This is a genomic window from Advenella sp. FME57 (assembly GCF_014897675.1).
Lineage (GTDB): Bacteria > Pseudomonadota > Gammaproteobacteria > Burkholderiales > Burkholderiaceae_B > Advenella.
In genome coordinates, this window is sequence record NZ_JABUXU010000011.1 from 113,065 (window position 1) to 170,735 (window position 57,671).

At 56.2% G+C, this 57,671-nt stretch carries 52 protein-coding genes (2 of these 52 only partly in view); 28 read left to right on the plus strand and 24 right to left on the minus strand.

Features of this window, described 5'->3' with window-relative positions; genetic code table 11:
* From INT32_RS14075 to INT32_RS14085, 3 genes are all read right to left on the minus strand, one after another.
* Positions 1 to 452, minus strand: the start of a protein-coding gene (locus INT32_RS14075) for a tripartite tricarboxylate transporter substrate binding protein (protein ID WP_193089365.1). It extends 508 nt beyond the left edge of the window; the window shows 452 of its 960 coding nt (coding positions 1–452); the start codon lies at positions 450 to 452; the stop codon falls past the left edge of the window.
* A gap of 464 nt (positions 453 to 916) precedes the next feature.
* Positions 917 to 1,885 (minus strand): tripartite tricarboxylate transporter substrate binding protein, encoded by a 969-nt coding sequence (locus INT32_RS14080; protein WP_193089366.1) that lies wholly within the window; start codon positions 1,883 to 1,885, stop codon positions 917 to 919.
* A gap of 121 nt (positions 1,886 to 2,006) precedes the next feature.
* Positions 2,007 to 3,464, minus strand: a complete 1,458-nt coding sequence (locus INT32_RS14085; RefSeq protein WP_193089367.1) for a short-chain fatty acyl-CoA regulator family protein — start codon at positions 3,462 to 3,464, stop codon at positions 2,007 to 2,009.
* A gap of 174 nt (positions 3,465 to 3,638) precedes the next feature.
* On the opposite strand from INT32_RS14085, the gene prpC reads away from it, so the two are divergent.
* The 4 genes from prpC to INT32_RS14105 are packed head-to-tail and all read left to right on the plus strand — an operon-like array spanning position 3,639 to position 9,527.
* Positions 3,639 to 4,793 (plus strand): 2-methylcitrate synthase, encoded by a 1,155-nt coding sequence (prpC, locus tag INT32_RS14090; protein WP_193089368.1) that lies wholly within the window; start codon positions 3,639 to 3,641, stop codon positions 4,791 to 4,793.
* A 5-nt stretch (positions 4,794 to 4,798) separates the two neighbouring features.
* Positions 4,799 to 7,402: a Fe/S-dependent 2-methylisocitrate dehydratase AcnD gene (gene acnD / locus INT32_RS14095; RefSeq protein WP_193089369.1), complete on the plus strand. Its 2,604-nt coding sequence runs from the start codon at positions 4,799 to 4,801 to the stop codon at positions 7,400 to 7,402.
* Positions 7,403 to 7,419: 17 nt separating this feature from the next.
* Positions 7,420 to 8,610 (plus strand): 2-methylaconitate cis-trans isomerase PrpF, encoded by a 1,191-nt coding sequence (gene prpF, locus INT32_RS14100; protein WP_193089370.1) that lies wholly within the window; start codon positions 7,420 to 7,422, stop codon positions 8,608 to 8,610.
* Positions 8,611 to 8,666: 56 nt separating this feature from the next.
* Complete coding sequence (locus INT32_RS14105; protein ID WP_193089371.1) at positions 8,667 to 9,527, plus strand: oxaloacetate decarboxylase; 861 nt, start codon at positions 8,667 to 8,669, stop codon at positions 9,525 to 9,527.
* A gap of 224 nt (positions 9,528 to 9,751) precedes the next feature.
* On the opposite strand, the gene INT32_RS14110 is transcribed toward INT32_RS14105, so the two are convergent.
* Positions 9,752 to 10,555 carry a helix-turn-helix transcriptional regulator gene (locus INT32_RS14110; RefSeq protein WP_193089372.1) on the minus strand — a complete coding sequence of 268 codons (804 nt, stop codon included), beginning with the start codon at positions 10,553 to 10,555 and terminating at the stop codon, positions 9,752 to 9,754.
* A 103-nt stretch (positions 10,556 to 10,658) separates the two neighbouring features.
* Here INT32_RS14110 and INT32_RS14115 point away from each other — a divergent pair, with 103 nt between their 5' ends.
* The 3 genes from INT32_RS14115 to INT32_RS14125 all read left to right on the plus strand — a co-directional run bounded on the left by INT32_RS14115 (position 10,659) and on the right by INT32_RS14125 (position 14,180).
* A complete protein-coding gene (locus INT32_RS14115) occupies positions 10,659 to 12,185 on the plus strand; it encodes an MFS transporter (RefSeq protein ID WP_193089373.1) in 1,527 nt (508 codons plus the stop codon).
* A 245-nt stretch (positions 12,186 to 12,430) separates the two neighbouring features.
* Entirely contained in the window at positions 12,431 to 12,871 is a 441-nt protein-coding gene (locus tag INT32_RS14120; protein WP_193089374.1) for a DUF2231 domain-containing protein, read from the plus strand.
* Positions 12,864 to 14,180, plus strand: coding sequence for a sorbosone dehydrogenase family protein (locus tag INT32_RS14125; protein ID WP_193089375.1), 1,317 nt, complete (start codon positions 12,864 to 12,866; stop codon positions 14,178 to 14,180). Before INT32_RS14120 ends, INT32_RS14125 begins: the two co-directional genes overlap by 8 nt.
* A gap of 61 nt (positions 14,181 to 14,241) precedes the next feature.
* On the opposite strand, the gene INT32_RS14130 is transcribed toward INT32_RS14125, so the two are convergent.
* Positions 14,242 to 14,955, minus strand: a complete 714-nt coding sequence (locus tag INT32_RS14130; RefSeq protein ID WP_193089376.1) for a haloacid dehalogenase type II — start codon at positions 14,953 to 14,955, stop codon at positions 14,242 to 14,244.
* 551 nt (positions 14,956 to 15,506) lie between these two features.
* On the opposite strand from INT32_RS14130, the gene INT32_RS14135 reads away from it, so the two are divergent.
* The 7 genes from INT32_RS14135 to INT32_RS14165 are packed head-to-tail and all read left to right on the plus strand — an operon-like array spanning position 15,507 to position 19,930.
* Complete coding sequence (locus INT32_RS14135; protein ID WP_193089377.1) at positions 15,507 to 15,818, plus strand: DUF2282 domain-containing protein; 312 nt, start codon at positions 15,507 to 15,509, stop codon at positions 15,816 to 15,818.
* A 57-nt stretch (positions 15,819 to 15,875) separates the two neighbouring features.
* Positions 15,876 to 16,775: a DUF692 domain-containing protein gene (locus INT32_RS14140; RefSeq protein ID WP_370540238.1), complete on the plus strand. Its 900-nt coding sequence runs from the start codon at positions 15,876 to 15,878 to the stop codon at positions 16,773 to 16,775.
* Positions 16,744 to 17,529, plus strand: coding sequence for a DNA-binding domain-containing protein (locus tag INT32_RS14145; protein ID WP_226817055.1), 786 nt, complete (start codon positions 16,744 to 16,746; stop codon positions 17,527 to 17,529). The genes INT32_RS14140 and INT32_RS14145 overlap by 32 nt, the downstream gene beginning before the upstream one ends.
* 41 nt (positions 17,530 to 17,570) lie before the next feature.
* Positions 17,571 to 18,038 (plus strand): DoxX family protein, encoded by a 468-nt coding sequence (locus tag INT32_RS14150; protein ID WP_370540239.1) that lies wholly within the window; start codon positions 17,571 to 17,573, stop codon positions 18,036 to 18,038.
* 16 nt (positions 18,039 to 18,054) lie between these two features.
* Positions 18,055 to 18,699 (plus strand): DUF1109 domain-containing protein, encoded by a 645-nt coding sequence (locus INT32_RS14155; protein ID WP_193089379.1) that lies wholly within the window; start codon positions 18,055 to 18,057, stop codon positions 18,697 to 18,699.
* Positions 18,693 to 19,292, plus strand: a complete 600-nt coding sequence (locus tag INT32_RS14160; protein ID WP_193089380.1) for a sigma-70 family RNA polymerase sigma factor — start codon at positions 18,693 to 18,695, stop codon at positions 19,290 to 19,292. Before INT32_RS14155 ends, INT32_RS14160 begins: the two co-directional genes overlap by 7 nt.
* Complete coding sequence (locus INT32_RS14165; RefSeq protein ID WP_193089381.1) at positions 19,289 to 19,930, plus strand: DUF1109 domain-containing protein; 642 nt, start codon at positions 19,289 to 19,291, stop codon at positions 19,928 to 19,930. The genes INT32_RS14160 and INT32_RS14165 overlap by 4 nt, the downstream gene beginning before the upstream one ends.
* Before the next feature lie 198 nt (positions 19,931 to 20,128).
* On the opposite strand, the gene INT32_RS14170 is transcribed toward INT32_RS14165, so the two are convergent.
* The 3 genes from INT32_RS14170 to INT32_RS14180 form a co-directional block, all read right to left on the minus strand.
* Positions 20,129 to 21,322, minus strand: coding sequence for an MFS transporter (locus tag INT32_RS14170; protein WP_193089382.1), 1,194 nt, complete (start codon positions 21,320 to 21,322; stop codon positions 20,129 to 20,131).
* A gap of 292 nt (positions 21,323 to 21,614) precedes the next feature.
* Positions 21,615 to 21,950, minus strand: a complete 336-nt coding sequence (locus tag INT32_RS14175; protein WP_193089383.1) for a multidrug efflux SMR transporter — start codon at positions 21,948 to 21,950, stop codon at positions 21,615 to 21,617.
* Positions 21,951 to 22,062: 112 nt separating this feature from the next.
* Positions 22,063 to 22,959: a LysR family transcriptional regulator gene (locus INT32_RS14180; RefSeq protein WP_193089384.1), complete on the minus strand. Its 897-nt coding sequence runs from the start codon at positions 22,957 to 22,959 to the stop codon at positions 22,063 to 22,065.
* Positions 22,960 to 23,048: 89 nt separating this feature from the next.
* On the opposite strand from INT32_RS14180, the gene INT32_RS14185 reads away from it, so the two are divergent.
* The 6 genes from INT32_RS14185 (at position 23,049) to INT32_RS14210 (ending at position 31,031) form a co-directional block, all read left to right on the plus strand.
* Entirely contained in the window at positions 23,049 to 23,903 is an 855-nt protein-coding gene (locus tag INT32_RS14185) for an NAD(P)H-dependent oxidoreductase (RefSeq protein ID WP_193089385.1), read from the plus strand.
* 237 nt (positions 23,904 to 24,140) lie between these two features.
* Positions 24,141 to 24,371, plus strand: coding sequence for a hypothetical protein (locus tag INT32_RS14190; protein WP_193089386.1), 231 nt, complete (start codon positions 24,141 to 24,143; stop codon positions 24,369 to 24,371).
* Between the two features lie 578 nt (positions 24,372 to 24,949).
* Complete coding sequence (ilvD, locus tag INT32_RS14195; protein WP_193089387.1) at positions 24,950 to 26,635, plus strand: dihydroxy-acid dehydratase; 1,686 nt, start codon at positions 24,950 to 24,952, stop codon at positions 26,633 to 26,635.
* Positions 26,636 to 26,902: 267 nt separating this feature from the next.
* Positions 26,903 to 27,793, plus strand: coding sequence for an AraC family transcriptional regulator (locus tag INT32_RS14200; RefSeq protein WP_193089388.1), 891 nt, complete (start codon positions 26,903 to 26,905; stop codon positions 27,791 to 27,793).
* Positions 27,794 to 28,298: 505 nt separating this feature from the next.
* A complete protein-coding gene (locus tag INT32_RS14205; protein ID WP_193089389.1) occupies positions 28,299 to 28,772 on the plus strand; it encodes a (2Fe-2S)-binding protein in 474 nt (157 codons plus the stop codon).
* Between the two features lie 12 nt (positions 28,773 to 28,784).
* Positions 28,785 to 31,031 (plus strand): xanthine dehydrogenase family protein molybdopterin-binding subunit, encoded by a 2,247-nt coding sequence (locus tag INT32_RS14210; protein ID WP_193089390.1) that lies wholly within the window; start codon positions 28,785 to 28,787, stop codon positions 31,029 to 31,031.
* A gap of 255 nt (positions 31,032 to 31,286) precedes the next feature.
* Here INT32_RS14210 and INT32_RS14215 read toward each other — a convergent pair whose 3' ends face one another.
* Positions 31,287 to 32,603 carry an MFS transporter gene (locus tag INT32_RS14215; protein ID WP_193089391.1) on the minus strand — a complete coding sequence of 439 codons (1,317 nt, stop codon included), beginning with the start codon at positions 32,601 to 32,603 and terminating at the stop codon, positions 31,287 to 31,289.
* Between the two features lie 92 nt (positions 32,604 to 32,695).
* Complete coding sequence (locus INT32_RS14220; protein WP_193089392.1) at positions 32,696 to 33,859, minus strand: FAD-dependent monooxygenase; 1,164 nt, start codon at positions 33,857 to 33,859, stop codon at positions 32,696 to 32,698.
* Between the two features lie 214 nt (positions 33,860 to 34,073).
* Between INT32_RS14220 and INT32_RS14225 the strand changes: the two genes are divergently transcribed.
* Both INT32_RS14225 and INT32_RS14230 read left to right on the plus strand, forming a co-directional pair.
* The gene (locus tag INT32_RS14225) at positions 34,074 to 34,229 is read left to right on the plus strand and encodes a hypothetical protein (protein WP_193089393.1); all 156 of its coding nucleotides are present in this window, start codon (positions 34,074 to 34,076) and stop codon (positions 34,227 to 34,229) included.
* Positions 34,230 to 34,449: 220 nt separating this feature from the next.
* Complete coding sequence (locus tag INT32_RS14230; protein WP_193089394.1) at positions 34,450 to 34,932, plus strand: MarR family winged helix-turn-helix transcriptional regulator; 483 nt, start codon at positions 34,450 to 34,452, stop codon at positions 34,930 to 34,932.
* Positions 34,933 to 34,969: 37 nt separating this feature from the next.
* On the opposite strand, the gene INT32_RS14235 is transcribed toward INT32_RS14230, so the two are convergent.
* Both INT32_RS14235 and INT32_RS14240 read right to left on the minus strand, forming a co-directional pair.
* Positions 34,970 to 37,840, minus strand: coding sequence for a cytochrome c (locus INT32_RS14235; RefSeq protein ID WP_193089395.1), 2,871 nt, complete (start codon positions 37,838 to 37,840; stop codon positions 34,970 to 34,972).
* A complete protein-coding gene (locus INT32_RS14240) occupies positions 37,837 to 38,316 on the minus strand; it encodes a (2Fe-2S)-binding protein (RefSeq protein WP_193089396.1) in 480 nt (159 codons plus the stop codon). Before INT32_RS14240 ends, INT32_RS14235 begins: the two co-directional genes overlap by 4 nt.
* Before the next feature lie 277 nt (positions 38,317 to 38,593).
* Here INT32_RS14240 and INT32_RS14245 point away from each other — a divergent pair, with 277 nt between their 5' ends.
* Genes INT32_RS14245 through INT32_RS14260 form a run of 4 tightly spaced genes read left to right on the plus strand, consistent with a single transcriptional unit; the run spans position 38,594 to position 43,445 of the window.
* Entirely contained in the window at positions 38,594 to 40,876 is a 2,283-nt protein-coding gene (locus tag INT32_RS14245) for a xanthine dehydrogenase family protein molybdopterin-binding subunit (protein WP_193089397.1), read from the plus strand.
* 21 nt (positions 40,877 to 40,897) lie between these two features.
* On the plus strand, positions 40,898 to 41,722 hold the full coding sequence (locus INT32_RS14250; protein WP_193089398.1) for an alpha/beta fold hydrolase: 825 nt from the start codon (positions 40,898 to 40,900) through the stop codon (positions 41,720 to 41,722).
* A 60-nt stretch (positions 41,723 to 41,782) separates the two neighbouring features.
* Positions 41,783 to 42,829, plus strand: coding sequence for a 2,5-dihydroxypyridine 5,6-dioxygenase (locus INT32_RS14255; protein ID WP_193089441.1), 1,047 nt, complete (start codon positions 41,783 to 41,785; stop codon positions 42,827 to 42,829).
* Positions 42,822 to 43,445 carry an N-carbamoylsarcosine amidohydrolase gene (locus INT32_RS14260; protein WP_193089399.1) on the plus strand — a complete coding sequence of 208 codons (624 nt, stop codon included), beginning with the start codon at positions 42,822 to 42,824 and terminating at the stop codon, positions 43,443 to 43,445. Before INT32_RS14255 ends, INT32_RS14260 begins: the two co-directional genes overlap by 8 nt.
* 197 nt (positions 43,446 to 43,642) lie before the next feature.
* Here INT32_RS14260 and maiA read toward each other — a convergent pair whose 3' ends face one another.
* From maiA to INT32_RS14285, 5 genes are all read right to left on the minus strand, one after another.
* Positions 43,643 to 44,281 (minus strand): maleylacetoacetate isomerase, encoded by a 639-nt coding sequence (gene maiA / locus INT32_RS14265; RefSeq protein ID WP_193089442.1) that lies wholly within the window; start codon positions 44,279 to 44,281, stop codon positions 43,643 to 43,645.
* Between the two features lie 41 nt (positions 44,282 to 44,322).
* A complete protein-coding gene (locus tag INT32_RS14270) occupies positions 44,323 to 45,030 on the minus strand; it encodes a fumarylacetoacetate hydrolase family protein (protein WP_193089400.1) in 708 nt (235 codons plus the stop codon).
* Between the two features lie 92 nt (positions 45,031 to 45,122).
* Positions 45,123 to 46,256: a cupin domain-containing protein gene (locus INT32_RS14275; RefSeq protein WP_193089401.1), complete on the minus strand. Its 1,134-nt coding sequence runs from the start codon at positions 46,254 to 46,256 to the stop codon at positions 45,123 to 45,125.
* Between the two features lie 20 nt (positions 46,257 to 46,276).
* Complete coding sequence (locus tag INT32_RS14280; protein ID WP_193089402.1) at positions 46,277 to 47,263, minus strand: tripartite tricarboxylate transporter substrate binding protein; 987 nt, start codon at positions 47,261 to 47,263, stop codon at positions 46,277 to 46,279.
* A 41-nt stretch (positions 47,264 to 47,304) separates the two neighbouring features.
* A complete protein-coding gene (locus tag INT32_RS14285) occupies positions 47,305 to 48,510 on the minus strand; it encodes a 3-hydroxybenzoate 6-monooxygenase (protein WP_193089403.1) in 1,206 nt (401 codons plus the stop codon).
* 111 nt (positions 48,511 to 48,621) lie between these two features.
* On the opposite strand from INT32_RS14285, the gene INT32_RS14290 reads away from it, so the two are divergent.
* The gene (locus INT32_RS14290) at positions 48,622 to 49,554 is read left to right on the plus strand and encodes a LysR substrate-binding domain-containing protein (RefSeq protein WP_193089404.1); all 933 of its coding nucleotides are present in this window, start codon (positions 48,622 to 48,624) and stop codon (positions 49,552 to 49,554) included.
* A 122-nt stretch (positions 49,555 to 49,676) separates the two neighbouring features.
* Here the strand turns inward: INT32_RS14290 and INT32_RS14295 are convergent, their stop codons facing one another.
* Both INT32_RS14295 and INT32_RS14300 read right to left on the minus strand, forming a co-directional pair.
* Positions 49,677 to 51,032, minus strand: coding sequence for an FAD-dependent oxidoreductase (locus INT32_RS14295; protein ID WP_193089405.1), 1,356 nt, complete (start codon positions 51,030 to 51,032; stop codon positions 49,677 to 49,679).
* Positions 51,033 to 51,054: 22 nt separating this feature from the next.
* Entirely contained in the window at positions 51,055 to 52,023 is a 969-nt protein-coding gene (locus INT32_RS14300) for a tripartite tricarboxylate transporter substrate binding protein (protein ID WP_193089406.1), read from the minus strand.
* A 121-nt stretch (positions 52,024 to 52,144) separates the two neighbouring features.
* On the opposite strand from INT32_RS14300, the gene INT32_RS14305 reads away from it, so the two are divergent.
* Positions 52,145 to 53,032, plus strand: coding sequence for a LysR family transcriptional regulator (locus INT32_RS14305; RefSeq protein ID WP_193089407.1), 888 nt, complete (start codon positions 52,145 to 52,147; stop codon positions 53,030 to 53,032).
* Positions 53,033 to 53,123: 91 nt separating this feature from the next.
* Here INT32_RS14305 and INT32_RS14310 read toward each other — a convergent pair whose 3' ends face one another.
* The 5 genes in view from INT32_RS14310 to INT32_RS14330 are tightly spaced (at most 37 nt apart) and all read right to left on the minus strand, a layout consistent with a single transcriptional unit that may run on beyond the window.
* Complete coding sequence (locus tag INT32_RS14310; protein WP_193089408.1) at positions 53,124 to 53,798, minus strand: CoA-transferase; 675 nt, start codon at positions 53,796 to 53,798, stop codon at positions 53,124 to 53,126.
* On the minus strand, positions 53,795 to 54,469 hold the full coding sequence (locus tag INT32_RS14315) for a 3-oxoacid CoA-transferase subunit A (RefSeq protein ID WP_193089409.1): 675 nt from the start codon (positions 54,467 to 54,469) through the stop codon (positions 53,795 to 53,797). The genes INT32_RS14310 and INT32_RS14315 overlap by 4 nt, the downstream gene beginning before the upstream one ends.
* A gap of 27 nt (positions 54,470 to 54,496) precedes the next feature.
* On the minus strand, positions 54,497 to 55,711 hold the full coding sequence (gene pcaF / locus INT32_RS14320) for a 3-oxoadipyl-CoA thiolase (RefSeq protein ID WP_304519089.1): 1,215 nt from the start codon (positions 55,709 to 55,711) through the stop codon (positions 54,497 to 54,499).
* Positions 55,712 to 55,748: 37 nt separating this feature from the next.
* Positions 55,749 to 57,011: a CaiB/BaiF CoA-transferase family protein gene (locus INT32_RS14325; RefSeq protein ID WP_193089410.1), complete on the minus strand. Its 1,263-nt coding sequence runs from the start codon at positions 57,009 to 57,011 to the stop codon at positions 55,749 to 55,751.
* A gap of 32 nt (positions 57,012 to 57,043) precedes the next feature.
* Positions 57,044 to 57,671 carry the 3' portion of a tripartite tricarboxylate transporter substrate binding protein gene (locus INT32_RS14330; protein WP_193089411.1) on the minus strand. 344 nt of this gene lie beyond the right edge of the window, so the window shows 628 of its 972 coding nt (coding positions 345–972); the start codon falls outside the window, past its right edge; its stop codon occupies positions 57,044 to 57,046.

Consider the following 57,671-nt stretch of genomic DNA (forward strand, 5'->3'; position numbering starts at 1 on the left):
TAGGTCAGGCGGTTTTTCTTTCCATATTCGACCAGCTCTTTCAGGTTATTTGCCGGAATGGCGTTGTTGATGAACAGGAACAGCGGAAGATCGGCCATATGTGACACCGGCACGAAATCATCATCGCTATAGTTAAGTTTATACAGATGAGGGTTGATTGAGTGGGCCGCCAGTACGGTAACGAATGTGTAGCCATCCGGTTTTGCCCTTGCGGCCTGGCCGGTGCCGATCGTCCCGTTTGCGCCAGGTTTGTTTTCAATGACGATGGGCTGCTTCAAGCGCTCGGACAGTTTTTGCATGACTACCCGGCTGACGGTATCAGTTGCGCCACCAGGTGTGTAGGGGACAATGACTGTGATGGGTTTTTCAGGCCATGCTGCTTGCGCTGTAACGGGAGCAGCAAGTGCAGCGAGCATGGAAATGATGAACAGATATGTCCCTGTTGTTTTCATTATTGTTTTATCCTTGGTTAGGTTTAATGCTTTTTAGAATAACAAAAATTCAATAAAAGATAACGAGGGATTTCACTAGAAAAGCATGCGATTCTGCTTGAAATGCAACACTGAGCCGAAAATGAGCAAGGCCGGGCAAGCGAGACTTTTGCACAGCGGAACATATTCTCGGGTTCGTGGCCTGATCAGCGTCGGTGGCGTCGTTTGTCGCAGATTGACTGTCCAAGTGGGTGCAGTACTTGATGTGTCAAGAATAGACCTGTCACTGTCACTGTCAATTTTCAGATGTTCACCAGATTTGCAGCTATAGTGCGCGACGACATTAAGCACTGGTTTTTTAGGCTTGGTTCGATATACGTCTCGGGTAAAAAAACGCCCCGGTAAAGCCAGGGCGACACAACGATACCGATCCGATACCGATTGAAGACGGCGTCAAAGCCGAACTTCAATCAGGCTTGTGGCGTTCACTTATTGTTTTCGTTCATTTTGCCCACAATATCCTTTTCCTCGGCGAACGTTTTTACAGCAAACTCGGCGTACTGCGTGTGATTCATGTAATAAGTCTGAATCCCGTAGGCGCCGATGGCTTTCAAAAATACCGGATCCTTGACTGCTGCCTGGACCGCTGCATCCAGTTTTTCCACGATCTCGGAAGGCATGCCTTTTGGTCCTGCCAATCCCAGAGGGGAGGGGATGACGACAGGATAACCGGCTTCCGTGAATGTGGGGACGCTGTCGAATGCCTTGAGCCGCTCCTTGGATGCGACCGCCAGGACACGGACGGTTCCCGCTTCCATATAGGGCAGGATGCTATTGGTAGTGATGGCCGCTTTGATATGGCCACCCAGCAGTGCCGTGATCGCCTCGGCATCGCCCTTGTAGGGGACGTGCGTTAATTTGGCGCCAGTGGCATTGCCCAGCTCGACCATGACCATCTGGTTTCCGGTAAAGCGCCCGGGTGTGCCGACACTGATCTCGTCAGGATGCTGCTTGGCATAATCGACAAATTCCTTGACGGTTTTCAATTGTGATTTGGCATCCACGACAAGCGCAAAATCATAGGTTGAAAACGATGCAATATAGGTCAGGTCCTTTATCGGATCATAGCGGGTCTTTTGCAGATAGGGTTGTCTGAAAATGCCATGGGGCGCCAGTGTCAATTTGTAGCCGTCGGGTCGGGCCCGGACCATTTCCTGTGCGCCCATGGAGCCCGCAGCGCCTGGCTTGTTTTCGATGACGATTGTTTGTTTCAGGTATCGCCCCATGCTTTCGCCCAGCGCGCGTCCAATCAGATCCGTCGAGCCGCCTGCCGCATACGGGACCACGATGCTGATGGCTTTGTCGGGATAATTGCCGGCTGCATGAGCTAGGCATGGTGCGATAGCCAGGAGCGCGATATTCATAAACTTGATTGGATTGATCATTTTCTTCATGTGTTGCCTGTGGTTATTAACGCAGACAGAAGCTGCCTGCGGATGCAGTTAAACGGCAATTATAAATGTATTAATTTCAAACACATAACGAGCTTTAACGCGTTCTGCGTACCGGAATTTTTTAGTTGTTCATGGGGTAGGGAGACATGCTGCTGACGTTTTCATTGACATCCAGTTCCCGACCAATATAGGGAAATGCACGTTGCGCGCATTGCGGCCGCTCGCACACCCGGCACCCCATGCCGATGGGGGTCGGCGTATCCGGATTGCTGAAGTCCAGTCCTTTTGCATAAACAAGGCGATGCGCGTGCTTCACATCGCACCCTAGCGCCACAGCGAAATCCTTTGTCGGTTGTCCGAATCCGCCGGTCTGGTGACATACCGTACGCGCAATCCACAGGTAAACGCGTCCGTCCGGCATGCGGGCCAGTTGCCTGAGGATCCGGCCTGGACTCGAGAAGGCCTCGTATACATTCCATAAAGGACAGGCCCCACCGACACGAGAGAAATGAAAGTGAGCCGCAGACTGACGTTTTGAGATGTTACCCGCGCGGTCCACCCGAATAAAGAAAAACGGCACGCCGGCTGCGTCGGGCCGCTGCATGGTGCTCAGGCGATGGCAGACTGTCTCGAAGCTGACGCCAAAGCGTTGTCCTAACAGGTCAATGTCGTATTGCAATTGCTCGGCGGACTCCAGGAACTGCCGGTAGGGCAGGATAAGCGCTGCTGCAAAATAGTTGGCCAGACCCAGGCGGACTAATTTGCGTACAGCCTGACTGGAAAATCGTGGCGCGTCCACCATGCGCTCCAGCACGTTGTTCAGTTCCAGAAATGCCAGTTGTGTTCCCATTTGAAAGGCCCGCTGTCCGGGGGTTATATGTGGGGGCAGGCTAAGGCGACGAAGCGCCGGGTCGTAAGCACGCTGCAAACCCTTTTCTGCGGGCAGCGTGTCTACAATGACGCCGTGCTGCTCGCGCAAACGCTGCGCCAGCTGTTCGGCCAGGCCTTGTGGGGCGACGTCAGAAAGCCCCCAGGATAGATGGCATTGCTCAGCGTGAGCATCCAGTTCCGAGAAATGGTTGTGATGGGTGAAGAAAAAATCGCGCGCTTCCTCGTAGGGTTGTGTCTGTATCATCAGCGCGTCTGCAGGATCCTCGGGATCCTTATAGGTCATCTTTTCTGCCATCGCTTCCAGTCGGTCCGCCGCTTCGCGGTGACGTCGATGCAGGTCGATCAAAACCCGGCCCACGGCGGGCATGTTCGTTGCGATTTCGCGCATTTCAGCATGAGAGATTCGCGCCGCTTCGTGTCCGCCAAGCGCAGACGCCGGCAGGGTAGCCGCAACCTCATGCAGCGCAGCCACCATACGCGTCTGCTCGTCGTCTGAAAACGTGTTGACGTCCATATTGAACACTTCGCTCAAACGTAACAGGACCGACATCGTCAACGGCCGCTGGTTCTGTTCGATCTGATTCAGGTAGCTGGCTGACAGGCCCAACATGCGAGCCAGTCCTATCTGGGTCAGTTTTCGCTCTTCGCGCAAACGGCGTAACCGTACGCCCATAAATATTTTTCGCATGGTGACCCATTCTATAAAAGCCGCATTCTTATTAAATTCGCAAAATTCGCAAATTCTCAGTAAGGAGTTTACCAACATTCGCCTTCTTATTGATGCAATTGCCGGTTGTTTTGCGTAAACTGCAAATCTTGATTGTTGCGCAATATTTCTATTGCATAGAAGAGGGTGGATACGATGACACAAGCATCTGAAGTAAAGGGCTTTAAACCAAAGAAATCGGTCGCGCTGTCCGGCGTGGTGGCCGGCAATACCGCGCTATGTACCGTGGGCCGCAGCGGGAACGATCTGCACTACCGCGGTTACGATATTCTGGATATTGCGCAAACCTGTGAATTCGAAGAGGTGGCCCACCTGCTCATCCACGGAAAACTGCCCAATAAGGCAGAACTGGCATCCTATAAATTGAAGCTGCGTCGCTTACGCGGCCTGCCGGCTCAATTGCAGCATGCGCTTGAAGCCTTGCCCGCTTCCAGTCATCCAATGGATGTTATGCGCACGGCGGTATCGGTCTTGGGATGTGTGCTGCCTGAAAAAGACGATCACAATCTGCCTGATGCGCGCGACATTGCAGACCGCTTGATGGCCAGTCTGGGCTCGGCCCTGCTGTATTGGTACCACTACAGTCATAACGGCAAGTGCATAGACGTTGAGACCAACGATGACAGTATTGGCGGGCATTTCTTACACCTGCTGCATGGCGAGGAACCCTCCGATGAGTGGGTTCATGCCATGCATACTTCACTGAACTTATACGCTGAACACGAGTTCAATGCTTCCACTTTCACGTGTCGTGTCATTGCCGGTACGGGTTCGGATATGTATTCGGCTATTACCGGTGGGATTGGTGCGCTGCGTGGCCCCAAGCACGGTGGTGCCAATGAAGTGGCTTTTGAAGTACAAAAACGCTATGAAACACCGGATGAAGCCGAAGCCGATATCCGTCGTCGGGTAGAAAACAAAGAGGTGGTCATCGGCTTTGGACATCCTGTGTATACTGTTTCCGACCCACGCAACAAAGTAATAAAAGAGGTTTCGCGCAAGCTGTCGGCAACGCAGCAGAACATGAAGATGTTCGACATTGCCGAGCGCCTGGAAAGCGTCATGTGGGATAGCAAGAAAATGTTCCCCAACCTGGACTGGTTCTCGGCCGTGTCCTATCATATGATGGGTGTACCTACTGCCATGTTCACACCGCTGTTCGTTATTGCGCGCACCGCAGGCTGGGCTGCTCACATTATCGAACAACGTATCGATAACAAGATTATTCGTCCGACGGCCAACTATACTGGTCCGGAAGATCAGACATTCATCCCGCTGGACCAACGCTAATTCCTATGAATACTATAAACCGCAAGCCACTGCCCGGCACGGGGCTGGATTACTTCGATGCGCGCTCGGCGGTCGATGCGATTGAGCCCAATGCCTACGATACATTACCGTATACCTCCCGCGTATTCGCTGAAAACCTGGTGCGTCGTTGCGACCCTGCGACGCTGACAGACTCACTGCGGCAACTGATTGAACGAAAGCGCGACCTGGATTTTCCGTGGTTTCCTGCGCGCGTGGTGTGCCACGATATACTGGGTCAGACCGCGCTTGTGGACCTGGCCGGGTTGCGCGAGGCCATTGCCAAACAAGGTGGCGACCCAGCCCAGATCAATCCGGTGGTCCCTACGCAGTTGATCGTAGACCATTCATTGGCCGTCGAATATGCCGGTTTCGACAAGGACGCCTTTGCCAAGAATCGCGGCGTCGAGGATCGCCGCAATGACGATCGCTTTCATTTTATCAATTGGACAAAGAAGGCATTCAAGAATGTCGATGTCATTCCGCCGGGCAACGGCATTATGCATCAGATCAATCTGGAGCGGATGTCGCCGGTCATTCACAGTCGCGACGGGGTTGCCTTCCCTGATACCCTTGTCGGTACCGACAGCCATACCCCACACGTAGATGCGCTGGGCGTCATCGCTATTGGCGTGGGTGGTCTGGAGGCCGAGAGCGTGATGCTGGGTCGCGCCTCCTGGATGCGTTTGCCAGACATTATCGGTGTCGAACTCACCGGGCAACTGCAGCCTGGCATTACCGCCACTGATCTGGTTCTGGCGTTGACCGAGTTTTTGCGCAGCCAGAAAGTGGTATCGTCGTACCTGGAGTTTTACGGCGAAGGTGCGTCCCGCCTGACGCTGGGCGATCGCGCCACGATTTCGAATATGACGCCCGAGTATGGCGCCACCGCAGCGATGTTTTACATTGATCAGCAAACGATTGATTACCTGAAGCTGACCGGACGCGACGATGAGCAGGTCAAGCTGGTGGAGACCTATGCCAGGCAGACTGGTCTATGGGCCGACAGTTTGCAAACAGCCCAGTACGAGCGCGTACTGACATTCGATTTGTCATCTGTGGTGCGCAATATTGCCGGCCCATCCAATCCACATCGTCGCGTGTCTACTTCTGAGCTGGCCGGCGCAGGTATTTCAGGTGTGGTTGAAAATGAGCCCGGCCTCATGCCTGATGGGGCGGTCATCATTGCCGCCATCACCAGTTGCACCAACACGAGCAATCCGCGCAACGTGATCGCGGCCGGGCTGCTGGCGCGCAACGCCAACGCGCGCGGCCTGCTGCGCAAGCCGTGGGTCAAATCATCGCTGGCGCCTGGTTCCAAGGCGGTCCAGCTCTATCTGGAAGAAGCAAATCTGCTGCCAGAACTGGAGAAGCTGGGCTTTGGCATTGTGGGCTTTGCCTGTACCACCTGTAATGGCATGAGTGGCGCGCTGGACCCTGTCATACAGCAGGAAATTATCGACCGCGATCTGTATGCCACTGCGGTTCTATCAGGCAATCGCAATTTCGACGGCCGTATCCATCCATACGCCAAGCAGGCTTTTTTGGCATCGCCGCCTCTGGTCGTGGCTTACGCCATCGCCGGCACCATCCGCTTTGACATAGAGAAAGACGTGTTAGGCACGGACCAGAACGGCCAGCCGGTGACGCTTAAAGATATCTGGCCCAGTGACGAGGAGATCGACGCCATTGTCGCCAGTAGTGTCAAACCCGAGCAATTTCGCAGCGTATACGAACCGATGTTTGCGGTCAGCGTTGATGATGGCAAATCGGTCAGTCCTTTGTATGACTGGCGAGCGCAAAGTACCTACATTCGCTGTCCGCCATACTGGGAAGGCGCGCTGGCAGGCGAGCGTGCGCTCAAGGGCATGCGTGCGCTTGCTGTGCTGGGGGACAACATCACCACAGACCACCTGTCACCGTCCAACGCCATCCTGCTCAACAGCGCAGCAGGCGAATACCTGGATAAGATGGGCCTGCCGCAAGAGGACTTCAACTCTTATGCGACGCACCGCGGCGATCACCTGACGGCGCAACGGGCCACCTTCGCCAATCCCAAGCTGCTTAATGAAATGGTGCAGGAAAACGGCGTTATCAAGCAAGGTTCCCTGGCTCGCGTTGAGCCGGAAGGCAAGGTTGTGCGCATGTGGGAGGCCATCGAAACCTATATGGAACGCAAGCAGCCACTGATTATCGTGGCGGGGGCAGATTATGGCCAGGGCTCTTCGCGAGACTGGGCGGCCAAGGGTGTGCGTCTTGCTGGCGTAGAGGTCATTGTTGCAGAAGGTTTTGAGCGCATCCACCGCACCAATCTTGTCGGTATGGGTGTCTTGCCGCTTGAATTCAAACCCGGCGTCAATCGCCAGACGCTTAACATTGATGGTACGGAAATCTACGATGTGATTGGAACGCCCCAACCGCGATCCACGCTCACACTGGTGATCCTTCGTAAAAGCGGTGAACGTTTGGAAGTGCCGGTTACCTGCCGCCTGGACACCGCTGAAGAAGTGTCCATCTATGAGGCCGGCGGTGTCTTGCAACGCTTTGCGCAGGACTTCATTGAGATGCCGGCAGCCAGCCAGGGCGCATGACAGACATGGAAAAACCAATGACTCAAGCACCACAGATTAAAATTGCCGCGACCTATATGCGTGGTGGCACCAGCAAAGGGGTTTTTTTTCGGTTGAATGATCTGCCCGAAGCTGCGCAGACACCCGGCGCCGCGCGCGACGCGCTCTTGTTGCGTGTGATTGGCAGTCCGGATCCTTACGGCAAGCACACCGATGGCATGGGCGGCGCCACATCGAGCACCAGCAAGGTTGTCATTTTGTCCAAAAGCGAGCGCGCCGGGCATGATGTGGATTACCTGTTTGGTCAGGTCTCCATTGATAAACCCTTCATCGACTGGAGCGGCAATTGCGGAAACCTTTCGGCCGCCGTGGGGCCGTATGCCATCAGCAACGGATTGATCGACGCCGACTGCATCCCGCAAAATGGCGTTGCCACCGTGCGCATATGGCAGGCCAATATCGGCAAGACCATCGTGTCGCACGTGCCCATCACCAACGGCGCGGTACAGGAGACCGGCGATTTTGAGCTGGATGGGGTTACCTTTCCCGCAGCCGAAGTGCAGCTCGAATTCGTGGACCCGGCCGCAGACGAAGAGGGTGCAGCAGGCGCCATGTTCCCAACCGGCAATCTGGTCGATGAACTGGTCGTGCCCGGTGTCGGTAAGTTGAAGGCCACCATGATCAATGCCGGTATTCCTACCATCTTTGTGAATGCCCGTGATATCGGCTTTACCGGCACAGAGCTGCAGGATGCGATCAACAGCGACGCCAAGACGTTGGCCATGTTTGAAGCCATACGCGCCCATGGGGCACTGCGTATGGGACTCATTGCCAACATTGAAGAGGCCGAACATCGTCAGCACACGCCCAAAGTGGCCTTTGTCGGTCAGTCTGCCGACTACACCGCATCCAGCGGCAAGCACGTTTCTGCCGGCAACATTGATCTGGTCGTACGGGCGCTGTCCATGGGCAAATTGCATCATGCGATGATGGGCACCGCTGCAGTGGCTATTGGTACGGCAGCGGCTATTCCTGGCACGCTGGTCAATCTGGCTGCTGGCGGGAGCGAGCGCGAGTCCGTGACTTTCGGTCATCCATCGGGCACGCTGCGGGTCGGGGCGCAAGCCATTGAACAGGCAGGGCAATGGACAGTAAAAAAAGTGCTCATGAGTCGCAGCGCCCGCGTGTTAATGGAAGGCTATGTCCGGATTCCAGCAGATACACTTTGAAAAGTGTACAAGAACATTTCATTTTTAATATCTTAAGATAAAAAAGGATTTACAGCATGTCGACAAGAAAGCAACTCAGATCACTCGTCGAAGCTCGCCGCGGCATTATCGTTCCAGGCGCATTCAATGCCTTGTCTGCCAAAGTCATCGCCGATCTTGGCTTTAAAGCCATCTACGTAACAGGCGCGGGCGTAACCAACATGTGGTTTGGTATGCCGGATCAGGGGTTCATGGGTTTGCACGAGATTGCCGATCACACCGCAAGGATTCGCGATGCGGTGGATGTCCCATTGATCGTTGATGCCGATACGGGCTTTGGCAATGCGTTGAACGTTCGCCATACCGTGCGGGTTCTGGAGCGTGCGGGCGCCGATTGCATCCAGCTGGAAGATCAAGTTGCGCCCAAGCGCTGCGGCCATTTTTCAGGCAAAGAGGTGATATCCACTGAAGAGGCGGTCAGCAAGATCAAGGCTGCGGTCGATGCACGCCAGGATCCGGACTTTTTGATCATGGCACGCACCGATGCGGCAGCCACGCTCGGGTTTGAGGCGGCCATAGAGCGTGCAGAGAAATTTGCCGAGGCCGGCGCCGACATTCTGTTTGTGGAAGCAGTAACAGAGGCTGAGCAAGTGCGGGCGCTGCCCCAGCGTCTTGCCAAACCTCAACTTATGAACATGGTGATCGGTGGTCGTACGCCCATTTTCAATGCCGATCAACTTGGCGAGCTGGGCTATGGCATCGTACTGTATGCCAACGCTGCCTTGCAGGGCGCGGTAGCGGGCATGCAGAAAACACTGACGGTGCTGCGCGACGAAAAAGAAGTGCAGGAATCCAGTGGATTGGTGGCCTCTTTTTCCGAACGTCAACGCCTGGTTGGCAAGCCTGAATGGGACGAGCTGGAAAGCCGCTACAGCTGATCAGGCAGGCTCGTATTCAATTGCCTTGCGTCGTTCCAAGGCGGAGAGGGGTTGCAGTTGCAGCTCCGTTTTCATTAGTGATGCGTTAAAACGCTGATCATGTTCACTGACCCCGGTTGCGCCACGCGTACCCCGGTCGGTTGAGCGTGATTTCGGATAGCGCACCAGATATTCTTAAGCCACCAGCGCTATTGCCCGGCATCAGCGGCTCGCCGTGGCACCTATCAGCACGGCGCTTGATCGGCAAAATACACCACCATTTTGAGATGCCGGTGTTCATCCACTACAAGCGTTTCATGATTGAAATCCTGCTGCGTGTTGTTGGCTGTCATGAAAGATCGCATGGCGCGCCGCGGCGGTTCACTGTCAGCGGTTTTCCACCAGCGCCGAAAATCCGGCGAGACCTGCGTAAGTGTCTCGACCAAAGCCAGCATGGCGCGATCGTCTGGCGCGGTAGCCAAATCGTAGCGAAACTGCGCCACCAGCTTTGGTGCGTCTTCACGCCAGGCACCAAAACGCCATCGCATATCCGGATCGGCAAAGACAATACGCAGTATGTTTCTTCTCTCATATTCCCGCGTGCTGAAGCCGAATAAATCATCAGCGGCAGTATTCCAGGCAATGACATGCCAACTGAGGTTAACCACGTAAGCGGGCCTTGTTGTCAGATCGTCCATTAACTGCTGGACCAGGGGCGAGACTGCAAGCCCATGATGCGCTTCAGGTGGTGGCGGTCGCTTATGCGCCAGAAGAAATAAATGGCTGCATTCACTGTCGCCAAGCTTGAGCGTGCGCGCCACACTTAGCAGGAATGCCTCCGATACCTGAATGTCGCGCCCCTGTTCAAACCAGGTGTACCACGTGAGTCCTACGCCGGCCAGCGCAGCGACTTCTTCCCGTCGCAGACCCGGCGTGCGGCGTCGTCCATTATCGGGCAGGCCCACATCGGCCGGCGTCAGCTTGTTGCGGTGTCGAATCAGAAATTCGGATAACTCGGTTTTGGTGCGATGCAGGCTTCGCTCGATCATGGCTATTGTTACCAGTAATAGGATAATTACTTAAATTGTAATGGGATGATTTTGCGCTGAAAATGTGGTTTCTGCAACAAACGCAGTAAACCTGGAGCTACTTGTGATTGCATTTGATGATTCATCTCCCTTGTCTGAAAGACGTGCCGGCGTTCGTGAGTGGCTCGGACTCGCGTTGCTGGCCCTGCCGACCATCCTGCTCGGGCTTGACCTGACGCTATTGCATTTGGTGTTGCCGGCACTTGCGATAGACTTGCGCCCGACAAGTACACAGGCACTTTGGATTATCGATGCCTATGGTTTCATGATTGCCGGCCTGCTTGTTTCAATGGGAACGCTGGGCGATCGCATCGGACGTCGCAAGCTACTTATGGTGGGCGCAGCCGCCTTTGGCGCGGCTTCCGTGATGGCGGCCTGCTCAACGAGCGCTTCCATGCTGATTGTCGCACGCGTGTTGCTTGGCGTTGCGGGCGCCACCCTGATGCCGTCAACATTGGCGCTCATCAGCAATATGTTTTTTCATCCACATCAGCGCGCCCTGGCCATAGGCGTGTGGGCGACCATGTTTGCGCTAGGCATGGCGGTCGGGCCTGTGGTCGGTGGCGTGTTGCTGGAACACTATGGGTGGGGCGCCGCCTTTCTGGTTGCGCTTCCATTTGTCGGGCTTTTGCTCGTTGCCGCTCCGTTTCTCCTGCCTGAGTACAGCTCCCCGCAACAGGGGCGCCTGGACATACTCAGCGTCATCTTGTCTTTGCTTGCCTTGTTGCCTATCGTCTACGGCATCAAGCACATGTCCAAGGACGGGATCGATATCATTGCCACGTCAGCGATGGCCAGTGGGCTGTTCTTCGTGGCGCTTTTTGTCCGTCGCCAGCGTCGACTGGCCAGTCCGTTACTTGATCTTGATTTGTTCTCCAACCAGGCGTTCTGTATTGCCCTGGTGGTGCTCCTTGTGGGCCTGGTGGGTGTCGGCGGGACGATGTTGCTGGTTACCCAGTACTTGCAATTGGTTGTCGGATTATCGCCGTTGTCAGCAGGGCTGTGGATGGGTCCCCCGGCGCTTGCCATGCTGGCGGCAGGCATTGGCGCGCCACTGCTTGCACGGCGGATTCGCCCTGGTTATGTAATCGCTGGGGCGCTGGGGCTGTCGGTCATTGGCTACCTGATGCTGACGCAACTGAATCATTCGTCGCATGGCGTTGCTTTGGTCACTGCGGCATTTTCGCTGGTATATCTTGGCCTGGGCACCATTGCCGCGCTCGGGACAGAAATGGTTGTGGGTGCGGCGCCGGCTGAGAAGGCAGGTTCAGCATCGGCCATGTCCGAGACCGTGCAGGAGCTTGGTCTGGCCGTGGGCATTGCCATATTAGGCAGCATGACGACTGCCGTCTATCGCACCCGGATGGCCGATCAAGTGCCTGAAACGCTGTCCAACGGCATTCGGCACGCCGTGTCAGATAGTCTTGCCGGAAGTGTCGCTGTCTCGCGCCAATTGCCGGCCGGCCTGTTAGAACAGGCGCAAGCGGCATTCATGGCAGGGTTCAATGTATCCGCTACAGCGAGCGCTGCCGGCATTGCGTGCCTGGCGGTGTTGGCGGCGATCAAACTGCGGCATATAACTGCAAGTTGATTCAGATGCCTGAATCAAGGCTGAATGCGAGACTGAGCCTCAATCTACAGATCTGTGTCTGTGGATGCAAATATGGCGATACTGGTTGGGTTCGGTAAACAAATATATTCAACGCCTCTTTTGTTGATTAACTCGGTCAAGTGTGTTCGAATGACAGTTGTGATTACAATATGTGGTCGCGCCAGTTCCTGTTTCTGTTTACCGCCGGAGCATTGGCGGCACTTATCTGCAAAGAGGAGGTGTTTATGACTGCCCCTACACAGCGGCGACAGTCGTCATTGGCTAATTGCATCTATCAGTTATTCAATCCCATTCCATTCGGATTTTTCGTTGCGGCATTGATCTTTGACGTCGTGTATTTCCAGACTGCCCAGATGATGTGGAGCAAAAGCGCAGCATGGCTCATTACTATCGGCCTGTTCTTTGCCATTATTCCGCGTCTGATCAACCTGGTGCATGTGTGGATCCCGCGAGGCAGGGTTGTTCTTCCCGCTGAAAAACTTGATTTTGGCCTCAATTTCATCGGCATCGTGGCTGCCATCTTCAACGCGTTTATCCATAGTAGGGACGCGTATGCCGTCATGCCTTCGGGACTGATCCTGTCTGTCGTAACGGTCGCCTGCTTTGCTGTGGCTGCGATCATTGCGTCCACCTTTTACGCAATCGGGAGGACGCACAATGTCTAAGGTCAAATGGGGCTTGCCCCTTGTTTTCGCGGCCGGCATCTTTCTGGTCGGGTGTAATGATAACGCGACAATGAAGCCCGACGAACAGCTCGGTGCCAACCCTACGCTGCCCGAACCGCGACACTTTTTCTCGCCGCCCATTCAAGTGCCTGACGGTGTAGGCTGGTCAGAAGACAAGCAGCCCGTCGCTGCCAGCGGTTTGGAAATTGAAAAAATCGCCAGTGATCTGCTGCATCCCAGACAACTTTATACGCTGCCCAACGGCGATGTTCTGGTTGTCGAAGCCAATTCGCCTGGAACAGCGCCTGTTACAACACCAAAACAATTTTTCAGCGGTATCGTGAAGGGACAATCCGGTAAGGGGGGCAAAGGCGGAAACCGAATCACCTTGCTGCGACAGACTGCTGGAACCGGTGAATGGGAAAAACATGTTTTTCTGGAGAATCTGGATACCCCCTTTGGCGTCCAGCTAATCGGTAACGACTTGTATGTTGCCAATACCGGAAATATCATGAAATACCGCTATGAACCGGGGCAGACGCGCCTCACGGATCCCGGCACGGAGTTGGCCGATTTGCCGGATACCGTCAACCACCACTGGACAAAGGCGCTGCTTGCCAGTGCCGATGGATCAAAACTTTACGTGGGTGTGGGCTCCAACAGCAATGTCGGTGAGAACGGGATGGCCATTGAGTATCGCCGCGCAACAGTGCTTGAGGTAGATGTCAATAGCGGCGCCAGCAGAATTTTTGCGTCTGGTCTGCGCAATCCCACGGGACTGGCCTGGGAGCCACAATCCGGAACGCTCTGGGCAATCGTGAACGAACGGGACGAGATCGGGCCGGACCTGGTTCCGGACTATCTCACTTCAGTCAAGGAAGGCGGTTTTTACGGATGGCCTTATAGCTACTTCGGCCAGTATCTTGATCCTCGAGTCAAGGCTCAGCGTCCCGATCTGGTCAGTAAGGCGATCGTGCCCGACTATTCCCTGGGCTCGCATGTCGCACCGCTGGGCGTGCATTTTTACACCGGTCAGGGTCTTCCGGAGAAATACCAGGGCGGTGCCTTTATCAGTGAACATGGAAGCTGGAACCGCTCGCCATTGAGCGGCTATCGGATCAGCTATGTGCCGTTCAGTGATGGCAAGCCGGCGGGAAAGGCAGAGGCTGTTGTTTCGGGCTTCTTGTCCGAGGATAAAGAGCGTCTTTATGGCGCACCGGTGGGTCTGACCCAGGCGAAAGACGGCGCACTTCTATTTGCGGACGACGTGGGCAATACAGTCTGGCGCGTCACGGCGGCCAGCCAGTAGTATTGGCGCTTGCAGTGCGGTGTTTAGGATTTCCAGGGCCGCCGGTGAGCACCCTGGAAACCTACTTCAGAAGCGCAGCCAGTTCGATTAAATCGTTTGCCATGTAATCCCAAGCTTCGAGCGATTTGACAACTTCAGTCTTTGACGGGTCATGCGCATTCGTGCGAACGACATACGCGGTCTTCAATCCGCATTGGCGCGCGGCGTCCAGATCGTAGTCATGGGCTGCGACCAGTATCGCTCTATCCGGGTCTACACTCATCAGCTCGCAAGCACGAAGATAAACCTGTGGCATCGGTTTATAGGCCCCTGAGACATCAGCGCCAAGGATAGTGTCCCATGGCAGCCCCGCATGTTTTGCCATGTCCACCAGCAGTCGGGTGTTTCCGTCGGACAGCGGTGAGATGATGAAGCGTTCCTTCAAGCTGGAAAGACCCTCTACCGAATCCGGCCAAGGCTTGAGGCGGTGCCAGGCCATATTGAGTTCTGCCAGTTCGGCTCTCGGTAAAGTCGAGGGTGTCAACCCGAAGCCTTTCAGGCATGCTTCCAGGTTCTCCAAGTTCAGGAGATCGAGTGGCGCAAAGGGTCGCTGACCGCAGCGAACAGCGTCAACCGAGGCGTCATAGCGCCCGACCCAGGCATCAGCGAAGGCACCTGCGTCGATATGCAAAGCGTTGTGTCGCTTCAAAAAGGCACCCGCCTCTGCTGCTATGCTGCCACGCCAATCGACGACAGTTCCCAGAACATCGAAGAACAATACTTCAATTTTCGACATTTCACCTCTCCATCATTGTTGAATTTATGTCGGAGCGATTTGACCATTGGTTCTTAAATCCCCCCTCAGATTGCTTCATTATAGGGCGCAATGGTCCTTTACCGCCTTCTCAAACTGCGGTTTGAGCAACGCAAATCTGTCGTCCAGGGCCAGAGCATTTTCGCGGTTCTGAGCAATGATTGCCTCGCGGACCTCGCCTCCACGGATCACCTGTAAGGTTTTGGATTCTATGCCGTCGACGATGGCCTGGGCAACGGCGGACGCTGGTTCGTAATTGAAACCCAGATTGGGGTCCGCACGCGAGCACTGCCCGAAGGGATGGTCCGCCCCGTGCTAGTACTAACCTGGCCGAGACAGATCACGCTCCAGGACTGCACGTGACGTATTTCATACGTTTTGTCGCGCGAACAATCAGCTTGAGACAAGTTCCAGATCATTATCTGAGCCATAGAAAAAATATTTTTCCTGTGGTGTAACCGAATCATCAAGGCGGCCGAACTAACTTATGTGTCCGCTCAGGATGCGCCTTACTTTAACTACAGGAGAAATTCATGTCAGCCAAATTTACGGTTACTTCGACCTTGCTCGCCAGCGCCGTTGCCGGCATTCTTGCGTCCACCGCCCATGCCGCACCGCTCACCAAGGCTGAAGCCGATGCAGCGGTCGCTGCGAAAAAGGAGAAATGCTACGGTGTTGCCCTGAAGGGCCAGAACGACTGCGCCGCCGGTCCTGGCACCACCTGCCAGGGCACCTCTACCAAGGATTTTCAGGGCAACGCCTGGAAGTTCGTTCAGGCAGGTACCTGCAGTAGTATCCAGATCCCAGGCGGCGGCCAGGGTTCGACGATGCCTGGCAAGGCCTGATTTTAGCGGCCAGAGAGGGTGACCGTGTACCACTGCCCGATAGTCACACCGGACGGCGTGCACCGCCGATCCCTTTTTACTGGTGCTGCGGCGCGCCTGCTGGCCGGTGTCAGTTTCAAGCATGAACATTTAGGCGCGATACAGGAGGATGGACTGGTCGATGCATTCTTCGAAGTTCACGCGGAAAACTATATGGGGGCGGGCGGGCCGCCGCAGCGGGCACTGGCGGCCATTGGCCGGGACTATCCGCTGTCCATTCATGGTGTGGGCATGTCGATTGGTGGCCCGCAAGCACCGGACCCTCAGCATCTGCGCCGGTTCGCCGATCTGGTTCGGCGCTGCGAGCCGGCATTGGTGTCAGAACATCTGGCCTGGTCTTCTTATGGCAATACGTTTTACAACGATCTGCTGCCCCTACCTTACACAATGCAAACGTTGCAAACCGTATGTGCGCATGTCGATCAGGTACAGCGCGCGATTAAACGTCCGCTATTGATCGAGAACCCGGCGACGTACATTCGGTTTGCCTGCTCGGACATGAGCGAGACTGCGTTTTTGTGCGAAGTTGCACGCCGGACCGGTTGTGGTCTACTGCTGGATATCAACAACGTCTATGTTTCTGCAACCAACCACGGCTTTAGCGCACAGGAGTATCTTGATGATTTTCCGATAGATCGGGTAGGGCAGATCCATCTGGCCGGCCATAGCGTGCAGCAGGATGATGAAGGGCAGCCACTGCTTATTGATAGTCATGACGGTGAAGTCAGCCCTGCGGTATGGGACCTGTATGCGAATGTGATTGCCAGGACAGGACCCATCCCCACCCTGATCGAGTGGGACAGCAATTTGCCGGCCTGGTCTGTTCTGAAAGCGCAAGGGCTGCGGGTCCGGGACTTCTTGATCGAATGCGCTGCGCAGGCTGCACATGAGTCGCACGAAGGGGTCGGTGATGTATGAATATGCAAAAGCGTTCAGCCCCGGCTTGATCAAGCCCGACTATCCCGTCCCCGAAAATATCACGGCAGGGGCAGGCAAGGGCGTTCAGAAGCGCTACAACGTTTACCGAAACAATGTGACGGTGAGCTTGATTGATGCGATGGCGGCCATCTACCCGGCGGTGCAGCGTATCACCGGCACTGAGTTTTTCCGGGCGATGGCGCGCTTTTATGTGCGGGCTACGCCGCCTGTGTCACCGTTGTTGTTCGAGTACGGGCGTGATTTTCCTGCCTTTATCGAATCTTATGAGTTTGCCCAGGGCATGCCCTGGCTGGCCGATACGGCACGCATCGAACGCGCCTGGCTCGATGCCTATCACGCCGCCGACGAGCCGGTACTGACCGCGCAAGAATTGGCCGCTGTGCCTGCTGAGGCACTGGCGCAGTTGCGCTTTTGCGCGCATCCGGCCACCCGGATCGTGCGCTCGGTGTATCCGGCTGTGGCGATTTTTGTTATGAACAAGCGCGATGGACCGGTGTCTCCATTGAGATCGGGCGCGGCCGAAGATGCGTTGATCACGCGCCCCCAGCAGGATGTCATGGTCTCGCGCCTGCCCGCGGGCGGCGCTGTCTTTCTCCTGGCATTGCTCGAAGGCATGCCACTGGGCATGGCCGCAGACACCGCATTCGAACACGCTCCTGACTTTGATCTGTCGGCCAATCTGGCCGACATGATCACGTTGGGCGTGTTCACCACCATTGATACGGAGATTTGACCACAATGTCAGAACATCAACATGAATCTGTCACTTTGCCGATGCTGCTTGCAAGTTGGCAGGCCAGCGCCGTCAAGCGGGTGCAATGGCTCGCGCAACCCTGGCTGGTTCAACTGCTGCTGCGCCTGGCCATCGCCGTGCCATTTCTGAATTCTGGGCTGCTTAAGTGGCAAGGATTTTTGCAACTGAACGAGACGGCCATTTACCTGTTCACCGATGAGTTTCGATTGCATCTGCCGGGTGGTCCCTATCCGTTTCCGGCACCCGCTTTGGTCGCCTTTCTGGCCGCGTGTGGCGAAGTCCTGTTGCCGGCATTGCTGATCCTGGGTCTTGGCACCCGGTTTGCCGCGCTGGGTATTGTATTGATGACAATCGTGATTCAGTTCACCGTGCCGGAAGGCTGGCCAGTTCACCTGACCTGGGTGGCGATTGCCCTGGCCATTGTGGCCTGGGGGCCGGGGCGGCTTTCCATCGATTATTGGCTGGGCGACCGCAATCCCCGGTCTTGATGACCATGCCGCGCGCATGAGAACCCACGATCTGATATCTGTACTGGTGCAGAACCTCTCGCTGGTAGAGGCAAATGCAGTAGGCAAACGCCTGAGCCGGGCGCAACTGCAGGGGTTGATCGCTGGCGCGGTCCTGCTGGTCGTGGTGTTCGGCGTCAGCAGTGATATGCCGGAACAGATACTGACCGCTGGGTTCTGGTTGCGCCTGGCGTTTCCCCTGGCGGTCATCGCGGCCGCCGTCAAGTTGGTCGAGCGCCTGGTGCGGCCTGGCGTGGCAGTGACATCGGCGTGGCTGATGACGATGTTGCCCATCGTTACAATGATGTTGGGGACGATATTGTTCATTCTGGCAGCGCCGCCGGAATTTCGATTGAAACTGGTTTCCAGCGCAAGCTTGTGGAGTACCACAATAGGCAATACTATGTTACTTTCCTTACCCTCCTTTATTGCCATGATCCATGCCATGAATGGGCTTGCGCCGACCCGCCTTGCACTGTCCGGCGCTGCAGCGGGCTTGCTGGCCGGTGCGCAGGGCGTACTCATCTATGCATTGTATTGCCCGGAGATGCCTGTGCCATACTGGAGCACTTTGCAGATCGCGGCCATGTTTATGACAACAGCGATCGGCGCGGCACTCGGCCCGATCTGCATAAGATGGTGAGGTCCGGCGTGCAAAGCGCAGCCCGCGCCGCCCAAAGCGCGAAAGCGCAAGAGACCGAGCGCCAACTCAAGGCGTTGTTTCTGGCCGGGCTCGACGGGGACACGCAGTGCTATCACGCTTTCCTGCAAGCCCTGGGAGGGAATTTGCGTGCGTTCCTGCGCAGGCGACTGAGCGATATCCCTGACGAAATTGAAGATATCGTCCAGGAGATTCTGATCGCGGTGCACAACGCGCGCCATACTTATTTGCCCGATCAGCCGCTGACTGCCTGGACGTATGCCATCGCCCGATACAAAATGGCCGACTATCTGCGCGGCCGCTATCGCTACGAGGCATGGAACGAGCCGCTGGACAGCCAGCAGCAGGAACTGTTTGCAGAATCCGATCAGGAGGCCGCGCAAGCGCGGCGCGACGTGGACAAGCTGCTGTCCCAATTGCCGGATCGCTATCGCCTGCCTATCCTGCATGTCAAGCTCAAGGGCCTGACCGTGGCAGAGACCGCGCAATTGACTGGCTTGTCCGAATCGGCCGTTAAAGTCGGAATCCACAGGGGCCTTAAAGCATTGGCCGCCATCATACGAGGTACAACATGAAAACAGACGATCTGGTCGCACTGTTAACCAATAACGCGGAACCCGCCGACCACACCCTGATGGTTCGCCGCTACAGCTGGGCAATGGTGATCAGCGCTGTTGGCGCAGTTGTGCTGCTGTTGACCGGTTTTGGAGTCAGGCCGGACCTGTCGGTCATGCTGGGTACACCGCTTTTCTGGGCCAAGCTGGCATTTCCGGCCTTGATGGCCGTGAGCGCATTCCTGGTGGTGGCGCGTCTTGCGCGACCGGGCACACCCGTTGGTCGGCGCTGGACGGCCATGGCAATACCCGTTGTGGCCGTGGTGGTCGCCGCTGTGCTGACGCTGGGGTTTGCGCCTGCCTCGGAACGCCTGGCGATGGTGCTGGGCGTCTCCTGGCAAAGTTGCCCATTTAACATCGCCTATCTGGCTGTCCCCGGCTTTGTTGCGACCTTCTGGGCCATGAAAGGCATGGCGCCCACCCGGTTGCGCACGGCGGGTGCTGCTGCCGGGCTACTATCGGGTGCAGTGGCAACGCTGATCTATTGTCTTCATTGTCCGGAAATGGAAGTCGCTTTCTGGGCTGTCTGGTACATCGCCGGCATGCTGATTCCGACCGCCATTGGCGCGCTGCTTGCTCCCAGACTACTGCGCTGGTAAAAGGCGAGGGTATGTGTTTGCCAAAGCGCCTTGGTGTTTTGGTAACACCTGATCTGCATATGCCGGTTGCTCGGTTCGACACATGTTGGCGCCTGATGTAACCGAAATAGCTGCTACGCCGTTTCCAACCACGCTGTGTTCAAGCGTCGTTCTGGCGTCGTGCTCATGGCAGTAGTCCTTTGTCCGATGCGACGGTGCTTACGCCTTCGCCGACCGAAGGCTTGTCAGGATAATGACTGCGCTGAGCACCGCTGCAATGCTCAGAAAGCCAAACGCAGCTGCGAATCCTGTTGTTGCTGCAATAATGCCTGTTAACATTGCGCCGGCTCCTGTCCCCAAATCGAAGGTGACGTTCCACAAGACAGAGACCTGCGCCAACCGGCTGTTTCCGGCGAGCCGGTAGGCGCAGACCAGGGTTGCGCTTTGCATGCCTCCGTAGGAAACACCCAGCAGGGTGCTGCCAAGATACAGCAATGCCAGGCTCCAGACCGCGTTTGAAGTTAGCACCGAAGCGCCGAGCGCCGCCATGCCCAGGCAGCATGCCAAAGCCAGTCCGCAGATCAGATACCGGGCAGGGTAGCGATCACTTAACGAGCCAAAGGCCCAGCGGGTCGGGGTCGCAAAGCCGGTCAGGCATAGCAAGGCAATCGTGGCAGAGGCTGCATCAGCGGTAATCTGACTGGCGAACGTCAGGATGGCGCCGCCGCTGCTGGTCACAATCACGAGCGATAACAAGACCGGCGAGATCACCCGGAGGGTGGATTTGCTTTGTGTGCTCGCTTGCGCGGCGGATGCGTTTTCCGGCCTGGTGTGATCATTGAGCAGACGGCCAAGGGAATACGTCCAGAACAGGCCCAGTACGGGCAGGGTGGCGATCAGCGTCACCACGAGTTTGCCCAAATGCTGCTCAAGGATGGGCGCCGATGAGACAAGTACCAGTTGCGGCCCCGCCACCGCCAGGCCATAGATGCCCACGGCAGCGCCACGGCGTGCCGCAGGTACAAGCAGGGCGATGGCGGTTGCGCCTCCCACGGTCAATATGCCAAAGCCGATGCCGCGCACCGCACTCGATAGCAGAATGACAGGCAGCGCAGAGGATGTCGCCTGCAACATGGCGGGGGCGCCCAGCGACAACAGGCCAGTGGCCAATACCGGTCCCCAACCGAATCGCTTGAGCGCACGGTTAACCGACAGTTGGGTCAGGATGGTAAAGGCCATCAGAATGGCCGTGACGCTGCCCGCAGCCGCTTCGCTGGCTCCGCCCCTGATCGCCCAGTCCGGCGACAGTGGCAGCAGGATGCTGAAACTGCCGATCCCAAGCGCGACGACCAGCAGCAGCGAGGCAACGCCGGGGATCTGCAGTAGCTTTACGTTTTTATCAGCTTCTATCAAGTCGTTGCTCCATGCGTGACTCGGTATTATAGCGAAGGGGTCGAAATAACTTTGCTTGCAAATGGATCCGTATTGACCAGGCATTCAACGGCGTTCTGCATGCAATCACAATTGACATCGGATTCAAGGCAAATGCAGGCAGGGTGATATTTGGCGGTCAGAATGCGTAACCGGCCTTATTTGGATCAGACCAGCTTCGAAAAAAGAATGTTCAATGCCTTGGGAAATCTTGGCCAGACAGATACACGCCGCGTGTTACGCGAGCGTTCGAACCTGCCTTGTCCACCAGGTATTAATGGGTGACAGATTTGGAAAAAAGCTGAATGATCACAATGCCAAGTGCAATAAACAGCATGCCCACAATTGCCGGCAGATCAAGCCGCTGCTTATAAAACAGGAATGACATGATCGATACAAGAAAGATGCCCATGCCGCCCCAGATTGCATAGGCTATGCCGATATTCATCGTTTTTACAACCTGAGACAGGCCATAAAAGGAAATGGCGTAGCCGATCACCACAACCATGCTCGGGCCTAATCGGGTGAATCCATGAGATGCTTTCATCATCGTGGTGGCAAGGGTCTCGGCACAGATCGAGATGGCAAGAATAAGATAGATATTGAACATAAATCCTCAGGAAAAAGAGTGTCTGCAAATTATATATTTTCAGAATGACAGCAAATGATATTGCTGTGGTGTGTGTCAGGCCCGAGCCAATTCGTGCCCGGCCTTGCGCGGTTTACAAAAAACGGATGATATGTTCACGTAACCATTGGTGGGATGGGTCGCGATGGACGCGGTCGTGCCAGAGCATGAGCATTTCGAAGCCCGGTATCTCCAGCGGAGGCGCAACCACTTGCAGCGCAGTATTGTGTTTGACCAGCCGGGATGGAACCATCGCCACCAGATCGGTGTTGCTCAGCACTGCCTCAAGAAACAGAAAATGTGGCACCGACAGCGCGACGCGTCGGGCAAGCCCTCTTGCGGCCAGGGCCGTATCGGTCACGCCATGAAAGCCGCCATTGTCAGGTGACACAATGACATGGTCCAGCTTGCAGAACTGCGCTAGGGTGAGCGTGCGTTGTAATGCGGGATGGCCTGCGCGCGCTGCCAGTACATAGCTTTCATTAAACAATGACCGGCGACGCAGTTGCAAAGGCGCTTCCGAGCTGATGTGAAACGCCAGATCGATGTGCGCCTGTTCCGCCTGGCTGGTCAGCGCCTGGGGATTGAGCGCAAGGATAGCCATGCGCGCATTCGGCGCCTCTGTACGTAACCCTGCCAGCGCCGGGAGCAAAATGCTGGTTTCGCCATAGTCTGACGCTGCGACCCGCCAGGTTTGATGGCTCTTGGCCGGGTCAAACGGACCCGACGGCGTCACCGCCTGCGTCAAGGCTTCGAGCGCCTGTCTTAGCGGCTCGCGCAGTTCGTCGGCGCGGGCGGTGGGTCGCATGCCCCGTGGTCCGGGCAGTAACAATGGGTCGCCAAAGGTCTCCCGCAATCGGGCAAGCTGCAGGCTGACGGTGGGCTGGGCCAGGTGCAGGCGCTCGGCTGCCCGGGTGACGTTATGCTCGGCCAGCAGGGCGTCTAGCGTGACCAGTAAATTAAGATCCAGACGCCGCAAGGGATTGTCCATGGAAATACCTGAAATATTAGAAATTCATTTCTAATATACTGCAGAAAAACGTATCGTATGCATATTCATTTTCCAAAAAGGACTGCATCATGAATGTGCTTGTCGTTTATGCGCACCCCGAACCCCGTTCGCTGAACGGGTCGATAAAAAATTTCATTGTCCAGCGGCTTGAGCTTGCAGGCCATACGGTCCGGGTTTCGGATCTGTATGCCATGCAGTGGAAGAGCGCATTGGATCCCCAGGACAATCGCTCACCGACGCCGGGGGCGCGCTTTGATCCTTCTTTTGATTCCAAGCTGGCGTTCGAGAACGGTACGCAGAGTATCGACATCGAACAGGAGCAAAAAAAATTGCTGTGGGCCGATGCGGTCATCCTGCAATTTCCGCTTTGGTGGTATTCAATGCCGGCGATTCTCAAGGGCTGGGTGGATCGCGTCTATGCTTATGGTTTTGCCTATGGCGTGGGAGAGCACTCGGACACGCATTGGGGCGACCGTTTTGGGCAAGGGGTGCTGGCCGGCAAACGCGCCATGCTGGTGGTAACCGCCGGTGGCTGGTCGTCGCACTATGAGCCGCGTGGCATTAATGGCCCGATCAATGACATCCTGTTTCCCATTCAGCACGGTATCCTGTTTTATCCGGGCTTTGATGTGTTGCCACCGCATGTGATCTACCGCACGGGCAAAATCGATGCAGCGGCGTATGCCAACGTGTGCGATGAGCTTGGACAGCGGCTGGATGCGCTTTGGACGACAGCGCCCATAGCGTTTCGCAAGCAAAACGCCGGGGACTATCGCATTCCGCAATTGACGCTGCGCTCGGAGCTGGCCCAGGGAGAGGTCGGTTTCGGTATTCATGTTTCACGTCCCGACGAAAATGGCTTGCCGAAACAACGGGCGTCCGTTGAGCAATATGATCTTTTGCACGTCGAGCCAACGCGCTAAACGCTTAATGTTACGCTTATTCGTTGTCAAATCGTTAAAGAGTAAGACACCCGGGTTCAGGTGTCTTGCCGGTTTTTTCGTTGCGAATCATCCATATAGAAAGTAAAAGGGGCAAAAATCGGTACGTTCTGCGATTACATAATCACGTATTTAATGATGCTCTGTAATGACCTTCCCTTTGAAAACGCGAAGAATGAAAGCGCTAGATTTGTAAACCCATCTTCAAAGGAAGGTTATATGACGAAAAGATTGACTCGCTCGCTGTTTCTGGTTGCCACTTTTGCCGGCGTGGCCGCACTGGCTGGTTGCGCAGGCAGTGGTTACGATTCCGGAGCCTCAACCTCAACGGACACCAGTGCGCAAGCGCCCATGACGTCTGGCTCGCCAACAACTGATTCTATGCAAACTGCGCCAGCGCCAACGACTCAGTCCACGCCAACCGCACCCGCGCCCACGGCACAACCCTGAAATGTCCCGCGCAAGGCCAATAGCAGCGTCTGACGATAGCAATATCCGTTAGTCCTCAATGCGTTATTGCGCAAGACATTGATCGAGATATGGCACTCAATGCCATATCTCGTGACACGCCCATGTCCGGTTCGGGTTCTCTCTCAAGACATCCCACGGCTCGATTCAGTGTCAGTGTATTAGAGCAATAAACCAATACGCATCGTCCAAAATAAAATAATCATCAGCCAACACCGAACAATCGGCTCCGGCAAAAGGGCGTTGTGCTCAGCGTTCCTTACTTTTAGCTATTTGCGGGCCATGGCGCTTGATGCCATTGCCTGCCGGCCTGTCGCAGACCGCATCACTGTTTGGCGCTGTTTCTGGTTTGTCATTACCCCTTTTGACTATTCGCATGGTTTTTGCAGCGTCTCTTTGACGAGAATTCAAAAAATGTCAATCGCAATCTCTTACCGACGCTCGGCGGACCGATGCGCTGGGGCCACGCGAAGCCGGTAAGGATGTAAACTTGACCCCACGCTACTGATTTGTGCCGGTTATGCCGGTCTCTGTCCAACTCGTCCGATTCAAGGAAAGCTATGAACTCGTCCAAACGTCTGCGCTCTGCAAACATCACACAAGGCCCGGCGCGTGCGCCGAACCGCTCCATGTATTACGCGCTGGGATACAAGGAAGAAGACTTCGTCAAGCCCATGGTCGGCGTGGCCAATGGCTATAGCACCATCACGCCCTGTAACAGCGGCTTGCAAAAACTGGCCGATGCGGCGATCGCAGCCATTGAGTCCTCGGGAGGCAATGCCCAGGTATTTGGCACGCCCACCATTTCCGATGGGATGGCCATGGGGACTGAAGGCATGAAGTATTCGCTGGTTTCGCGTGAAGTGATTTCAGACTGCGTTGAAACCTGCGTGCAGGGTCAGTGGATGGACGGCGTCGTGGTGATCGGCGGCTGCGACAAGAACATGCCCGGTGGCATGATGGGCATGCTGCGCGCCAATGTGCCCTCCATCTACGTATACGGCGGCACGATCTTGCCAGGGCGCCTTAACAATAAAGATTTGAATATTGTCAGCGTTTTTGAGGCGGTGGGAGAGAACGCGGCGGGCCGCATGAGCGACGAGGAGCTGCGGCAGATTGAGTTGCATGCCATTCCTGGCCCCGGGTCTTGCGGCGGCATGTATACCGCCAACACCATGAGCTCTGCATTCGAAGCCATGGGCATGAGTCTGCCGTATTCATCGACCATGGCCAATGTGCACGATGAAAAAACCGAATCGGCCAGTGAATCGGCCCGGGTGCTGATCAAGGCGATCGAACAGGATCTGAAACCGCGTGATATCGTGACCCGCCAATCCATCGAAAATGCGGTCAGCGTCATCATGGCGACCGGCGGGTCTACCAATGCTGTGTTGCATATGCTGGCCATTGCTCATGCGGCCGATGTCGAGTGGACCATCGACGATTTCGAGCGCGTGCGCCAGCGCGTGCCGGTTATTTGCGATCTGAAACCCAGCGGCCACTTCCTGGCCGTAGATTTTCACAAGGCGGGCGGGGTGCCGCAGGTCATGAAGCTCCTGCTGAACGCCGGGCTGATTAACGGCGACTGCATCACGATTACAGGACAGACGATTGCACAGATGCTTGAAAACGTGCCGGACACGCCCGCAGCAGACCAGCAAGTGATCAAGACCATCGATCAGGCTTTGTACAAACAGGGGCACCTGGCCATCCTGAAAGGCAACCTGTCGCCAGATGGCGCGGTAGCCAAAATAACCGGCCTCAAAAACCCCGTCATTACCGGCCCGGCGCGCGTGTTCGATGACGAGCAATCTGCACTGCAAGCCATTCTGGATGGCAAGATCAAGGCAGGCGACGTGATGGTGCTGCGTTACCTTGGCCCCAAGGGCGGCCCGGGCATGCCCGAAATGCTGGCTCCCACGGGCGCATTGATTGGTGCGGGCCTGGGCGATTCGGTCGGCCTGATCACCGATGGGCGATTCTCGGGCGGGACCTGGGGGATGGTGGTGGGCCACGTGACGCCCGAAGCTGCCGTGGGCGGGACCATTGCCCTGGTTCAGGAAGGCGATGCCATCACGATCGACGCGCACCAATTGTTATTGCAGTTGAATGTACCTGAGGCAGATATTGATGCACGTCGGGCAAAGTGGACGGCGCCCAAACCCCGTTACTTGCGAGGCGTTCAGGCCAAGTTTGCGTTCAATGCGTCGCCCGCAAGCACCGGCGCGGTGCTGGACAAGTTCTGAGCATGTTCTGAGTGCGCAAGCCAGGGCGCGTTGCCCTGGCTGATATGGCGTAGTGATTTGTGGCGTTATTTGACGGGTGCGGCGAACGCGGCTTGGTAGCGCCACGGCATTGCAGTAAAGGCACCTGTAGCCACGGCCCGGTTGTACACCAGGAACATGCGACATTGTGCCTGCGCAATAGACGAGTGTATATTGACCATTCGTGTAAACACATTTTCGTCGTGTACACTTCATTTACAAGATATCAACAATTTCAGAGGTCACACCATGAGTGCCCTGGCACATGCGATCAATGCCTTTGCCCCCGCGGATGGGGATCACGTCACGCCTATCCCATCGCTCACGTTCCATCGCCGCCAGTCGCCTACTGATCCGCTGCATTGCATCTATGGTTTTGGCCTGGGTGTGGTCGCGCAAGGCGCCAAACAAGTCACGCTTGTCGACCGGGTGGTTGAATATGGGCCCAGCCAGTGCCTGTTGACCACCATCGATCTGCCGGTGTTCTCACGCGTGACCCAGGCCAGTATGCGAGAGCCATATCTTGGTTTGATGCTGGCGCTGGATACCCATTCGATCGTGCAGATTGCCGCTGAAATGCAATTGCTTCAGCCGGCCAAGGATACTGCCTGTCAGCCCGTGACGGTACAAAAGCTCGATAATGCGTTGGCCGATGCACTGATTCGCATGGTCAATCTGCTCAACGAGCCTGCGCTGGCGCCGCGCCTGGCGCCTTTGATTCAACAGGAAATTACGATCCGTCTGCTGACCGGCCCGCATGGCCCGCAGTTGCTGCATCTGGTGGCGGCCGGTTCGCCCAGCCAGAAAATTGCCAAGGCCGTGGCCTGGCTCAAACAGAATTACACGCAACCGATGCATGCCGATGAGCTGGCGGCCCGTGCGGGAATGAGTTCGTCTACATTCCGACACCATTTTCGCGCCATTACCGGCATGAGCCCGTTGCAATTTCAAAAGCAATTGCGGCTGCAGCAAGCCCGGCAATTGATGCTCAACCAGAATCTGGATGCCGGCCACGTGGGCGGACTGGTCGGGTATGAAAGCGCCTCGCAATTTAATCGCGAATACAGTCGCCTTTTTGGCGCGCCGCCCCAGCGCGACGTCAGGCGTATGCGAGTAAGCACAAGCCAGTCCTCACAGTAAGGCACCAGGCGTGCGCGCCAGGCGCGACCGCAGCTGCATGCCAATTGTCGTTGCACAGGGACCTCCGGACTGTATGCCATGTGTAATTGGCAGACGCCCTGCGTTCGAATTCGGGCAATAAAGGTAATATCCACGACCTCCCAACATGCGTTCGCTGGGCACTATTGCAAGGCGCCGGAAACTCAACTGTGCCTGGCCGGCTCAGCGAATTAGGCAAAAATTACGGAGAATTGGGCAATTTGTCCGGTAATTCCGAACCTATAATGGCTTGACATCATAGGCAGCTTGCCTGCTCTGACACCGGGTCCGGATGACAGCCAACGCCTGTTGCGTCGCTTGTTCTCCCGATCCTCGGGCAGGGGCAGGCCGGGCACCGACGGTCTGTTCGGCACGCGAAGACTGGCGATGTGCTCAATCCTGTTGTATTCCCTTCTCAATCCTTCCTCCTTCGATGCAAGTCGTTGCGAATTCCTGATGCAGTTTAATTACGGAGAGCTATCTCATCATGAGTATCCTCAATATCAATGGCAGTGACCATACAGTTGACGTCGATCCTGGTACGCCGGTTCTTTGGGCGTTGCGCGATGCGCTGGATATGACCGGAACGAAATTCGGCTGCGGCGCTGCGCTGTGCGGCGCCTGTACTGTGCATCTGGACGGTCAGGCCATCCGTTCCTGTGTCACGCCAATCTCGGCAGTCCAGGGAAAAAAAATCACAACCATCGAAGCGGTGACAGACGGCAGCGACCCGGTAGGCGCCGCTGTACACGCGGCGTGGGTCAAACATGATGTGGCGCAATGCGGCTACTGCCAGAGTGGCCAGATCATGAGCGCGACCGCCTTTCTCAAAAGCAGGCCAAAGGGCAATCAGCCTACTGTCGATGAGATAGATGCAGCCATGGCCGGCAATATCTGCCGCTGCGGCACCTATACCCGCATTCGCGCTGCCATTGCCGATGCTGCCCAAACCCTTGCCTGAACGGAGTCCTGCATGTCGAACAATACTTTTTATAGTGAATTGCCCCGCGCACTGCAACATATTCTAGAGCAAGGGCAGGCAGCCAGCCGTCCTCCTCTCGCCCGTCGCAGTTTTCTGAAGATGGTGGGTGCAGGCGGCCTGGCAATAGGCGCATTCCCCCATGTACTCATGGCGCAAGACGCAAAAGGGGCTGAGGCTGCAGCGCCAGCGCTCAAGCCGGGCCAGCAGCCATCTGCATTCGTGCACATCGCCCCCAGTGGCGAGGTGACGGTAACGATCAACCGCCTGGAATTTGGCCAGGGTGTGCAAACGGGCCTGCCGATGATTCTGGCAGAAGAGCTGGATGCTGACTGGAGCCTTGTGCGCAGCCGCAACGGCAGCAACGATATTGCATACCAGGATCCACTGTTTGGCATGCACCTGACCGGTGGATCAACGTCAATCAAGCACAGCTATACCCAATACCGCGAACTTGGCGCCCGTGCGCGGGCCATGCTGATGTCCGCCGCGGCTCAGCGTTGGAAAGTGGACGTAGCCAGTGTGCGCACACAAGCAGGCACGGTGCTCGGCCCGGAGGGCCGCCAGGCCAGTTATGGCGAGTTGGCTGAAGCCGCCATGGCGCTTCCCGTGCCCGAGAAGGTCGAACTCAAGGACCCGAAAGCGTTTCGCATCATTGGCCAGGCTACGACGCGCATCGATGCAAAAGCCAAGAGCAGTGGGCAGCAGGATTTCGGTATCGATATGAATCTGCCGGGTCAATTGACCGCGGTGGTGGCGCATCCGCCGGTATTCGGCGCCAAGCTGGCTTCCATGGATGATGCTGCCGCGCGCGCCGTCAAAGGAGTCAAAGCGGTGCTGCGGGTCCCCGTCGATGGCGGTGGACAAGGCGTCACGGTTGTTGCGGATGGCTACTGGCAAGCCAAGCAGGGGCGCGACGCGCTCAAGCTGCAGTGGGATACGGCCAGCGTGGAGAAGGTAGACAGCGAAAAACAACTGGCTCAGTATAGGGAAATGGCTGACAAACCCGGTCCTCGTCTGTACGAAGCGGATATGTCGCCGCTGACCTCGGCGCCCCACAAGCTGGATGCCGAATTCTTCTTCCCGTATCTGGCCCACGCACCCATGGAGCCGTTGAACTGTACCGTTCAGGTGACAGACAGCGGCGCACAGTTGTGGGTTGGCACGCAAATGCCTGGCTTCGATGCCGCGGCCGCAGCCCGTGTGCTGGGCTTCAAGCCCGAGCAGATTCAGGTGAACGTACAAACCGCCGGTGGCGGATTCGGTCGACGCGGCGTGGGTACCAGCGATTTTGTGGTGCTGGCTTGCGAGGTGGCCAAGGCAGCAAAAACGGCCGGCATCGATGCACCGATCCGCACGCTCTGGAGCCGTGAGGACGATATGAAGGGCGGCTACTACCGGCCCGTGCATCTGCACCGCGCACGTATTGGCTTTGACGACAACGGCAAGGTGTTGGCCTGGGACCATGTGCTGGTGGGTCAATCCATCGTCGCCGGTACGCCGCTTGAATCGATGATCAAAAACGGCATTGACGCCACTGCAACCGAAGGGATGCGCGACCCGTACCCGCTGCCGATGCAATTGACAGTGCATCACCCCAAAGTGAATGTCCCCGTATTATGGTGGCGCAGTGTCGGGTCCACACATACGGCCTTTGTCATGGAAACGCTGATAGACGAGATTGCGCGAGCGACCAAACAGGACCCGGTTGCTTACCGGATGGGGCTTTTTGGCGACAAAAGCCCGCGCCACAAGGCTGCCCTGCAATTGGCGGTAGAGCGCAGCGGCTATGGCAAGACCACCTTGCCCGACGGGCATGCTTGGGGCGTAGCGGTGCATGAATCCTTCAGCTCAGTGGTGGCGTACGTAGTCGAGGCCTCGGTGCAAGATGGAAAACCCGTGCTGCACCGCGCGACTGTTGGCGTGCACTGTAATCTTGCTGTCAACCCGCTCAGCGTGGAAGCGCAGGTACAGGGCGCTGCCATCATGGGCCTGTCGATGTGTCTGCCGGGCGCTGCCATTACCCTCAAGGACGGCGAGGTGCAGCAGAGCAATTTTGGCGACTTTAACGTACCGCGTATTACCGATGCGCCAGAGATCGCCGTGCATATTGTACCCAGTGCCGAACCGCCTACCGGTATGGGAGAGCCGGGACTGCCGCCTTTGGCGCCTGCCTTTGCGAACGCCATTGCCAGCATTACCGGAAAGCCATTGCGTAATCTTCCGTTCAAGCTGGGATGAATACGTCAGGGCCTGAGGTCCTGATCCTGCTGATGCAGAGGCAGCACCGCTGATGACCAATACCGTGCAACTGTTCAGACCAGCGCACGTTATTTCAGCGGTGCTGCCTTTTCTTTATGGCGGCCCGGTACGGGACGCCATGATGGTGGGCAGCTACGCCTGCATGCAGCCGCCGTCGCCCTTATGCAAAAAGCCTCTGCGATCATGTCCGGATCGCAGAGGCTTTTATGACGGCACCACAATTTTATAGCAGGGTTAGCGATTGACCAATTTGGCCGGAAAGGCCGCCATCACAAGCACGGCGTTGAGCAACAGGCACACGGCAAAGAACCACAAGGCGGCATGTGCAGTGCCGGTCAAATCGGTCGCCCAGCCAATCAGCGAGTTGCTGACCAGACCGGCAATATTGGCAATCGAGCAGGCCAGGGCAAAACCGGTGGCCGCAGCGGTGCCCTTAAGAAACGTTGCAGGCAGGCTGAAGAAGACCGGTACTGCACCGAGCAATGCGCAGGAGGCAACGGTAAAGGTCACAACAGTCAGGATCAGGTTGCTTGAAACGAATGTGCTGCACGTCAGGGCGATCGCGCCTACGGTGAGCGGGATCGATAAATGCCAGCGGCGCTCACGACGGCGGTCCGAGCTGGCGCCGATAGCCAGCATGCCAATCACACCCGCAATACTGGGAATGGCCGTGAGCAAACCAATGTCAAAGGTATCTGCGACCCCGGCATTACGGATGAACGTCGGCATCCAGAAGCCGATGGCATAGGCGCCCAGTAGAATCGAAAAATCAATACTGCCCAGCATCCACACTTTGATATTGAAAAAACCGTCTTTGAATGAATGCTTGCTATGTTTTCCTTCGGCGTTGTCGTGATCCAGATCGCGCTGCAACAGCGCCCGCTCTTCATTATTCAGCCATTTGGCTTTGTGATGATTATCCGGTAAAGCCCAGAACGTCAGGATGCCCAGCAGCACACTTGGAATGGATTCGAGCAAAAATAGCCACTGCCAGCCGCGCAGGCCATGCAACTGATCAAAGTGGTTCATGATCCAGCCTGAAATAGGGCCGCCAATCACGCTCGATAGCGGCAGGCCAATCATGAACAGGGCAATGATTTTTCCGCGGCGATAGGTGGGATACCAGGTTGTCAGGTAATACAGAACGCCAGGCAAAAAGCCCGCCTCGGCGGCGCCAAGGAAAAAGCGCAGGGTATAAAACTGCGTGGGCGTTGTCACGAACATGGTCAGACCAGACAGAATGCCCCAGGTAATCATGATCCGGGCGATCCACATTCGCGCGCCCACTTTTTCCAGGATCAGATTGCTGGGCACTTCGAAAATAATGTAGCCGACAAAAAACAGGCCCGCGCCCAGACCGTAGGCGGTAACGCTAAATTGCAGATCTTCCACCATTTGCAATTTGGCGAAACCGACGTTGATCCTGTCCAGGTATGCGGCAAGGTAACAGAAACACAGAAAGGGAATAAGGCGCCAGGTAATTTTTGTATAGAGATCCTGGTTTGTTTCGCCGGTTTGGAGCAGTGGTGGGTTTGAAGTGGTCGAGTTCACGTCAAATGTCTCCTGGAGGTAGGGGCCCCGCGCGCGGGACAATAGAGCCGGATGACAGGCGTTGATTGGATCATCCGGTTCCGGGTAGGGTGTTATGGGTTGGTGCTGACACTGGCGCTTTGTGTCGTCAGATCCTGCTCATAGAGGTCATAGCCGTAAACCCAGCCTGGGTCTTCCTGCTTGAGCAGGAAGGTGTTAGCGTTGGAGACCGACTGAACCTTGGAAGCGCGCTCTTTGCGATTGGCTTCATACAGTTCGAAGGCTGCCCGATAGTCGCCAAGCCCGGTTTGCTCAAGGCAGCGGGTCAGCATGGCAGCGTCTTCAATTGCCATGCAGGCGCCCTGAGCCATATGTGGTTTCATGGGATGGCAGGCGTCGCCCAGCATCACCAGGCGGCCCTGGCTCCAGATGGGCAGGGGATTGCGATTAAGCAGGGGCCATTTGGTAATGTTTTCTGTAGAGCGAATCAGGTTTTGTACGGTCGAGTTATAGCCATCGAATGCAGCGAGCATTTCTTCCTGTGAGCTGTCCACAAATGAGCCCTGGAAGTCCCACGCTTCGTGCGGGACGCCGGTCACGAAGTAGTATTCGTCACGCTTGCCGGTCGTGTAATAAACCATCATGTGCCGATCTTCGGTCCACCACTTGACGCAGTCTTCGAATTCATCGGCAAACTTGACAAGATTCTCGCCGCGAATCAGTGCACGATGCGCTACCCAGCCGCTATACGTAGGCGCTTCAACGCCCAGCAGGGTTTCGCGAATTTTTGAATAAATGCCGTCGGCGCCAATCACAATATCGGCAGTGACGCGGGTGCCGTCAGCAAAACCCAGCTGAACTTTATCGCCATCGTCCTCAAGCGTTTCCAGTTTCTTGCCAAAGTGAACAGTGCCTGGTTTGATGCTGGACATCTGCAGGGCATGCATGTCGCCGCGATGGATGGTGATATAGGATGCACCGTATTCTTTTTTTGCCCATGCACCCAGGGGGATGCGGGACAAATATTCGCCAGAATTGCCATCCCGGCTGAACCAGAAGTCCGGATGCGAACCCATTTGTTCCAGCTCTTTTTCCAGCCCCATGCGGCGGAAAACTTTCATGGCATTGGGGCCGACATGGATGCCGGCGCCCAGTCGTGAAAACTCTGGCGCCTGCTCATATACTTCGACTTCAAAGCCCGCTTTCTGCAGCAGGGTCGCGGCTGCAGCGCCGCCCAGGCCGGCGCCGACGATCGCAATTTTGACTGTATCTTTCATAACTTATCTCCTGACTATCCAATTCACGTTCATTTCGATAAAATAAGAGTGTACACACTTATTTTGTGAATTAAAATAAAAACGAATTGGGGTTTACGAGCAGGCGAGTGATTTTGATGTAAGAAAAATAAACAGATGATGTCGATTGTGATTCTCGCGGGGAAAGTGCTTCATGCAGTGTTGCCCCAATTTGGTTCACAACTGAAATTTTCTGATGATTATCAATGAGATTAGCATGCTTGTTGGCGCTGTCATTGGTGGCTTTGCAGCTTGCCATTCGGCGATCGATGCACCTGCACCAGAAGAGGGTGAATGGGTAACGGTGCACCAAATAATGTCATTATTAAAGTTGTTTATGCCTGATCAATGATGATTGTTATATACTATTAAATAGTGTATAGGCTATAAATGCGCGTTGGCTACATGCCACAGACGAGGACATTTTCAGCGTCATTGCTTCATACGCCAGAACAAGTGCTACAAGGTTTGCGCATTGCCAGCAGGTATACTTATAGTCAAAAATATCGGGTAAAAGTTATAGATGCGTCCTCATTACAGCTTAATCATGTCAACAAACGAGCAGCCTAACTATGTCCAGAAAAAACGAGCAACCTGAAACAGAAGCAGGGCCTTGCCGCGCGCCGTATGATGTCACCCAGCAGGTTGGACACTTATTGCGCAAGGCGGTGCAGCGTCATACGGCCATTTTTCAGCAGAACGTGGGCGATGAGCAGTTGACGGCCATCCAGTTTGTTACCTTGTGCGCTTTGCGTGATCGCGGGCGCAGTTCTCAGGCTGAGTTGGTGGAGGCGACGGCGATCGACCAGGCAACCATTCGCGGCATTATCAATCGTTTAAAGGCGCGCGGACTGATCGCGCTCTCGCCAGGAAAGCTGGATAAGCGCAAGGTGATTGCCAGCCTGACAGCCGAAGGGCAGGCGCTGCTGTCCCGCACTATTCCACGTGCGCAGGAAATTAGCCGCCTCACCATGGGGCAGCTTAACCCTGCCGAACAGGTCGCTATTTTGTATCTATTGCAAAAAATGAACGCCAGCGATCTTCAGGGCGAATAATAGATTTGCTGGGCAGTTGCAAGGACTTTCCCGGTGGTTATGGATGACCCTGCTGCTGCCTGATCTGGGCAATTTTTTTACGCAGATTGTTCCACGCCGGCTTGTCCGGTGCAAAGCGCGTGCGCATGTACTGCAATAGCGATTCCATTTGCGCGTCATTCATGCTGTTTTTGAAGCCAGGCATCGTGCTCAGGTTTGCCTGGGCCGGGCGGGTAATGCCGTGCATCAAGACCTGGATCACATTATCGGGATGGTCGCTGTGCAGATTGCTATTGAGTGCCAGCGAGGGGCGTGCGCCGAACAGGACCGGTCCGCTGCCCGAATCGTGGCAAACGGCACAGGCGCCGTTAAACAGGGTCTCGCCAGGCAGCAGTCGTGCCTTCTGGTTCGCCTGACTGTCTGCCTCCAGTCTGGCCGCCAATACGGCCTGGTTGTCTTTTGATTCGGCTGCGGCAGGGTTCAGGCTGGCCAGGTAATGAGCCATGGCCTGGACATCGGCCTCGGGCAATTGCGCCAGCCCTGCAACAACGGGTCCCATCGGGCCGGCGGCAACGCCATGCAAAGGGGAGTAACCCGTGCGCAAATACTGGAACAGCTCCTGCTCGGTCCACGGAATCGGCGAGGAAGAGAGCGTGTTGAGCGCCGGAGCTTCCCAGTTGTCGGCAAAGCCGCCAGCCAGAAAGTTGTTTTTTCCGGATTTTTCGGCGCCCAGCGCATTGCGAGGTGAATGGCAGGCAGCGCAGTGTCCGCTACTGTTTACCAGGTAGGCGCCGCGGTTCCAAAGCGGGCTTTTCTCCGGATCGGGTGCATAGGCTTGCCGGTCCCGGTGAAATAGCGTGTTCCATCCTGCGACCAGGGGACGCAGGTTCATGGGGAAGGGCAATTGCGTTTCCTTATTTGGCGCCGATACGGCTGGCTGGACCATCAAATAGGCATAAAGCGATTGCAAATCCTCGTCGGACATTTTTGCATAGGCAGTATAGGGGAAGGCGGGGTACAGATGCTTGCCGTCACGATGGATGCCTTCACGCATGGCACGCTCGAACGCTTTATATGACCAGGCGCCAATGCCGGTTTCCCGGTCCGGCGTAATGTTGGTCGTGTAGATTGTGCCAAATGGCGTATCCAGCCCCAGGCCGCCGGCATTGGTCTGGCCGTCCGGCGCCGTGTGGCAGACCATGCAGTCCCCGGTAAGCGCGACAAGTCGGCCGCGCTCAATTGCCTGCGCGGAAAAAATTGATGTATCTACCCGGGCAACGGGTGGAATGCTGGTGCGCCAGGGGGCGGCAACCACCAAGGCGCCGGTCGCGGCAGCCATCAGTCCACCCAGCCAGCTGTTGCGCCAGCGTCTGCTGCGTTTTGCTGTCAGGGGCGGATCCGGCGACAGGGTGGGCAATGCAAATGGCGTTTCACGGATACGCAGTCCGGTCGCGCTGTATATCGCATTGGCAATGGCAGCCGCTGCAGGCAGCTCAACACCCGGCCCCCAGGCCAGGGGCTGATCCAGCGAGCGCGCGCTATTGATGACCTGCACCTCGGGCAGCGCCAACGGGCGCGGTTTGTCTTGTTCAGAAGGACTATTGACGCCCTGTTGGGCCTGTCCCAAAAGGGATTGGGTCCATTTGCCCAGGCGATCTTTCAGGGCGCGCTGGGTTTCCGGTGGGGTGGGCGGTGCGTTCTCGGTATGGCTTGCGTCATGTCCCACGGTCAGCTTGCTGACCGACAGGCCGCCGCTGCGCGCATCCACGGCCAGTTCGACCGACCAGACCGACCATACTTCCTGCGGGGGATTTCTGTCGTTATCAATAATATGACTGTAGGCGATGCCACGCCCAAGCCCGGCAGCCTTGGCCGCCGGGCCGGATGCAACTTGATCCCAGCCGCTTTGTTGCGCAACAGTTCTTAAGAGTTGTTGTCCGCGATCGCTGTTGATTTGTGCCAGGCGGCTCTGTACCGGATCCAGTTGATGGTTTTCGCAATATTCATCGAAGTGCGATTCCTGTGCAAACACCGTGGCGGCTGTATAGCTGTAGGAATCCGTGGCCACCAGGCTGCTGCCGCTTTTTTGAACGGGGGCGCTGGCATATTCCGTCTGCAGTGCCATCCCTGTTGTCGAGGTCGAGTCCAGTCCACACAAGCGGCCGGCAATGGACGGACGACGCGGGTCAAGCGCGTTGATGCTCCACTGCCCCCGGTCTGGCAGGTCCTGGCTCGCAGCCGTTTGGTTCTGCTCAACCTTGACCGCTAATGCGGCTGGTGCGTAGGCGGCTTGTACCCGTACCGGTTGGTGTAAATCCCAGGCCAAAAGCGCGGCTTCGACGGCGGTCTCCAGCCCGTCCTGTGTATGCTGGCCATGTTGCACAATCCGGACGGCCTCTGGCGCCAGCCCCAGCAGCGCGCACAGTTCCTGCCTGAGGGCCGCCTGGCGTTTGGTATTGACCCACACCGTGAGGTGATTGTCCCGGTGCCAAGCAATAGCCCAATCCGGTGCGTCGGCGGCCAGGTGGTTATTCCATTCATACCGGGTTGCCGAATGGACCGTGCCTGGCGTTGCTGCCTGGTTTGTTAAGTGTTGCACATCGGCGCTGGCAGCAACGGGCGTCAGCCAGCTGGCGTTAAGCAAGGCACAAGCCTGCTGCGCCTGCGTGCGCTGCACGGCGACAATCCCGACAAAGCTGCCGCGGGTGATGCAACTGACCACGCCTGGCACTTTAACCGCCCGATCGCTGTCGAGCGACTGCAACTGCGCAATCCGGTTTGTTTGTATGCCCAGTTCCCACTGTGGCGGACGCAATACAACGCCATGCAGCAGTTGGCTGTCGGTTGGTACGGACAGGTCCATGCCGGCGCTGTCCTCTGACGTGTGGCTTATGCCGGTAGCGGTGGGCGCGGTCAGATCCGTGGTCATGGTCGTCCCCTGGCCGCTGAGATTGCGGCCGCCATGATTTCCACATGGGTCCCGCAACGGCACAGGTTGTGACGCAGTTCGTTACGAATTTGTGCTTCCGAGGGATTGGGATTGCGGTTCAATAGTGCCTGTACTGTCATGATCATGCCGTTGAGGCAGTAGCCGCATTGCGCAGCCTGGTTATCAATAAATGCCTGCTGGACCTTATTGGGCTGGCCGTTTTGGCTAAGTCCTTCGAGGGTGGTGACCTTGCGGTTTTCTATCACGCTGACCGGTATCACGCAGGCGCGCGCCGCTACCCCATCTACCAATACCGTACAGGCGCCGCATTCGCCGAGTCCACAACCGAACTTCGGACCATTGAGAGCCAGGTCATTGCGCAATATGTAAAGTAGCGGCGTGTCGGGCTCAACGGTGATGTTGTGGCGTTCGTTATTGACCGATAGGGTGAAGGGGCGCGGGGCAATAGGATTCATGTTCAGGGCGTAAAATTGTGTCAACTAATAATAAGTTTACACACTTTAGTTTTTTGAGCAAACAAAGAATTTCATGAAAATGAACAAGAGTGTATCAACTCGTCATTCTGCGGGTTTTTACTAGTTTTTTCTGATCATAACCAGAGTTTACACTGCAAACTGCAGATTTATTTTCATTTTTTCGAAGATGTGCTTTTGATGTTTTATCATTTTAATATAGCGTGTACACTGTAGTTAATCTTCCTGTCCAACACACGCCTGAACCGGATACCCGTTAATGACGTATATGGCACCTCGTACCGAGCAACAATCGCTATTGGAGTCTACCGGCACTCTGCTGGTGCTGCGTGCGCCGGTTGTGCCGCCTGCGCCTGCACCGGGGCAGCCCGGCGTTGTGTCTGTGTATCTGCAGGATTATGACGACGTGTTCGTGGCGATATCCGAGCAGGGATGGGTCCGGGCTTTTTGCGGCCACGTTGATCTGGGTACCGGCATTCAGACCGCGCTGGCGCAAATTGTGGCCGACGAGCTGGATGTGCCGATGTCTGCCGTGCAGATGGTGCTGGGCCACACCGACGCTTCGCCCAATCAGGGCCCCACCATTGCCAGTGCATCAATCCAAATCACAGCCCAGCCTTTGCGCCAGGCCGCCGCTCAGGCCCGCCATATTCTAGTGGATTTGGCTGCCGGCATGTGGAATGTCGATGCGGCGCACTTGTTTGTTCAGGACGGCCGGATATCTTCCGCGCATGGGCACGCTGTTGATTACTGGACATTGCTGGCGGGAAAGCAATATCGCGAATATCTGCAGGACGAGGTGAAGACCAAGGCGGCCAAAGACCTGAAAATCGTGGGCCACTCCCAGCCTCGTGTGGATATCCCCGCCAAGGCGCTTGGCCAGTTTGTCTATGTCCATGATATGCGGGTTCCTGGCATGTGGCATGGCCGGGTCGTACGGCCTCTCTATGTCGGACGAGATACGGGCGCCTTCATCGGCCACAGCCTGGCTTCAGTCGATACCGCCAGCGTAAATCATATCTGTCGTGACATCAAAGTGATCGTGCAGGGCGATTTTGTCGGAGTGGTGGCCCGCCGCGAAGAGCATGCGATCCGCGCAGCACGTGAGCTTAAGGTAGCCTGGAAGCCTGTTGCACCACTGGAAGATCTTCAGGATCTGGAAGCGGCCATTCGACGCCAGCCCATGAACGAACGTATCCTGCAGGATAACCGTAGCGACCATCCCGACCTGCCGCCGGCCAGGGTCGATATCAAACGAACCTATGTGTGGCCTTACCAGATGCATGCCTCCATCGGGCCGTCATGCGCCGTTGCAGATTACCAGCCTGGACATGTCAGAGTCTGGTCCGGTTCGCAAAACCCGCATATGTTGAGAGTGCATCTTAGCCAGCTCAGTGGCCTGGATGAAGCGCACATAGAGATTATCCGTCTGCAGGCGGCCGGCTGCTACGGCCGCAATTGTGCCGATGATGTATGTGCCGACGCGCTCCTTCTTTCACAGCACGCCGGTGTGCCGGTTCGTGTGCAATTGAGCCGCGAGCAGGAACATGGCTGGGAACCCAAGGGTGCTGCGCAGTTGATGGACGTGCAGGGCTCGATTGATGCGCAAGGCAATTTGCGGCATTACCAGTTCAGTACCCATTACCCGTCAAACGATGGGCCGCTATTGGCATTACTGCTTACAGGCAAAGAGCCGGCGTTGCCGCGCAGCCTGCAAATGGGCGATCGCACCGCGGTGCCACCTTATGGCTACCCAAGCCAGAAAATTGTCTGCAACGATATGGCGACCATTGTGCGTGCCTCCTGGCTTCGCGGGGTCTCGGCGCTGCCCAATTCATTTGCCCATGATTGCTTTATTGATGAGCTGGCGTTTGAGGCGCAGGCCGACCCGCTGGCATTTCGGGTACAAAACCTGGCGGCCGATAAGCGCGCCCAGCAATTGCTGCTGGCCGTGGGCGATCGGGCGCACTGGCAACCCGGCAGGCCCGGTAGCCGGGGAACGCCCGATGCCAACGGGTGGCTGCACGGGCGAGGCGTCTCTTACGCCCGCTATATACATTCCAAATTCCCCGGCTTTGGCGCGGCCTGGTCGGCATGGATTGCAGATATCAGCGTCAATGCCCGTACCGGAGAAATTCGACTGAACCACATCGTGGTTGGCCAGGACACCGGACAAATGGTCAATCCTGCAGGTGTGCGCCACCAACTGCACGGCAATGTGATCCAGGCATTAAGCCGGGCCCTGTACGAGCAGGTCAGTTTCGATGCCAACGGCACGGTACAGGCCGAGTGGGGCGCATACAAGATTATTGACTTTACTGCCATTCCACCTATTGATGTCGTATTGATGGACAGGCAGGATGAGCAGCCCATGGGTGCAGGCGAATCGGCTTCGGTGCCCTGTGCATCGGCCGTGGCCAATGCCTTGTTTGATGCCTGTGGCTTGCGCTTTTACCAGGCGCCGTTTACGCCACAGACTGTGCGCGAGGCGCTGCAACTGGCCAGCATCGATGGCGCAATGCCTGCGCAGGCCGGCACGTAACTTTTATTTAAGGGAGATTGAATGAGTCACTATCTATATGGCGCCAATATATCGGCCAATGGCATCCGGCAGCATTATCTGCGCTATGGCGGTAACGAAGGTGAAAGGGCGGATCGTCCTGCTGTCATCATCATTCCGGGCATTACCAGTCCGGCGGTGACCTGGGGCTTTGTCGGCGAGCGTTTCGCACGCCAGTTCGATACATACATCCTGGACGTCCGGGGTCGGGGCCTGAGTGAGGCGTCCGATACGCTGGATTATGGTTTGGACGCCCAGGCTGCCGATGTGGTTGCGTTTGCCAAGGCCCTGGGCCTGAGCCGTTATATCCTGGTCGGTCATTCCATGGGCGGGCGTATCGGCGCACGTGCGGCGAGCACCGCGCCTGCAGGCCTTGAAGCGCTGGTCATGGTAGACCCGCCGGTCTCGGGCCCGGGCCGCCGCGCCTATCCTGCCAAATTGCCCTGGTATGTTGATTCCATGGCCTTGGCACGCAAGGGGTGCGATGCCGAAGCGATGCGTGCCTTTTGTCCGACCTGGACACAAGAGCAACTGCAGCTTCGTGCGCAGTGGCTGCATACATGCGATGAGCGCGCCATCATCCAGAGCTTCAATGACTTTCAGAACGACGATGTCCATGCCAACTTCCCGCAAATCAAGGTGCCCGTCATGTTGATGACGGCCGAGCGCGGCGATGTGGTCCTTGATCAGGACGTTCAGGAAATCACGACCCTGATTCCCGGTCTGACCGTGACAAAAGTGAACGATGCGGGACACATGATCCCCTGGGACAACGAAGCCGGATTCTATGCCGCTTTTGGCGACTTTCTTGGCGCCCGGCTCGATTAAGGCTGTCGCGCCGGCGCTGCGGGTTGCTGCCCGCAGCAGAGCACTTTCATGAGGACTATTATGGCAGTAAGCGATTATCAACTTATCGAGGCATGGCAGAAGGTATTGACCCTGTCCAATCTTGAAGCCGGGCAGACTGTTACGATCCTGACCAGTATGTCAACGCATCCGCAAACGCTGTTATGCGCAACCATTGCCGCGCAATCCAAAGGCGCCATTGTCAATCGGCTGGATCTGCCGCCGGTCAATGCTGAAAAGGCATTAAGCCGGGATGCGCTGGCGTATCTGGGCACGACGCCCTTGACTGGGAACAAGGCGGCCATTGCCGCGCTCAAGGCCAGCGATCTTGTGCTGGATCTGATGACATTGCTGTTTTCACCGGAACAACATGAAATTCTCGAAAGCGGCACCAAAATCCTGCTGGCCGTGGAACCGCCGGAAATTCTGGTGCGTACAGTGCCTCTCGAAGCAGACCGCAAGCGCGTCAAAGCGGCCTCTGCGCTAATTGCCAAATCAAAACAAATGCAAATCACTTCCGAGGCCGGCACTGATTTGCGCTGCCCCCTGGGTGAGTTTCCGGCCATCAGCGAGTACGGTTATGTTGACGAGCCCGGGCGCTGGGACCACTGGCCCAGCGGCTTTACCCTCACATGGCCGAACGAAGGCGGCGCGACAGGACGTATTGTGATTGATAAAGGCGATATTTTATTGCCGCAGAAAAAATACGTTGCCGAACCCATTACCCTGACAGTCGAGAATGGTTATGCCACCCGTATAGATGGCGGCATTGATGCCCAGTTGCTGGACGAGTACATGAAGTCATTCAACGACCCGGAAGGCTATGCCATTTCCCATATCGGCTGGGGGCTGCAACCGCGTGCCTATTGGTCCACGCTGGGCCTGTACGATAGGGAAAACACCATCGGCATGGATGCACGCGCGTTCGAGGGCAATTTCCTGTTTTCTCTGGGACCCAATAATGAAGCGGGCGGCAGCCGAACCACGGCATGCCATATTGATATTCCCTTGCGTCACTGCACGGTCAAACTGGACGGTGTGGATGTCGTACGTAACGGCAAGGTTCTGGACGGGGGTGCAAATGAGTAAGGCAGACGCAGTTTATGAGCAGCAGGGCTTTGGCGCCGAGCTGGAACCGGTGGCGCCCTATGGCCTGTTGATTATCGACCTGGTCAATGGTTTTGCCGACCCCGAGGTCTTTGGCGGGGGCAATATTGCCCAGGCGATAGACAATACGGAAAAACTGCTGCAAACGGCACGCGAACAGGGCTGGCCCGTGGCGCACACACGCATTGTGTATGCGGACGATGGCGCCGACAACAATATTTTCAGTATCAAGGTTCCCGGCATGCTGGGCTTGCTGGAAAACGAACCCAATAGCCAGATTGTGCCGCAACTGACGCCGGTCCAGGGTGAGTTGATCGTTCGCAAGAATGTGCCATCGGCCTTTTTCGGTACCTCGCTGGCAGCCTGGCTGACACAGCGCGGCGTCAAAACCCTGCTGGTCGCCGGCGCCGTCACCAGCGGTTGCGTACGGGCCTCGGTGGTCGATGCCATGCAACTGGGCTTTCGCCCGTTGGTCGTTACCGATTGTGTCGGCGACAGGGCTCTGGCGCCGCACGAGGCAAACCTGTTCGATATGAAGCAGAAGTACGCGACAGTAGTAGATCGCGAGCAGGCGATGCGCCTGCTTGGCCTGGGCTAGGGCACATGCGCGTGCGGCATTAAGGACAGATCCGTCTTGCCGTGTCAGCAATTTCTGAGGGCTGGGACGAGCGCGGGGCGAATCACTGGCGGCCTACGACAGTCGGATTGGTGAGATTGGCTCGCAAGCAGCAATGTAGATAAAGTTGAAGCCGGATAGTTCGCACAAGGCATCGTGCAGACTATCCGGTGAACTCTTCAGGCATCCGGCTGCGCCATGGGTTCCGCCTTTGCAAAAGCGGGCAGGGCACTGCAGGCTTTTTCAACAGCACAGATCAATGGCCATTGAGTCATATCAACGTTAAAACGGCGGGCGCTTTCTATCTGAGGGATCAAATAGACATCGGCAATGGACGGTGCATCGCCGAAGCAAAATCCCTGGCGATTCCGGTCCTTTGCCAATAACGTCTCTATGGCATCAAAGCCGGCGGTTATCCAATGGCCGCACCAGGCGTTGATGGCCGTGTCGTCGCCGCTGAAATTTTTGCGCAGATACTGCAGAATACGACGGTTGTTGATAGGATGTACATCGCAACCGACAATGGACGCCAGCGCACGGACATGGGCGCGCGCCTCAGGGTCTTTTGGCAACAGCGCCGGCTGGGGGTAACACTCCTCCAGCCATTCGATAATGGCGGTAGACTGAATCAGCGTTCTGCCGTCATCCATGGTGAGGGCGGGGACCAGTCCCTGCGGATTGATGGCCTTGTACGGGTTTTCGGCTTGTTCGTCCACCCGCAGGTCCACCGGTATATAGTCCGGTGCAAGTCCCTTGAGGTTGAGCGCGATGCGCAGGCGGTGAGATGTCCCACTGCGGAAAAAGCTGTAAAGCTGCATGTTCATTCATTCCTTCTTTTCTGTGCTGATCCTGCAACGCGTTACGCGGGCTGGCCTACGGTCAATTCAATTTCACCCACGCCGTCAACGCTGCCGGATATCTTGTCGCCGGGTACGACGGCACCCACGCCTTCCGGGGTGCCTGTGTAAATCAGGTCGCCAGGTTGCAAGTGGTAGAACAGGGACAGGTCTGCAATGATTTCACGGATATTCCAGATAAGCTTGTCGATATTGGAACGTTGCTTGACTGTACCGTTTACTGATAGCTCAATGGCGCCTTGCTCAATGATCTTGCCTGGCATTGGCAGGATTGGTGATGCAACGGCTGAATTTTCCACGTCCTTACCCAGATCCCAGGGGCGTCCCTTGTCGCGCGCGAGCAATTGCAGATCCCGGCGAGTCATGTCCAGGCCGCAAGCATAGCCATAGATAACCTCATGTGCCTGGTCAGCAGAAATACGGAACCCCGCTTTGCCAATGGCGACCACCAGTTCCATTTCAAAATGGTAGTTGCTGGTTTCCGATGGATATGGGAGGGTAGCGCCTGACAGTGTCAAGGTTTGCGCACTCTTGGTAAAGTAAAAAGGGCGTTCTGTGCGCTTGTCTACGGGTTTGCCCATCTCAGTGGCATGTGCGTGATAGTTGCGACCCACAAAGAACAGACGGTTGATGGGGACGTGCTGTTCAGTGCCAAGTACGGGCAGGGTCTGTACGGGAGGAGGTGTCCAAAGATAGTTGATTGTAGTCATGGTGTTTCCGATCTGAAATAAGGATGCAATCCAGAAGTCTGGAATGGTGAAAGCGAGAGTGAAGAGGGCAGGAGGGCGCCGGGCCCGGCGCGTCAAGGCGTGTCGAACTGTTCGCGATAGGCATGGACTGCTTCAAGAATTGGGGCATCGCTGAAGCGGAAAAGGTCTAGCGATGAATGGTCTGCAGCGCATAGGGCGGTAAAAGGCTGCCACGAGGGTATAACAAACATATCGCCACGCTTTACCTCCCATTGGTGTTCGCCGACGGTGACCCTTCCCTGCCCATCGAATACCTGAACCACCGATGAGCCTACCTCGCGTTTGGTTCGAGTATGTGCGCCGCTGCGTATGCGATGCATCTCACAGCGAATGGTGGGAAGCACGTCACGGCCATTCATCGGATTGGTGTAGCGCACAGCTGCATGGCCTGGGCTTAGCGTCGCGCTGTAGCCTTCTTGTTCCAACGCGAGCTGTTCGCTCAGTGCTTGGTCCGTGTCCTGCCAGCGGTAGGCCAGCAAGGGTGTGGCGGCCTGATCGTCCAGTTGCGATACAGGACGCAAGCCCGGATGGGCCCAAAGGCGTTCGGAGCGCGACCTCTCTGGCTTGATGTATTCCTGAGGATCGAGCTTGTCGCGTCCGACTTCGAAGAACTGCGATTCCGTGTAGGAGGAAAATGGGATATCCAAACCGTCAATCCATGCCATTGGCTCGATCGACGCGTTATGGTGGGCATGCCAGTTCCAGCCGCCTTGGGGCAGAAAATCGCCACGCGACATGCGCACGGAATCGCCATTGACTACGGTCCAGACACCTTCGCCCTCTACGATGAACCGAAAGGCGTGCTGGGTATGGCGATGTTCTGGCGCATCTTCGCCAGGCATCAGATACTGAATGGCGGCCCAAAGGGTGGGTGTGGCAAAGGGGCGCCCGCCAAGCGCGGGGTTGGCCAGCGCAATGGCACGGCGCTCCCCGCCGCGGCCTACCGGTACAATACGGCCTGCTTCGTCGGCCAATTGCACCAGCCGGTCCCAACGCCACACGTGGGCGCTGGCCTTGCTTTTTGGATGCATCGGCATCAGATCACCAATTTCTGTCCACAGCGGCACCAGCATCTCGCGCTCAAAACCGCGGTATAGCTGTTCCAGTTCTGGTGTCGGCTCCGGTTGACCCGGGGACGCGACGGCGGTTAACCGGACAGGCGAGGGAATGGCATTAATCACGCTCATGGCAATGGTTCCTATGTTTTTTAATCCAAACTGATGTTGGCGCTGTCTATCAGGTCTTTATACGTGGCCGATTTTTGATCAAGGCGTTCGCGCAATTGGGTCAAGGTCCAGTTCAACGGCTCGAAGGCAAAGGAATCAAAACGCTTGCGTACCTGGGGATCACGCAGGATGTCTGAAATATCAGCATGGATCTTGTCACGTATTTCTACAGGAATACCTTTGGGTGCGACAAGCGATACGATCGAATTGACGTCCAGCTCGCCAGGACCACCGGCTTGTGCCACGGTGGGCACATCGGGATACAGACTGTGCCGTTCGGGAGCGGCAATGGCCAGGTAGCGCAGTTTGCCGCTGTCGTACACCGGCCGTGTGGACGGGATGGTGCCAAACGCCCAGTCCACTTCTGCATTGGCTACCGCGGTGTACAGCTGGCTTACTTCCTTGTAGGGAATGTGCAGCATTTTGGTATTTGTCAGCGAGCCCAGCCATTGCCCGCCCAGATGGCCAGGACTGCCGACAAACCAGGACCCATAAGTGACGCTGTCGGGGCTTTTTTTAGCCGCGTCGATCAGCTCGGTCAGATTTTTCCAGGGAGATTTTTCACTGACTGCGATCATAAACGGTGTGTAAAACAAGGGCGCGACCAGGTCAAATTTCTCCAGCGGGAAGTAGTGACGGGTCTTGTATAAATGCGGGAGCGCCGCAATATGCTCGCTATCCAGTTGTAGCAGGGAATAGCCGTCAGGCGCCCGTTTACTTACCGCCTCCAATGCAATGAAGCCACCACCGCCGGGGCGGTTTTCGACCACCACCGGCTGCTTCCACTTCTTGCCAAGCGCCTGGCTCAGGATGCGCAGCACCACGTCAGGGCCGCTGCCAATGGAGAAGGCGGTGTACAACGTCACGGTTTTTTGAGGATAATCGGATGCCTGCGCCCATGCAGTGCTGGCCAGGCAACTGAGAGCAAGCGCACCTGCCATCAGGGTACGGCGTTTGCGAAAAAACATGGTGTGTCTCCTGGAATATATTTATTTGTTGAAGGTGGCCGTCAAAGCCGATAGCCTTGCATGCAGTTTTGTGCATTCCATCCGTATAACCACTGCAGGTTGTCATAGAAGCGAGATTGTGGCGTGTCTTTCCAAAGCGAGTTTCGAACAGCACGCTCTACACCTGCCGCATGATAGATCCGTCCCATCTCGCGCGTGGACCACACGACACGGGCACTGCGCGGTATGCGCAACGACTCATAAAGCGTGAAAGCGGCAGGCAAATCCCCGCGGCATTGCTCAATGGACAAGCCGAGTGTGACGGCGTCTTCAAGTGCCATGCACGCGCCCTGAGCCATGTATTGCGACATGGGGTGTGCAGCATCGCCCAAAAGGGTTGCGCGACCAACGCTCCAGTGCTGGACCGGCTCGCGGTCCGCAGTAGCCCAGCGGCGCCAGGAGTTTGGCAGATCGAGTAACTGCCTGGGGCGTTCATGTATGCCTTCGAAATAGGAAAGCACTTCTTGCTGGCTACCGTCGCGCGCACCCCATTGTTCCTGTTGTCGACTGTGAAAGGTGACGACCAGATTGTATTGCTCGCCGCCACGTAATGGGTAGTGCACGAGGTGACACCGGGGCCCCGCCCAGAGTACCGGCGCATTGATACGCAAGTCGTCCGGCATGTTTTCTTTGTCTACTACAGCACGGTACACCACATGGCCGGTCACACGAGTGGCGTCACCAATAAGGTGATCACGCACCACGGATTTAACGCCATCACAGCCGATAACGACATCTGCCCGGAAAACGTTGCCCGCCGTGTCCGTCACCTGGGCGTATTGATCTGTCTGGGTAAAGGTCTTGATTTGCGTGGATGTTTGAAACGAGATCAGCGGATCGTTGCGTACCCCGTTCAGAATGGCGCCGTGGATGTCAGCCCGGTGAATTACCGCATAGGGGCCGTTGAAACGCTCTCGGAACTGCTGACCAGTCTGGACACGCAAAACCTCGGTATTGTCGACGGCGTCCATCATAATGATGTGATCGGTAAATACGGCGCATTGCCTGGCCGCTTCGCCCACACCCAGTGCATCAAGCGCGGAAAAGGCATTGGGCCCCAATTGGATGCCGGCGCCGATTTCACCAATCTGTGAAGCCTGCTCCAGCAACTGCACCTGAATACCTTGGCGGGTCAGGGCCAACGCGGCTGCAAGGCCACCGATGCCGCCACCCACAATAATGGCGTTCTGGGTTTTTTTTGTCGTCATGGTTGTCTCCTTCTATTGCCCGGTTTCCACCCATTATGGATGTACAGGCATATAATTTAAAATGAAATATTATTATCATTCATATAAAAAACAATATACCTGGGCCCTATCATGGATTGGACACATCGATTGCGGCTGCGCCACGTAAAAATGCTGCTTAGCCTGGCGCAAACGCACAACATAAGTCATTCTGCAGCAAGACTGCATACTACTCAGCCAGGGCTGTCCAAATGGTTGAAAGACCTTGAGGAAGATATTGGCTTGCCCTTGTTCGAGCGCCATGCGCGTGGCCTGATTCCGACGCCCTATGGAGAGATGCTGATTGCTCACGCCAGGCAAATCGACATTCAGCTGGATCGTGCCAGCAGTGATATGGAAATGCTGCGTGAAGGCGGTAGCGGACGGGTCATGATCGGCGCAAGCGGTGTTGCCGCGTCTGACACTGTCCCGCTGGCCATCATGCGTCTGCTGACACATATGCCAAAGGCCCGGGTGAATCTTGTTGAAGGAACCACTGACCGGTTGATTTCTCAGCTGGAGCAGGGGGCGCTGGATATTGTGTTGGGTCGAGCCGATACGGATCTGGGCAGCCCGAATCTGGAGACCGAGAACCTGTTCTTTGACGGTATTCACTTCGTCGTACGTCCAGGGCACCCGCTTTTGCAAGTCAGCAGCCTGCGCTGGTCGGATTTGCATGCTTATCGCTGGTTAGTCTGGCCAAAAGGCACGCCGGTGCGCAATGCGCTGGATGTTGCACTGGCAGCGGCAGGGCAGAACCTGGCGCAGGATACGATAGAGACCAATTCCGTTACAGCCAATCTCATGTTCCTGAACAATAGCGACATGATAGGCGTGGCCTCGGTTCGAGCCTCCCTGCGTCTGGCGCAAATGAATGTACTCAGGATCCTGCCAATGCGCTTGTCCGGATCAGGGGCAGTCGCCATGTACTGGAGCAAGGAAGCGTTCATGTCGCATGCCTTGCGCCTGGCCATGAACTGCTTGCGAGAAGTCGCGCATGAATATGATAGTGCATCAGAGGTGTAGCCTCCAGTTTTCAATGGTGTCCAATCTTGCTGCCACTGTATAAGCGCGTCGCCCGTTGCGTGGATCTGCTCCGCATCGGTCATGACTGGAGCATGGACCAAGTGGCGATGTCCATCTTGGTTTCATGGCTCCAGCAGGCATCCGTCCGCGCGCAAGGTCTGCTGCAGATGTACTGGATCGAACGATTGCAACGGTGTCGTGCCTGCCATTGCGGCGGCGGTGCCGGCCGCCTGACCCATAACGAAGCATGCGCCGCTGGCCCTGGCTGCAGACTGCCCCTCGTGAGTCATTGAGGCACAGCGTCCCGCAATCAGCAGATTTTGCACCTGGACCGGCACCAGCATCCGCCACGGCAGATCGTTGTATGCCCGGTCTGGATCCGATGGGAATCCCCATGAAATACCGCCGGATTGATGCAATTCCATGGGCCAGGCGTTCATGCCGATCCTGTCGTCAAAGCGGGCAGAATTGAGGATGTCGTCACCCGTCAACGCATAACATCCCTGAATGCGACGAGTCTCACGAATGCCGATTTGTGGCGCGATTTCGACGATACGCGCTTCAGAGAAACCCGGAATCTGTTCGCGAAGAAATTGAAAGTATTCAAGAACCTGGCGTCTGCCTTCTACCTCTCCGGCGCTCAGCTCATTGGCATCCACTGCGTTCAAGGCGCGACCATCGGCGTTGGCAATTTGAGTGACATTGGCTCGCCATTCGGAAGAATGGATTTGCGGTCTTAGGATGGCGCCATCTCGCGGGAAGCGATACCGTCCCGGGTGTTCCCTTTGTGCACGTTCCATAAAGTCGTTGATGGCCTTGAACTCACCCACTGCAGGCAGTGCTTGTGAGGCGTCCACGTGACCGACACGAAACATCGTCGTCGGAAAGAGTCCGCTGCCGTGTCCGTCACCTATTTCATGGGGGACACCGGCAAATACTGCCACGTCTGCGTCGCCTGAGCAGTCAACGAAAACGTTGGCCCGGATCGCCTGTCTGCCTGATTTGGTCTCGACCACGAGGGCGTTGATGCGGGTGTCGTCCATAAGCACTGCGCAGGCACTGGCGTGAAATAATAAGTTCACGCCTGAAGCCAGCATCCATTGGTCGGCCGCGCATTTGTATATGGACGTATCGTACGAGCGAACCCTGATGCGTCCTTGCATTCCATCCTGAGGCCGGTTCAGGCCGCCCAGCGCTTCAAGGCGCGACAGCAGATCATCTACTGCACCGCGTACCAGCTGCTGCATTTGACCGTTGTGGCGACCGTAGAGGCCTGCGAAGTTGGTTACGCCGCCGGCGGTGCCCATGCCTCCGAGAAAGCCATAGGACTCCACCAGTAGCGTTTGGGCGCCATGGCGTGCGGCGCTGGCTGCAGCGGCAAGTCCAGCAGGACCACCGCCGATGACAACGACGTCATACTCGCCAAAAACCGGCAGATTTCGTGATGGCTCTAACAAGGTCGATGGTAAGGTTGTCATGGATGCTGTCCTTGTCAAAGTGTTAATTAAGTTTGATATTGTTTTGTTCGACTACCTGTTTCCAGCGTGCTAAATCTGCTTGCAGCAGCTTGCCGAAATCGGCTTGCGAGTTACCCACCGGGTCCATGTACTGGGTGCGAAGTCTGCTTTGGACCGCCGGTTCGGCCAGAATCTGAACCAGGTTCTCATGCAAGGCATTGACAATGGAAGCGGGGGTTTTGGCCGGCACAATGAAGCCGATCCAGGCGTCTCCCTTTATGTTCGGCAGACCGCTTTCGGCCAACGTGGGTATGTCGGGAAGCGAAGGAGATCTGGCAGGCGAGGCAACCGCCAATGCGCGCAGCTTGCCTGCTTTAACATGGGGCATTACAGCTGCTGCGGGCAGCAACGCCATGTCGACATCACCCGACAGAACAGCAGTGACCGCCGCACCCGATCCCCGGTAGGGCACATGTACGGCATCTCCGCCCGTTTTGGCCACCAGGGCCGCCATTGCCAGATGCGAAATGGACCCCGCGCCGATAGACGCGAAACTGAGTTTCGAGTTGGCTTTCATCAAAGCGGCCAACTGCTTGGTATCGGTCGTGGCCAGTTTGGATCCGACCACCAGCACCGAGGGTTGCGACACGGCCACGGTGACCAATTCGATGTCCCTGGCTACGTCGTACGGCATGTTCCTGAACAAAAGGGCATTGACGCCCAGCGCTCCAGCAATGCTCACCCCGATCGTTTGCCCATCGGCGTCTGCTTTGGCAACGACGTTGGTCCCGATATTGCCTGCTGCACCGCTCTTGTTCTCCACTACGAAGGGTTGGTGTAGTCTTGCCGCCAGGCGTTCACCGATAAGGCGAGCGGTAAAGTCAGGGGTAGAGCCGGCATCAAAAGGGACGACGATACTTACGGGCCCGGCAGGCCAATTGTTTGCAAGGGCGCCTGTGCCGGTGATCGTGAGCGTGGCAAGAAAAAAAAGTCGAAACGCGATCGATTTCATGTGATGTCTCCTGGAATGTGCGGGTTGTGCCAGTTATGTCTGGTTCTTGTGTGCATTTTAGGGACCGGGTATCATTGCGTCGATCGAGGACAGGTAATACACGCTAGCAGGAAATTAAATAATGGACATGAAGCTACTAGCCGTTTTTGATGAAATATACAAGACTCGCAGCGTCAGTCGGGCCGGCGAAAATCTCGGCATTCCGCAAACGTCGGTCAGCCTGGCGCTCGCGCGGTTGCGGCGTCGTTTCAATGATCAGTTGTTCGTACGTACTGGGAATGGGATGATGCCAACCCCAAGGGCCGCTATGCTCGTACCACAATTGCGTCAGGCTTTGCAATTGCTGCAGCTGGCCACTGAGCAACAGGCTGAATTCGATCCGGCATCGTCGTTCAGGACGTTCAGAATATCCATGACGGACATCAGTCATCTTGAATTTATGCCGGCAATGATGAATAAGGTGGCCAGGGTGGCGCCCAATGTCCAGATTGAAGTTCTGCGTATCAAGGCTGATACAGGAAAACTACTGGAATCGGGGGATGCAGATCTTGCCATAGGTTATATGCCCGAGCTTGAGGCGGGTTTCTACCAACAGAAGTTGTTCAAAGATGGATTTGCCTGCGTGGTGCGACGCGACCATCCGCGTATTGAGACCAAACTGACCCAAAGCAGGTTCAAAAGTGAACGGCATGTTGTTCTGATAGCGCCAGGTACCGGAAACGAGATTGTTGAACGGGAACTGAAACGTCAAGGAACACAGCGTAAAGTTGCCCTGTCGTTACCTACCCTTCCGGGTGTCGGCAATTTGCTGGCCAATACCGATCTGATGGCCACGCTCCCCGGGCGGGTCGCCAAAATACTGGTCAAAATTGCGCATGTCAAGGCGCTCGCTCCTCCCTATAGGTTTCCGGACTTTTCCATCAAGCAACACTGGCACGAGCGCTATCACCAGGACCCGGGGAACCGCTGGCTTCGCTCTACGCTAGCCGAGTTGTTTCTGGAAATTTGATCAGGTTCCTTCAAAATTTTCACGCTAGCGCTTCACAATTGCGGGCAGCCACAAAATAGACGCGGCCGGCCGGCTTACTGCGGGACCTGGTTCAGCAACTGTAATTGCCAATACCAGCGGGCGCCGGCTGCAGTGAAAGCCCTAATCGCCGCGATAACGCATCCAGGCTTGTTCCGGGAACCAGTTCCAGCACGGTGGGAACAGCATCTGAAAACTCAAAGACAGCAAGATCGGTGTAAAGACGTTTTACAACGCGCGCGCCTGTCAATGGCAGCGTGCATTGCTCAACGAGCCGCGCTTGCTGGTTCTTTCCAAAAAGATTCATCATGACAAATACACTGCGCGCGCCCACGACAAGATCCATTGCCCCACCAGGGGAAGGCAAATTTGCGTCTGCGCCAGTGGACCAGTTTGCCAGATCCCCCGAAGCGGATACCTCAAACGCGCCGAGTATAGTGATGTCCAGGTGCCCGCCCCGCACCAGAGCAAATGAATCCACATGATCCACAAAATGGCCGCCGCAGACCAGACTGACTGTCTTGCGTCCTGCATTGATCAGATCAAAGTCCTGCAGGCTGCCATCAACAATCGGACCTGATCCGACAATGCCGTTTTCCGTATGGACGATGATCTCGTCCTGAGCCGCAAAATAGTTTCCCACCAGTTCAGGCATCCCAATACCGAGATTGACCACTGCGCCGGGGAAAACATCCTGTGCGACGCGTCTTGCCATATGTTCTCGAGAAACAGGTTGCCACTCGCTCATTTTGTTACCTTTTTAAGATTGATTACTCTTTGAACAAAAACGCCCGATGTCACAATGGTTTCAGGGTCCATCATGCCCAAGGGAACCACATCGTCTACTTCTACGATGGTGGTTTTTGCTGCCATGCACATGACCGGGCCAAAGTTGCGTGCGGTCATGCGGTATTGAAGGTTGCCCCACCGGTCGGCATGACGTGCCTTGACCAAAGAAAAATCGCCAGTTAACGCGTGTTCAAAAATGTAGCCGCGGCCCCCGATCACACGGGCCTCCTTGCCGCGTGCCAAATCAGTGCCGAAGCCAGCCGGTGTAAATATTCCACCAAGGCCTGAGCCGCCCGCACGAAGCCGTTCAGCGAGCGTGCCTTGTGGCACGCACTCCAGCTCAACTTTTCCCTCACGATACAGGCCTTCGAACACGTGGGATTCCCAGGAGCGGGGGAATGAACATATCATTTTTCTGACACGGCCCGCGTCCAGGAGCCTGGCCACGCCCAGCAAGGCATTGCCGGCATTGTTGTGGACCAGTGTGAGATCTTTCGCGCCATGCTCGAGCAATGCGCTGATGAGCACGTCCGGTACGCCTGCGCCACTGAATCCACCCACCAGGATCGTCGCCCCATCGGGAATGTCATTGACCGCGTCAATCGCGCTGTCGCATAGTTTGTTAATCACGGTCCGCTCCCATGTCGCTGCGATCGCTCACACCCGTTCCAGCACGATTGCAATACCTTGTCCTACGCCGATGCACATGGTGCACAGTGCATAGCGTCCGCCGGTCCGGTGCAGTTGGTTGACAGCTGTCATTGCCAATCTGGCGCCGGACGCGCCTAGCGGATGGCCCAGGGCAATAGCGCCTCCGTTTGGGTTGATATGTGCTGCATCATCAGCCAGGCCGAGATCGCGTGTCACGGCCAGCGCCTGCGCGGCAAATGCCTCATTGAGTTCGATCACGTCCATATCGTGGATATGCAGACCGGTCAGGGCAAGCACCTTGCGCACGGCAGGCGCAGGACCAAAGCCCATGATTCTGGGTTCTACACCTGCGAAAGCCATGCCAACGACACGGGCTTTGGGCTCAAGGCCATATTTTTTTGCTGCATCGCCAGTGGCAAGCAGCACGGCGCATGCGCCGTCATTGACGCCGGAGGCATTTCCGGCGGTGATGGTGCCATCGCTCCTGACAATCGGCTTGAGTTGTGCCAGTTTTTCCAAACTTGTTTGCCGCGGGTGTTCATCGCGAGCGACAATGGTCTGTTCAGATTTTTTGTTGGCAATGGTAACGGGCATAATCTCGTCGTCGAACAGGCCGGCGGCGATCGCTTGCGTTGCGCGCTGTTGACTGCGATAGGCAAACGCGTCCTGATCCTGACGCGAGATGCCAAATTGCGTTGCGACGTTTTCGGCAGTTTCAGGCATCGAGTCGATGCCAAAGTTCTGTTTCATCAGCGGATTGACGAATCGCCAGCCCAATGTGGTGTCGAACATTTGTTGCTGACGGGAAAAGGGGGTAGACGCCTTGCCAACGACATATGGTGAACGCGACATGCTCTCGACGCCACCGGCAATCATCATTTGTGCGTCACCGCTTTTGATCGCGCGCGCCGCAGTGCCGATGGCGTCCAGGCCGGAGGCGCATAAGCGATTCAGTGTAGAGGCAGGCACCTGAACCGGAAGACCTGCCAATAATGTGGCCATGCGGGCGACATTGCGATTGTCTTCGCCGGCCTGATTGGCGCATCCGAAGATGACATCGTCGATTGCCGACCAATCTACCTTCTCATTTTTCTTCATCAGGGCCGAAATGGGCATTGCCGCCAGGTCATCGGTGCGGATCGTGGACAGCGCACCCCCATAGCGTCCAAAGGGCGTACGAATAGCGTCGCAAATAAAGGCGTCTTGCATCAGATTGTTCATGGATACTCTCTTTACTATAATTTGATTTACACAATAGTCATATCACGCGTGATTTACGCAATTGAGCCAGCTCACCATCATCGACGTTCAACACCTGTTGCAATATCTCATCTGTATGTTGCCCGACGACAGGAGGAGGCAGGTCGTATGTTGGCGGTGTACTTGTCAATCGCAGCGGGGAAGCCGCTGCACTGATACGGGCGCCGTCTTCGCGTTCCAGATCGACTTTTAACTTGCGATGGATGACCTGCTCGTTCTGAAATACCTGCTCATAGTTATTGATGGGGCCGCAAGGAACACCATTTTTTTCCAGCACTTCCAGCCAATCGGCAGAGCTGCGGGTTTGCATGGTTTGATTCAGATTGGCGTCAAGGCGTTCCCGATTGACGATGCGGCCTGTGACCTTGGTGAAATCCTCATCGCTGGCAAGATCATGACGGTCGATGACCGAGCAGTAGCGTTGCCACTGCTCGTCATTGCCGATAGCGATGATGATGTGCCCGTCTAGCGTGGGGTAAACGCCATAGGGAACCAGGCTCATGTGGGCATTCCCCATTCTGGCAGGCACGTTGCCGCTGGAAAAATAGCCCGTAATCTGGTTGCTGCCCAGGGCCACAATGCAATCGAGCAACGACATATCGATATATTGACCCTTACCCGATTTATTCCGGTGATTGATTGCCGCCAGCACCGCGATAGTGGAATACATGCCGGTCATGATATCGGCCAGGGCGATTCCCACCTTCTGAGGGCCCCCACCGGGAAGGCTGTCTTTTTCACCGGTGATGCTCATCATTCCCCCCATTCCCTGGAATACGAAATCGTAACCGGGGCGATGTGAATAGGGGCCGTCCTGACCAAAGCCTGTTATAGAGCAATAGATGATTTGGGGGTTTTCCTTACGTATGGATTCGTAATCGAGCCCATATTTTTTTAAATTCCCGACTTTGAAATTTTCTATAAACACATCGCTTATTCTGGCCAGCCGTTTAATCAGCGCCTGACCTTGCTCCGTGGTGATATCAATTGTCACCGAGCGCTTTCCCCGGTTGGCAGCAGAATAGTATGAAGAGTCTGCAGGCAGATCCTTTTGCTGACCGGGTAACCAGGGAGGGCCCCAGGCTCGGGTATCGTCGCCGTTTCCAGGTCGTTCGACCTTGATTATCTCGGCGCCCAGGTCAGCCAGATTCTGTGTACACCAAGGCCCGGCAAGGATACGCGTCAGATCGAGCACTCGGATATTCGATAGCGCCTTATCGTCGCTGCCTTGTCCAGACTGATTAAAGATATTCTCCAACATGGTGTTTTATCCTGTTAATACTGACTATTCTGTTATTTCGGAAGCGTGATATTGGCCTGCTGGATGACTTCAGACCATTTATCGATCTCCTTATTTACATAAGCATCGAATTGCGGCTGAGACAGGTCTCCGGGTGTTGCGCCCAGTGCGGCAAATTTCTTTTTGATGTCTGCTGATTGAAGGGCATCTCTGACATCGCTTGAGATTTGCTTCAGCACAGCACCGGGAATGTCTTTTGGTCCGTATAAGCCGAATATTGAGATGGCCTCGAAGTCTTTCACGCCAGCCTCGGCAATCGTGGGGGTGTCTTCAAGTTGAGGGACCCTCTCTTTAGAGGTCACGCCAAGAGCACGCAAGGACCCGGACTGGATATGCGCCAGAACACCCGGCACCGAATCGAACATCACCGGTATCTGGCCGGCCAGCAAATCATTCAGGGATGGAGCTGCGCCGCGGTACGGGATATGGGTTAATTTAACCCCCGCCATGTGCGCAAAGAGCTCACCGGATAGATGGTTGGCGCCACCGATCCCGGCGGAACCAAAATTGATCGTCCCAGGCTTTTCTTTGGCCATCTTAATCAGGTCTTGTACGTTTTTCGCCTCGAAATTTTTATTAACGACTAGAACGTTGGGCACTGACGCTACCAAGGCTATATTG

Bases quoted from the DNA above. Each gene is read 5' to 3' on its own strand.
- INT32_RS14200 (WP_193089388.1), top strand. From the start codon at position 26,903: ATGAGTGCCCTGGCACATGCGATCAATGCCTTTGCCCCCGCGGATGGG.
- INT32_RS14260 (WP_193089399.1), top strand. From the start codon at position 42,822: ATGAGTAAGGCAGACGCAGTTTATGAGCAGCAGGGCTTTGGCGCCGAG.
- INT32_RS14280 (WP_193089402.1), bottom strand. From the start codon at position 47,263: ATGTTTTTTCGCAAACGCCGTACCCTGATGGCAGGTGCGCTTGCTCTC.
- INT32_RS14130 (WP_193089376.1), bottom strand. From the start codon at position 14,955: ATGTCGAAAATTGAAGTATTGTTCTTCGATGTTCTGGGAACTGTCGTC.
- INT32_RS14250 (WP_193089398.1), top strand. From the start codon at position 40,898: ATGAGTCACTATCTATATGGCGCCAATATATCGGCCAATGGCATCCGG.
- ilvD (WP_193089387.1), top strand. From the start codon at position 24,950: ATGAACTCGTCCAAACGTCTGCGCTCTGCAAACATCACACAAGGCCCG.
- INT32_RS14185 (WP_193089385.1), top strand. From the start codon at position 23,049: ATGAATGTGCTTGTCGTTTATGCGCACCCCGAACCCCGTTCGCTGAAC.
- INT32_RS14080 (WP_193089366.1), bottom strand. From the start codon at position 1,885: ATGAAGAAAATGATCAATCCAATCAAGTTTATGAATATCGCGCTCCTG.
- INT32_RS14105 (WP_193089371.1), top strand. From the start codon at position 8,667: ATGTCGACAAGAAAGCAACTCAGATCACTCGTCGAAGCTCGCCGCGGC.
- INT32_RS14240 (WP_193089396.1), bottom strand. From the start codon at position 38,316: ATGAATCCTATTGCCCCGCGCCCCTTCACCCTATCGGTCAATAACGAA.
- INT32_RS14190 (WP_193089386.1), top strand. From the start codon at position 24,141: ATGACGAAAAGATTGACTCGCTCGCTGTTTCTGGTTGCCACTTTTGCC.
- INT32_RS14325 (WP_193089410.1), bottom strand. From the start codon at position 57,011: ATGTTGGAGAATATCTTTAATCAGTCTGGACAAGGCAGCGACGATAAG.
- maiA (WP_193089442.1), bottom strand. From the start codon at position 44,281: ATGCAGCTTTACAGCTTTTTCCGCAGTGGGACATCTCACCGCCTGCGC.
- INT32_RS14275 (WP_193089401.1), bottom strand. From the start codon at position 46,256: ATGAGCGTGATTAATGCCATTCCCTCGCCTGTCCGGTTAACCGCCGTC.
- INT32_RS14125 (WP_193089375.1), top strand. From the start codon at position 12,864: ATGTCTAAGGTCAAATGGGGCTTGCCCCTTGTTTTCGCGGCCGGCATC.
- INT32_RS14135 (WP_193089377.1), top strand. From the start codon at position 15,507: ATGTCAGCCAAATTTACGGTTACTTCGACCTTGCTCGCCAGCGCCGTT.
- INT32_RS14305 (WP_193089407.1), top strand. From the start codon at position 52,145: ATGGACATGAAGCTACTAGCCGTTTTTGATGAAATATACAAGACTCGC.
- INT32_RS14165 (WP_193089381.1), top strand. From the start codon at position 19,289: ATGAAAACAGACGATCTGGTCGCACTGTTAACCAATAACGCGGAACCC.
- prpC (WP_193089368.1), top strand. From the start codon at position 3,639: ATGACACAAGCATCTGAAGTAAAGGGCTTTAAACCAAAGAAATCGGTC.
- INT32_RS14150 (WP_370540239.1), top strand. From the start codon at position 17,571: ATGCTGCTTGCAAGTTGGCAGGCCAGCGCCGTCAAGCGGGTGCAATGG.
- INT32_RS14180 (WP_193089384.1), bottom strand. From the start codon at position 22,959: ATGGACAATCCCTTGCGGCGTCTGGATCTTAATTTACTGGTCACGCTA.
- prpF (WP_193089370.1), top strand. From the start codon at position 7,420: ATGACTCAAGCACCACAGATTAAAATTGCCGCGACCTATATGCGTGGT.
- INT32_RS14145 (WP_226817055.1), top strand. From the start codon at position 16,744: ATGAGTCGCACGAAGGGGTCGGTGATGTATGAATATGCAAAAGCGTTC.
- INT32_RS14310 (WP_193089408.1), bottom strand. From the start codon at position 53,798: ATGAGCGAGTGGCAACCTGTTTCTCGAGAACATATGGCAAGACGCGTC.
- INT32_RS14160 (WP_193089380.1), top strand. From the start codon at position 18,693: ATGGTGAGGTCCGGCGTGCAAAGCGCAGCCCGCGCCGCCCAAAGCGCG.
- INT32_RS14230 (WP_193089394.1), top strand. From the start codon at position 34,450: ATGTCCAGAAAAAACGAGCAACCTGAAACAGAAGCAGGGCCTTGCCGC.
- INT32_RS14110 (WP_193089372.1), bottom strand. From the start codon at position 10,555: ATGATCGAGCGAAGCCTGCATCGCACCAAAACCGAGTTATCCGAATTT.
- INT32_RS14210 (WP_193089390.1), top strand. From the start codon at position 28,785: ATGTCGAACAATACTTTTTATAGTGAATTGCCCCGCGCACTGCAACAT.
- INT32_RS14255 (WP_193089441.1), top strand. From the start codon at position 41,783: ATGGCAGTAAGCGATTATCAACTTATCGAGGCATGGCAGAAGGTATTG.
- INT32_RS14085 (WP_193089367.1), bottom strand. From the start codon at position 3,464: ATGCGAAAAATATTTATGGGCGTACGGTTACGCCGTTTGCGCGAAGAG.
- INT32_RS14290 (WP_193089404.1), top strand. From the start codon at position 48,622: ATGGATTGGACACATCGATTGCGGCTGCGCCACGTAAAAATGCTGCTT.
- pcaF (WP_304519089.1), bottom strand. From the start codon at position 55,711: ATGAACAATCTGATGCAAGACGCCTTTATTTGCGACGCTATTCGTACG.
- INT32_RS14120 (WP_193089374.1), top strand. From the start codon at position 12,431: ATGACTGCCCCTACACAGCGGCGACAGTCGTCATTGGCTAATTGCATC.
- INT32_RS14245 (WP_193089397.1), top strand. From the start codon at position 38,594: ATGACGTATATGGCACCTCGTACCGAGCAACAATCGCTATTGGAGTCT.
- INT32_RS14225 (WP_193089393.1), top strand. From the start codon at position 34,074: ATGATTATCAATGAGATTAGCATGCTTGTTGGCGCTGTCATTGGTGGC.
- INT32_RS14300 (WP_193089406.1), bottom strand. From the start codon at position 52,023: ATGAAATCGATCGCGTTTCGACTTTTTTTTCTTGCCACGCTCACGATC.
- INT32_RS14235 (WP_193089395.1), bottom strand. From the start codon at position 37,840: ATGACCACGGATCTGACCGCGCCCACCGCTACCGGCATAAGCCACACG.
- INT32_RS14205 (WP_193089389.1), top strand. From the start codon at position 28,299: ATGAGTATCCTCAATATCAATGGCAGTGACCATACAGTTGACGTCGAT.
- INT32_RS14270 (WP_193089400.1), bottom strand. From the start codon at position 45,030: ATGACTACAATCAACTATCTTTGGACACCTCCTCCCGTACAGACCCTG.
- INT32_RS14285 (WP_193089403.1), bottom strand. From the start codon at position 48,510: ATGACGACAAAAAAAACCCAGAACGCCATTATTGTGGGTGGCGGCATC.
- INT32_RS14220 (WP_193089392.1), bottom strand. From the start codon at position 33,859: ATGAAAGATACAGTCAAAATTGCGATCGTCGGCGCCGGCCTGGGCGGC.
- INT32_RS14295 (WP_193089405.1), bottom strand. From the start codon at position 51,032: ATGACAACCTTACCATCGACCTTGTTAGAGCCATCACGAAATCTGCCG.
- INT32_RS14155 (WP_193089379.1), top strand. From the start codon at position 18,055: ATGAGAACCCACGATCTGATATCTGTACTGGTGCAGAACCTCTCGCTG.
- acnD (WP_193089369.1), top strand. From the start codon at position 4,799: ATGAATACTATAAACCGCAAGCCACTGCCCGGCACGGGGCTGGATTAC.
- INT32_RS14175 (WP_193089383.1), bottom strand. From the start codon at position 21,950: ATGTTCAATATCTATCTTATTCTTGCCATCTCGATCTGTGCCGAGACC.